The 57,671-nt window shown below is 71.4% G+C and carries 46 protein-coding genes and 1 pseudogene (2 of these 47 only partly in view); 22 read left to right on the top strand and 25 right to left on the bottom strand.

Features of this window, described 5'->3' with window-relative positions:
• Positions 1 to 1,224: the 5' portion of an alpha/beta fold hydrolase gene (locus tag AC07FA_RS16500; RefSeq protein ID WP_479076156.1), read on the bottom strand. Its footprint begins 312 nt before the window's first position; only the first 1,224 of its 1,536 coding nucleotides appear in the window; the start codon lies at positions 1,222 to 1,224; the stop codon falls past the left edge of the window.
• Between the two features lie 110 nt (positions 1,225 to 1,334).
• The gene (locus AC07FA_RS16495) at positions 1,335 to 1,895 is read right to left on the bottom strand and encodes a TetR/AcrR family transcriptional regulator (protein ID WP_479076155.1); all 561 of its coding nucleotides are present in this window, start codon (positions 1,893 to 1,895) and stop codon (positions 1,335 to 1,337) included.
• A 117-nt stretch (positions 1,896 to 2,012) separates the two neighbouring features.
• Here AC07FA_RS16495 and AC07FA_RS16490 point away from each other — a divergent pair, with 117 nt between their 5' ends.
• Entirely contained in the window at positions 2,013 to 2,480 is a 468-nt protein-coding gene (locus AC07FA_RS16490) for a nuclear transport factor 2 family protein (RefSeq protein WP_479076153.1), read from the top strand.
• Positions 2,481 to 2,597: 117 nt separating this feature from the next.
• Positions 2,598 to 3,896 carry a phenylacetate--CoA ligase PaaK gene (gene paaK / locus AC07FA_RS16485; RefSeq protein ID WP_479076152.1) on the top strand — a complete coding sequence of 433 codons (1,299 nt, stop codon included), beginning with the start codon at positions 2,598 to 2,600 and terminating at the stop codon, positions 3,894 to 3,896.
• 99 nt (positions 3,897 to 3,995) lie between these two features.
• On the opposite strand, the gene AC07FA_RS16480 is transcribed toward paaK, so the two are convergent.
• The 3 genes and pseudogenes from AC07FA_RS16480 to AC07FA_RS16470 all read right to left on the bottom strand — a co-directional run bounded on the left by AC07FA_RS16480 (position 3,996) and on the right by AC07FA_RS16470 (position 6,626).
• A complete protein-coding gene (locus AC07FA_RS16480; RefSeq protein ID WP_479076151.1) occupies positions 3,996 to 4,385 on the bottom strand; it encodes a DUF6281 family protein in 390 nt (129 codons plus the stop codon).
• A 236-nt stretch (positions 4,386 to 4,621) separates the two neighbouring features.
• Positions 4,622 to 4,795: pseudogene (locus tag AC07FA_RS16475) on the bottom strand (IS481 family transposase); the annotation flags it as partial.
• Between the two features lie 319 nt (positions 4,796 to 5,114).
• Complete coding sequence (locus AC07FA_RS16470; RefSeq protein ID WP_479076149.1) at positions 5,115 to 6,626, bottom strand: acyl-CoA synthetase; 1,512 nt, start codon at positions 6,624 to 6,626, stop codon at positions 5,115 to 5,117.
• A 155-nt stretch (positions 6,627 to 6,781) separates the two neighbouring features.
• Between AC07FA_RS16470 and AC07FA_RS16465 the strand changes: the two genes are divergently transcribed.
• Positions 6,782 to 9,193, top strand: coding sequence for a penicillin acylase family protein (locus AC07FA_RS16465; RefSeq protein ID WP_479076147.1), 2,412 nt, complete (start codon positions 6,782 to 6,784; stop codon positions 9,191 to 9,193).
• Between the two features lie 122 nt (positions 9,194 to 9,315).
• Entirely contained in the window at positions 9,316 to 10,551 is a 1,236-nt protein-coding gene (locus tag AC07FA_RS16460) for a GDSL-type esterase/lipase family protein (RefSeq protein WP_479076146.1), read from the top strand.
• A gap of 6 nt (positions 10,552 to 10,557) precedes the next feature.
• Here the strand turns inward: AC07FA_RS16460 and AC07FA_RS16455 are convergent, their stop codons facing one another.
• The gene (locus tag AC07FA_RS16455; protein ID WP_479076145.1) at positions 10,558 to 12,108 is read right to left on the bottom strand and encodes an acyl-CoA synthetase; all 1,551 of its coding nucleotides are present in this window, start codon (positions 12,106 to 12,108) and stop codon (positions 10,558 to 10,560) included.
• Positions 12,105 to 13,214: a nitronate monooxygenase gene (locus AC07FA_RS16450; protein ID WP_479076143.1), complete on the bottom strand. Its 1,110-nt coding sequence runs from the start codon at positions 13,212 to 13,214 to the stop codon at positions 12,105 to 12,107. Before AC07FA_RS16450 ends, AC07FA_RS16455 begins: the two co-directional genes overlap by 4 nt.
• A 197-nt stretch (positions 13,215 to 13,411) precedes the next feature.
• Between AC07FA_RS16450 and AC07FA_RS16445 the strand changes: the two genes are divergently transcribed.
• Positions 13,412 to 15,301, top strand: coding sequence for a serine hydrolase domain-containing protein (locus tag AC07FA_RS16445; protein ID WP_479076142.1), 1,890 nt, complete (start codon positions 13,412 to 13,414; stop codon positions 15,299 to 15,301).
• Between the two features lie 87 nt (positions 15,302 to 15,388).
• Here the strand turns inward: AC07FA_RS16445 and AC07FA_RS16440 are convergent, their stop codons facing one another.
• On the bottom strand, positions 15,389 to 16,462 hold the full coding sequence (locus AC07FA_RS16440; RefSeq protein ID WP_479076141.1) for a LacI family DNA-binding transcriptional regulator: 1,074 nt from the start codon (positions 16,460 to 16,462) through the stop codon (positions 15,389 to 15,391).
• Positions 16,463 to 16,686: 224 nt separating this feature from the next.
• Between AC07FA_RS16440 and AC07FA_RS16435 the strand changes: the two genes are divergently transcribed.
• From AC07FA_RS16435 to AC07FA_RS16385, 11 genes are all read left to right on the top strand, one after another.
• On the top strand, positions 16,687 to 17,952 hold the full coding sequence (locus tag AC07FA_RS16435) for an ABC transporter substrate-binding protein (RefSeq protein WP_479076140.1): 1,266 nt from the start codon (positions 16,687 to 16,689) through the stop codon (positions 17,950 to 17,952).
• Positions 17,953 to 18,087: 135 nt separating this feature from the next.
• Positions 18,088 to 18,930 (top strand): carbohydrate ABC transporter permease, encoded by an 843-nt coding sequence (locus tag AC07FA_RS16430; RefSeq protein ID WP_479076139.1) that lies wholly within the window; start codon positions 18,088 to 18,090, stop codon positions 18,928 to 18,930.
• A complete protein-coding gene (locus tag AC07FA_RS16425) occupies positions 18,917 to 19,807 on the top strand; it encodes a carbohydrate ABC transporter permease (protein WP_479076138.1) in 891 nt (296 codons plus the stop codon). The genes AC07FA_RS16430 and AC07FA_RS16425 overlap by 14 nt, the downstream gene beginning before the upstream one ends.
• 43 nt (positions 19,808 to 19,850) lie before the next feature.
• Positions 19,851 to 20,615 carry an SDR family NAD(P)-dependent oxidoreductase gene (locus AC07FA_RS16420; protein ID WP_479076137.1) on the top strand — a complete coding sequence of 255 codons (765 nt, stop codon included), beginning with the start codon at positions 19,851 to 19,853 and terminating at the stop codon, positions 20,613 to 20,615.
• Entirely contained in the window at positions 20,603 to 22,390 is a 1,788-nt protein-coding gene (locus AC07FA_RS16415; protein ID WP_479076136.1) for a heparinase II/III domain-containing protein, read from the top strand. Before AC07FA_RS16420 ends, AC07FA_RS16415 begins: the two co-directional genes overlap by 13 nt.
• A 3-nt stretch (positions 22,391 to 22,393) precedes the next feature.
• The gene (locus tag AC07FA_RS16410; RefSeq protein ID WP_479076135.1) at positions 22,394 to 24,379 is read left to right on the top strand and encodes a hypothetical protein; all 1,986 of its coding nucleotides are present in this window, start codon (positions 22,394 to 22,396) and stop codon (positions 24,377 to 24,379) included.
• Between the two features lie 4 nt (positions 24,380 to 24,383).
• A complete protein-coding gene (locus AC07FA_RS16405) occupies positions 24,384 to 24,986 on the top strand; it encodes a DUF624 domain-containing protein (protein ID WP_479076133.1) in 603 nt (200 codons plus the stop codon).
• Complete coding sequence (locus tag AC07FA_RS16400; RefSeq protein ID WP_479076132.1) at positions 24,983 to 26,062, top strand: DUF1565 domain-containing protein; 1,080 nt, start codon at positions 24,983 to 24,985, stop codon at positions 26,060 to 26,062. The genes AC07FA_RS16405 and AC07FA_RS16400 overlap by 4 nt, the downstream gene beginning before the upstream one ends.
• A gap of 47 nt (positions 26,063 to 26,109) precedes the next feature.
• A complete protein-coding gene (locus AC07FA_RS16395; RefSeq protein ID WP_479076130.1) occupies positions 26,110 to 27,213 on the top strand; it encodes an SGNH/GDSL hydrolase family protein in 1,104 nt (367 codons plus the stop codon).
• An 11-nt stretch (positions 27,214 to 27,224) separates the two neighbouring features.
• On the top strand, positions 27,225 to 29,615 hold the full coding sequence (locus AC07FA_RS16390) for a polysaccharide lyase 8 family protein (RefSeq protein WP_479076129.1): 2,391 nt from the start codon (positions 27,225 to 27,227) through the stop codon (positions 29,613 to 29,615).
• A 4-nt stretch (positions 29,616 to 29,619) separates the two neighbouring features.
• Entirely contained in the window at positions 29,620 to 30,594 is a 975-nt protein-coding gene (locus AC07FA_RS16385; protein WP_479076128.1) for an acetylxylan esterase, read from the top strand.
• Between the two features lie 137 nt (positions 30,595 to 30,731).
• Here the strand turns inward: AC07FA_RS16385 and AC07FA_RS16380 are convergent, their stop codons facing one another.
• The 3 genes from AC07FA_RS16380 to AC07FA_RS16370 are packed head-to-tail and all read right to left on the bottom strand — an operon-like array spanning position 30,732 to position 35,510.
• Positions 30,732 to 32,291, bottom strand: coding sequence for a phytoene desaturase family protein (locus AC07FA_RS16380; RefSeq protein WP_479076126.1), 1,560 nt, complete (start codon positions 32,289 to 32,291; stop codon positions 30,732 to 30,734).
• A gap of 51 nt (positions 32,292 to 32,342) precedes the next feature.
• Positions 32,343 to 34,595: a serine/threonine-protein kinase gene (locus tag AC07FA_RS16375; protein WP_479076124.1), complete on the bottom strand. Its 2,253-nt coding sequence runs from the start codon at positions 34,593 to 34,595 to the stop codon at positions 32,343 to 32,345.
• A 27-nt stretch (positions 34,596 to 34,622) separates the two neighbouring features.
• Entirely contained in the window at positions 34,623 to 35,510 is an 888-nt protein-coding gene (locus AC07FA_RS16370) for an oxygenase MpaB family protein (RefSeq protein WP_479076123.1), read from the bottom strand.
• Positions 35,511 to 35,720: 210 nt separating this feature from the next.
• Between AC07FA_RS16370 and AC07FA_RS16365 the strand changes: the two genes are divergently transcribed.
• The gene (locus tag AC07FA_RS16365) at positions 35,721 to 37,121 is read left to right on the top strand and encodes an MFS transporter (protein WP_479076121.1); all 1,401 of its coding nucleotides are present in this window, start codon (positions 35,721 to 35,723) and stop codon (positions 37,119 to 37,121) included.
• 6 nt (positions 37,122 to 37,127) lie between these two features.
• On the opposite strand, the gene AC07FA_RS16360 is transcribed toward AC07FA_RS16365, so the two are convergent.
• Positions 37,128 to 38,309 (bottom strand): 4-hydroxybenzoate 3-monooxygenase, encoded by a 1,182-nt coding sequence (locus AC07FA_RS16360; RefSeq protein WP_479076119.1) that lies wholly within the window; start codon positions 38,307 to 38,309, stop codon positions 37,128 to 37,130.
• Between the two features lie 225 nt (positions 38,310 to 38,534).
• Between AC07FA_RS16360 and AC07FA_RS16355 the strand changes: the two genes are divergently transcribed.
• Positions 38,535 to 40,193 (top strand): IclR family transcriptional regulator domain-containing protein, encoded by a 1,659-nt coding sequence (locus tag AC07FA_RS16355; protein WP_479076117.1) that lies wholly within the window; start codon positions 38,535 to 38,537, stop codon positions 40,191 to 40,193.
• Positions 40,194 to 40,253: 60 nt separating this feature from the next.
• Here AC07FA_RS16355 and AC07FA_RS16350 read toward each other — a convergent pair whose 3' ends face one another.
• The 3 genes from AC07FA_RS16350 to AC07FA_RS16340 form a co-directional block, all read right to left on the bottom strand.
• Entirely contained in the window at positions 40,254 to 41,432 is a 1,179-nt protein-coding gene (locus AC07FA_RS16350) for an acyl-CoA dehydrogenase family protein (protein ID WP_479076116.1), read from the bottom strand.
• A 100-nt stretch (positions 41,433 to 41,532) separates the two neighbouring features.
• Entirely contained in the window at positions 41,533 to 42,690 is a 1,158-nt protein-coding gene (locus AC07FA_RS16345) for a methyltransferase (RefSeq protein WP_479076114.1), read from the bottom strand.
• 117 nt (positions 42,691 to 42,807) lie between these two features.
• On the bottom strand, positions 42,808 to 43,020 hold the full coding sequence (locus tag AC07FA_RS16340) for a hypothetical protein (protein ID WP_479076113.1): 213 nt from the start codon (positions 43,018 to 43,020) through the stop codon (positions 42,808 to 42,810).
• A 241-nt stretch (positions 43,021 to 43,261) separates the two neighbouring features.
• Here AC07FA_RS16340 and AC07FA_RS16335 point away from each other — a divergent pair, with 241 nt between their 5' ends.
• Positions 43,262 to 44,077 (top strand): endonuclease I family protein, encoded by an 816-nt coding sequence (locus AC07FA_RS16335; protein ID WP_479076111.1) that lies wholly within the window; start codon positions 43,262 to 43,264, stop codon positions 44,075 to 44,077.
• Between the two features lie 53 nt (positions 44,078 to 44,130).
• Here AC07FA_RS16335 and glsA read toward each other — a convergent pair whose 3' ends face one another.
• From glsA to AC07FA_RS16320, 3 genes are read right to left on the bottom strand one after another with little or no spacing between them, the layout of a single operon-like run.
• Positions 44,131 to 45,483, bottom strand: coding sequence for a glutaminase A (glsA, locus tag AC07FA_RS16330; protein ID WP_479076110.1), 1,353 nt, complete (start codon positions 45,481 to 45,483; stop codon positions 44,131 to 44,133).
• Positions 45,484 to 45,497: 14 nt separating this feature from the next.
• Positions 45,498 to 46,058, bottom strand: a complete 561-nt coding sequence (locus AC07FA_RS16325) for a hypothetical protein (protein WP_479076108.1) — start codon at positions 46,056 to 46,058, stop codon at positions 45,498 to 45,500.
• Between the two features lie 41 nt (positions 46,059 to 46,099).
• Complete coding sequence (locus AC07FA_RS16320; RefSeq protein WP_479076107.1) at positions 46,100 to 46,594, bottom strand: DUF1269 domain-containing protein; 495 nt, start codon at positions 46,592 to 46,594, stop codon at positions 46,100 to 46,102.
• A 134-nt stretch (positions 46,595 to 46,728) separates the two neighbouring features.
• Between AC07FA_RS16320 and AC07FA_RS16315 the strand changes: the two genes are divergently transcribed.
• Positions 46,729 to 47,844 carry a baeRF3 domain-containing protein gene (locus AC07FA_RS16315; protein ID WP_479076106.1) on the top strand — a complete coding sequence of 372 codons (1,116 nt, stop codon included), beginning with the start codon at positions 46,729 to 46,731 and terminating at the stop codon, positions 47,842 to 47,844.
• Between the two features lie 94 nt (positions 47,845 to 47,938).
• Here AC07FA_RS16315 and AC07FA_RS16310 read toward each other — a convergent pair whose 3' ends face one another.
• The 7 genes from AC07FA_RS16310 to AC07FA_RS16280 form a co-directional block, all read right to left on the bottom strand.
• Entirely contained in the window at positions 47,939 to 50,305 is a 2,367-nt protein-coding gene (locus AC07FA_RS16310) for a phosphoketolase family protein (RefSeq protein WP_479076104.1), read from the bottom strand.
• Positions 50,306 to 50,350: 45 nt separating this feature from the next.
• Entirely contained in the window at positions 50,351 to 51,754 is a 1,404-nt protein-coding gene (locus AC07FA_RS16305; RefSeq protein WP_479076103.1) for an NADP-dependent succinic semialdehyde dehydrogenase, read from the bottom strand.
• Positions 51,755 to 51,906: 152 nt separating this feature from the next.
• Positions 51,907 to 52,368 carry an ATP-binding protein gene (locus AC07FA_RS16300; RefSeq protein WP_479076102.1) on the bottom strand — a complete coding sequence of 154 codons (462 nt, stop codon included), beginning with the start codon at positions 52,366 to 52,368 and terminating at the stop codon, positions 51,907 to 51,909.
• 195 nt (positions 52,369 to 52,563) lie between these two features.
• On the bottom strand, positions 52,564 to 54,660 hold the full coding sequence (locus AC07FA_RS16295; protein ID WP_479076101.1) for a xanthine dehydrogenase family protein molybdopterin-binding subunit: 2,097 nt from the start codon (positions 54,658 to 54,660) through the stop codon (positions 52,564 to 52,566).
• An 18-nt stretch (positions 54,661 to 54,678) separates the two neighbouring features.
• Entirely contained in the window at positions 54,679 to 55,689 is a 1,011-nt protein-coding gene (locus tag AC07FA_RS16290; protein ID WP_479076100.1) for an FAD binding domain-containing protein, read from the bottom strand.
• Positions 55,686 to 56,276, bottom strand: a complete 591-nt coding sequence (locus AC07FA_RS16285) for a 2Fe-2S iron-sulfur cluster-binding protein (protein WP_479076098.1) — start codon at positions 56,274 to 56,276, stop codon at positions 55,686 to 55,688. The genes AC07FA_RS16290 and AC07FA_RS16285 overlap by 4 nt, the downstream gene beginning before the upstream one ends.
• A 106-nt stretch (positions 56,277 to 56,382) precedes the next feature.
• Entirely contained in the window at positions 56,383 to 56,769 is a 387-nt protein-coding gene (locus tag AC07FA_RS16280) for a hypothetical protein (RefSeq protein WP_479076097.1), read from the bottom strand.
• A gap of 185 nt (positions 56,770 to 56,954) precedes the next feature.
• Between AC07FA_RS16280 and AC07FA_RS16275 the strand changes: the two genes are divergently transcribed.
• Positions 56,955 to 57,293: a DUF6479 family protein gene (locus AC07FA_RS16275; RefSeq protein ID WP_479076095.1), complete on the top strand. Its 339-nt coding sequence runs from the start codon at positions 56,955 to 56,957 to the stop codon at positions 57,291 to 57,293.
• 145 nt (positions 57,294 to 57,438) lie between these two features.
• Positions 57,439 to 57,671: the 5' end (the start) of a VOC family protein gene (locus AC07FA_RS16270; protein WP_479076093.1), read on the top strand. It continues 592 nt past the right edge of the window; only the first 233 of its 825 coding nucleotides appear in the window; the start codon lies at positions 57,439 to 57,441; its stop codon lies off the right edge, out of view.

Raw genomic sequence — 57,671 nt, 5'->3', positions numbered from 1 at the left:
GCGGAGCAGCGGGGCGTCCTCCAGGACGAGCCTGCCGATCAGTCCCGGTTCGCGCTCGGCGAGCAGGCAGGCGGCGACGCCGCCCATCGAGTGTCCGACCACGGTGGCGCCGGCGAGGTTGCGGACCTCCAGGAACGCGTGGAGGTCGTCACGGAAGAGCTCGAAGGAGTACCGGCCCGGCCAGTCGCTGAGGCCGTGGCCCCGGAAGTCGAGTGCGTACACCCGGTGTTCCCCGGCGAGCCGCTCGGCGACGAGGGTCCAGTCGCGGCTGCTGCCGCCCCGTCCGTGGACGAGGACGACGGGCGGAGCGGCAGGGTCGCCCAGGACGCGGTACGCGAGCCGGATGCCGCCCGCCTGCACACTGCGCACGTCCGGGTCGAGGAACGCGGTGACGGTGCGGACGAAGGCACCCGGGTCGTCGATCCACGGGTAGTGCTCGGCGCCCCGCTGCACGACGAACTCGCCGTGCGGGAAGAGGGCCGCGAGCTCCGTCGCCCGGTCGGGGCTCGGCCCTCCGTCGTACTCCCCCGCGAGAACGAGCACCGGCGCGGCGAGCTCCCGCAGGGCGGCCACGACCGGCTCCGGACCGAACGCGCCCCCCTCGTAGAAGGCCTGCCGCGCCTCGCGGTTGGTCTGGCCGGCGGCCGACGCGGAGTGGGCCATGGCTGCCGCGTCCCAGCGTCCGTACGCGAACGGCTCCAGGGCGGCACGCACGTCGTCCACCGGGCTTCCCGCCCCGATCTCGTCGAGCGCGGCGCGTGCCGTCGCGTACCAGGGCTCGTGGCCGCGCAGTTCGGCCGCCTCGCGCCGGTCCTGCTCGGTCACGTCGATGCCGACGGCGCGCGTGCCGGGTGTGACGAGCGTGAGCGTGCGCAGGCGCCGCGGGTACCGGGCCGCGTACAGGATGGCCAGGTCACCCGAAGCGGAGTGTCCCAGCAGATCGATCCGCTGGTGGCCAAGGTGTTCGCGCAGCGCCTCGATGTCGTCGACGAGCCGGTCGCAGCGGTACGTCGACGGGTCGGCGGGGGCCGGGGAGTCACCGGTGCCGCGCAGATCGAGCAGGGCGAGCTGCCGCCCGGCCGAGAGTCCGCCGAGATCCCCGAGGCAGGCGCTCGCCCGCATCGGCCCGCCAGGCAGGCAGATCAGGGGGCTGCCCTGCGGGTCGCGCTCCCCCACGAGGTGGTAGGCGAGTTCGGTCCCGTCGTAGGCGTGGAAGATCGGCATGCGTGCCATCCAAACAGGCGGGCCGCGCGGGCGCAGTCGGCCGGGGCGACGGGGCCGGGCGGAATGCGAGGTTCGGCGGCCGCTGTGCAGGCACGTCTGCCCGTAGCGAATCAGGCGGGGGCGGTGGCCGCCAGCAGCAGCGCCGCCGCCTCCTTGGCCCGGTGCGCGGCCGCGGGGGTTCCGGAGACGGCCGCGATGGAGATGGCGCCTTCGGCGAGCAGCGCGAAGGCGTCCACGCACGTTCCGGGCCGCCCGGAGGCGACGACGAGGGCGGCGAGGTAGTCGCGGAAGGCGAGCTTGTGGGCACGGGCGACCGCGGCGACCGCCTGGTCGACGCCTCCGAGTTCGCCGAAGGCGTTGACGAACGCGCAACCGCGGAAGTCCGGCTGCGAGAACCACTGATGGAGCCAGTCGAAGACGGCCAGAATCCGGCTCTCCGGAGTGGGAGCGGCGTCGGCGTATGCGGCGAGACGGTCACGCCACCGGGTGTCCCGGCGTTCCAGATATGCCTGCACGAGCGCCGATTTCGAGGGGTAGAGGCCGTAGAGGCGCTTGAGCGAGAGGCCTGCGGCCGCCCGGATGTCGTCCATCGGGACGGCCTGGATGCCCCGTTCGTAGAACAGGCCTTCCGCGGCGTCGAGCAGCCCGGTCCGTGCCTCGGCCTGATCCACCGTTGCCTCCCCTTGCGTGAGAACGATCGTTCTCCTAGGCTACGGCACCACCGGGGAGAACGCACGTTCTCCCCTTTCGGAAGCCCCCTCCAGCCGGGGCAGCACCCAGGAGCCCTCATGAGCCCACGGCCACCCCTTCCGCCCTTCACCCACGCGTCCGCGGTCGAGAAGGTCCGCCTGGCCGAGGACGGCTGGAACTCCAGGGACCCGGCCGGGGTGGCCCTCGCCTACACCGTGGACTCCCGCTGGCGGAACCGCTCCGAGTGGGCCACCGGCCGCGAGGAGATCGTCGCCCTGCTGACCCGGAAGTGGGAGCGTGAGCTCGACTACCGGCTCGTCAAGGAGCTGTGGGCGTACGGCGACGACCGGATCGCGGTGCGCTTCGCCTACGAGTGGCACGACCGGACGGGGCGCTGGCACCGCTCCTTCGGCAACGAGAACTGGGAGTTCGACGAGAGCGGCCTGATGCGGGTGCGCCACGCGAGCATCAACGACGTCCCCATCGAGGAAGCCGACCGCCGCTACCGCTGGCCGCTGGGTCGCCGCCCCGACGACCACCCCGGTCTCACCGAGCTCGGCTTCTGACGCCCCGCCCCGGCTCGACCGCGCCACCCCCTTGCCATCCCCCGCGGCGGCCTGCGTTACTGCTCCCAGCAGGATCGACCGAATGATCGGTCGCCCGTTCGGGAGAGGAATATGCGCATGTCGGCACTGCTGGACGCCTCGGAACGACTCGGCCGCGGCGAGCTGGAGGCGTTGCAGCTGGAGCGGCTCCGCGCGACGCTGCGCCATGCGTACGACAACGTCGCCTTCTACCGGGCGGCCTTCGACAAGGCGGGTCTCCTGCCCGAGGACTGCCGCACGCTCGCCGACCTCGCCCGCTTCCCCTTCACCGCCAAGGCCGATCTGCGCGACAACTACCCCTTCGGGATGTTCGCGGTACCTCAGGACCAGGTGCGGCGTATCCACGCGTCCAGCGGCACGACCGGCCGTCCCACGGTCGTCGGGTACACCGACCGGGACCTGGACACCTGGGCGGACGTCGTCGCGCGTTCGATCAGGGCGGCCGGCGGCCGGCCCGGCCACACGGTCCATGTGGCCTACGGATACGGGCTGTTCACGGGCGGGCTCGGCGCGCACTACGGCGCGGAGCGGCTGGGCTGCACGGTGATCCCCGCGTCCGGGGGAATGACGGCGCGCCAGGTGCAGCTGATCCAGGACTTCCGGCCCGAGATCATCATGATCACTCCCTCGTACATGCTGACGCTCCTCGACGAGTTCGAACGCCAGGGCGTCGACCCGCGTACGACCTCGCTGAAGGTCGGCATCTTCGGCGCCGAACCGTGGACCGAGGCCATGCGCCGCGAGATCGAGGAGCGGTTCGCGATCGACGCGGTCGACATATACGGGCTGTCCGAGGTGATGGGTCCCGGTGTCGCGCAGGAGTGCGTGGAGACCAAGGACGGGCTGCACATCTGGGAGGACCACTTCTACCCGGAGGTCGTCGACCCGTTCACCGGCGAGGTCCTTCCGGACGGCGAGGAGGGCGAACTGGTCTTCACCTCGCTCACCAAGGAGGCCATGCCGGTGATCCGCTACCGCACGCGGGATCTGACCCGGCTGCTGCCGGGGACCGCGCGGGTCTTCCGGCGCATGGAGAAGGTCACCGGGCGCAGCGACGACATGGTGATCCTGCGCGGGGTGAACCTCTTCCCGACCCAGATCGAGGAGATCGTGCTGCGTACGCCGTCGGTGGCGCCGCACTTCCAGCTGCGGCTGACCCGCGAGGGGCGGCTGGACGCGCTGACGGTCCGTGCGGAGGCGCGGTCCGGAGCGAGCCCCGAGCAGCGCGCGGCCGCCGCCGCGTCGATCGCGGCGGCCGTAAAGGACGGGATCGGGGTGTCCGTCGGGGTCGAGATCGTCGATCCGGAGACGCTGGAACGGTCCGTCGGCAAGCTGAAGCGGATCGTTGACGAGCGGTCCGGGGTCGAGACGACCTAGGGCGGGTCCGCTCCCGAGCGTCACGTGGCTGCCCCAGTCCGGTGCGCGGGGTTCGGTGTGGCGTCAGCGCTGGAACCACACCGAACCCCGCGTGTCAGATCAGGAACCGTCGATCAGTTTCTGTACCTCGGGCGGGAGCTCCGAACCGGAGGAAACGGCGAAGAACCTGGCTGTCTCCGACGTGTCCCCAACGGCGATGGCGACCTTGGGAGAGATGCCGTCCACTTCGTAGGCAGTCTCCGTCAGACCGGCCGGCTCCTCGCTCTCGCCCTCCCCGCCGGTGTCTTCGCAGGGTGGTTCGGTGGCGACTCCGAGCTTCTTCCCCAGTGTGAAATTCACGTCCCCCACGTCTTGATAGGTGATGTCCTGATAGGTGTACTGAGCGACGCAGGAGGCTCCACCGCCACCGCTGTCGGCCGTGCACGCGGCTACTGACAACGCCATGGCCGCCGCCACTAACAAGCCGGCGGATCGCTTGGTCCAGCTCATGTGTTTCCCCCTCAGTAGACGCTGCGAAGAAGAGGAGTGCCGCCTCTTCTTGGGCGAGTGACCTCGCCCTCGCTCAGCACGGGAATGAGACCGTGCCCGGAGCGAGTTCCGCCCTTCGACGTCGGCACTTCGGATCAGGTTCCCCTGCCGCGCGCTTCTTCGGACCGGGATGTGATCTCGCAACGTGGGACAGCGGCAAGATCACGCTCAGGTCAGCCGGGGGGCGTCGGCCGCTAGCGGGTATGCCCGTCGACCGCCGCATGCAGGTACACGTGCCCACGACGCCCTGCTTGGGCAGTGCCCCCGGTCTTCGTCTTGGACCTGGCTGCCGCTCGGGCTTTGTCGGAGTGACGACCGTGGGCGCGCCGCCCGCCGCCGTTCGGGATGCGTCCGACTTTCCTCACGTCGACGGCCTTCCACGGAGAGGGTGCGTTGGCGTGGGTCATAGTCAGTACGGAGCTCACGAGTTGTACGCCCCCACGACGGTAAACGGTTCCGACAGTACCGGCGCTCCCACGGCGCGGCTGATCAGGTCTCGCAGCTGAGCGGCTTCCGGCAGTTTCACCAACGGATACTCAAGGCCCAGGACGAAGTCCTGCCCCGGCTCACTGGAGTACGCCGTGCGGACCACGCCCTTGGGTGATGCCGCGCGGAGCGCGGCGGCCGCCCTACCGCCAACAACTGCCTGACCCGCGACACCTGGACACTGCACGCCGGTCCGCACCCAGCCTAGGACGTGCCTGCGGCGAACCGGTCGCGCAGTTCCCTCTTGAGGATCTTTCCGCTGGCGTTGCGCGGGAGTTCGTCCACGAACAGGACCTTCTTCGGGGCCTTGAAGTGGGCGAGCTTCGCGCGGGCGTGCTCGATCAGTTCGCTCTCGGTCGCCTCCCCGCGCAGGACGACGACCGCGGTGACGGCCTCGATCCAGCGGTCGTCGGGCAGTCCGACGACCGCTGCCTCGGCGACCGCGGGATGGGTGTAGAGCGCATCCTCGACCTGCCGGGACGCGACCAGCACACCGCCGGAGTTGATGACGTCCTTCACCCGGTCGACGACCGTGTAGAAGCCCTCCGCGTCGCGTACGGCGAGGTCGCCGGAGTGGAACCAGCCGTCGCGGAACGCCTCCGCGGTCTCCTCCGGTTTGTCCCAGTAGCCCTGGCACAGCTGCGGGGAACGGTAGACGACCTCACCCGCCGTCCCGTCGGGGACGTCCCTCCCGTCCTCGTCGACCACCCGCGCCTCGACGAAGAGCACCGGCCGGCCGCAGGAGTCCATCCGCCCCTCGTGCTCGTCGGGGCCGAGAACAGTGGCGAGCGGGCCGATCTCGCTTTGGCCGAAGCAGTTGTAGAAGGCGAGGTCCGGCAGCCGTTCCCTGAGCCGCTCCAGCACGGGCACCGGCATGATCGAGGCCCCGTAGTACGCCTTGCGGAGAGCGCCGAGGTCGCGGGTGCTGAAGTCGGGGCGGAGGGAGAGGCCGATCCAGACGGTGGGCGGGGCGAAGAGGCTGTCCGCCCGCCCGGCCTCGACCAGGTCGAAGATAAGGCCCGCGTTTGGGGAGTCGAGGATGGTGTTCTCGGCGCCGACCGCGAGGTAGGGCAGCAGGAACACGTGCATCTGGGCCGAGTGGTAGAGCGGCAGCGAGTGCACCGGCCGGTCCGTGGCGGCGAGCCCGAGGGCGGTGACGGCGCTGACGTACTCGTGGACCAGTGCGCCGTGCGTCATCATCGCGCCCTTGGGCAGCGCGGTGGTGCCGGAGGTGTACAGCAGCTGGACGAGGTCGTCGGCGGAGGGCTCGTGCTCCGGGGTGAAGGGGCGGGGCGTGCTCAGCCGGTCCAGGAGCGAGTCCGGTGCGTCGCGCAGCGCGCGTACGGAGCAGGCGGCCGGGAGCCGATCGGCGAGGCCGGGGTCGGTGAGCACCAGGGCGCTGCCGGACTGGCCGAGGATGTACGCCAGATCGTCACCGGTGAGGTTCTGGTTGACGGGGACGTGCACGAGCCCGGCCCGTGCGCAGGCCAGGTAGCCGATCAGATAGACGTCGGAGTTGTGCGCGTACGCGGCGACCCGGTCGCCGGGACGCAGCCCGTGCTCGCCGGTCAGGACGGCGGCGGCGGTGCTGATCGCCGCGTCCAGGGCGGCGTAGGTCCAGGTCCGGTCCGCGTACCGCACGGCGGTGCGGTCGGGGGTGCGCCGAGCGCTGCGGGTCACGACACCGTCGACTGTGCTGCTGCGTACACCTGTCATGGCGTGATCCTGAGCGGCCGTGCGCCGGTGGTCAAGTACCCGGGGATACCGACCAGACGGTTGACAGGTACATGGATGTGCTGGCTGAGTGGCGCGTGGCTGCCCGGCCGACCCCGGGCAACCACCTTTTCCGTCCGCACAGTTGGGAGGACCCTTTGCCCCTCCGTAATCGTCTGAGACTCCTCGCGGTCTCCGGTCTCGCCCTGTTGACCGTCTCGGCGTCGCTGCCACCGGCCGCGGCCGGCGTCTCGCAGAACCGCCACCCGTCGGGCGGCGGGCTGTCCGCCGTCATCCGTTACACCGAGTACGGCATCCCGCACATCGTGGCGAAGGACTACGCGAATCTGGGCTTCGGCACCGGCTGGGCACAGGCGGCCGACCAGGTGTGTGTCCTGGCCGACGGGTTCCTCACGGTGCGCGGCGAACGGTCGGAGCGGTTCGGCGCGGACGCGGCGCCCGACGGCTCGCTGTCCTCCGCGACGAAGAACCTCTCCAGCGATCTGTACTTCCGCGGGGTGCGCGACAGCGGCACCGTGGAGAAGCTGCTCAAGCTGCCCGCTCCACGGGGGCCGAGCCACGACGCGAAGGAGATGATGCGCGGCTGGGCGGCCGGGTACAACGCGTGGATCGCGCAGAACCGGATCACCGATCCGGCCTGCCGGGGAGCTTCCTGGGTGCGTCCCGTCAGCCAACTCGACGTCGCGGTGCGCGGTTTCGCCCTGGCGGTGCTCGGTGGCCAGGGGCGTGGCATCGACGGGATCACGGCGGCCCTGCCGCCGTCCTCCGCCCCGGCGGCCCCCGGCGTGACGCCGGGTGAGGCGGCCGAGGCGGCACGGCGTCTGCTGTCCACGCAGAACGCCGACATGGGCTCCAACGCCGTCGCGTTCAACGGCGGGACGACGGCCGACGGACGCGGGCTGCTGCTGGGCAATCCGCACTACCCGTGGCAGGGCGGGCGCAGATTCTGGCAGTCCCAGCAGACGATCCCCGGCGAGCTGAACGTGGCGGGCGCCTCCCTGCTGGGCTCGGCGACCATGTCGATCGGGCACAACGCGGACATCGCGTGGAGCCACACCGTCGCGACGGGTGTCACGCTCAATCTGCATCAGCTGACCCTCGATCCGGCGGACCCGACCGTCTATCTCGTGGACGGCGAGCCCGAGCGCATGACGAAGCGCACGGTCACGGCGCCCGTGAAGGACGGCGCGCCGGTGACCCGTACCCAGTGGTGGACCCGGTACGGGCCGGTCGTCACCTCGCTGGGCGCCGGACTGCCGCTGCCGTGGACGGCGACAGCCGCGTACGCGCTGAACGACCCGAACGCGACGAACCTGCGCGCCTCCGACACGGCGCTCGGCTTCAGCAGGGCGCGCAGCACCGCTGGTATCGAGTCCGCGTTGCGCCGTACGCAGGGCCTGCCCTGGGTGAACACGGTCGCCGCCGACTCCTCGGGGCACTCGTTCTTCTCCCAGTCGCAGGTGCTGCCGCGGATCACCGACGACCTGGCGCAGCGCTGCTCCACCGCGCTGGGCAGGGCCACCTACCCCTCGTCGGGGCTCGCGGTGCTGGACGGGTCGCGGAGCGAGTGCGCGCTCGGTTCGGACCCGGACGCGGTGCAGCCCGGCATCTTCGGCCCGGGCCGCATGCCGACGCTGAAGGACACCCCGTACGTCGAGAACTCCAACGACAGCGCCTGGCTGACCCACGCCGGGCAGCCGCTGACCACCTACGAGCGGGTCTTCGGCACCATCGGCACGACGCGGTCCATGCGGACCCGCGGGGCGGTCGAGGACGTGGCGGCCATGGCGGAGAAGGGGCGGCTGACCGTCGCGGATCTCCAGCGCCAGCAGTTCGCCAACCGGGCGCCCGCCGGTGACCTGGTCGCCGCCGACCTCGCGGACGCCTGTGCGGCGCTGCCGGGCGGGGTGGCGACGGCCGGCGACGGCACCTCCGTCGATGTCTCGGCGGCCTGCCCGGTGCTGCGGAACTGGGACCGCCGCGTGAACACCGACAGCAGGGGCGCGCTGCTGTTCGACCGTTTCTGGCGCAGGGCGGCGTCCGTGCCCGCGGCACAGCTCTGGAAGGTGCCCTTCTCCGCGGCCGACCCGGTCCGTACACCGAACACCCTGAACACATCGGCTCCGGGCGTCACCGCGGCGCTCGCCGACACGGTGAAGGAGCTGCGGACCGCCGGAATCGCGCTGGACGCGCCGCTGGGCGGGCACCAGTTCGTCGTACGGAACGGGAAGCGCATCCCGGTCGGCGGCGGTTCGGAGTCGCTGGGCATCTGGAACAAGACCGAGCCCGTGTGGAACGCGGGGGCGGGCGGCTACACCGAGGTGTCGGCCGGTTCCAGCTACATCCAGGCAGTCGGCTGGGACGGCAGCCGGTGCCCGGTGGCACGCACCCTGCTCACGTACTCCCAGTCCTCCAACGCCCGGTCACCGCACTACAGCGACCAGACGGAGCTGTTCTCGGGCGAGCGGTGGGTGACGTCCCGCTTCTGCGAGAAGGACATAGCGCGCTCGCCCGGCCTGCGGGTGACGCTGGTACGCGAAGGCCGCTAGCCGGCCGGCGTTCATGTGGGGCCCGTCCGGCGCCGAACCGCCGGACGGGCCCCTCCCGCGTTTTCCCGCCGGGCGCCGGGAATTCATTTGCGGATCGGAAGTCACGTTGTCAGCCTGGGACGATGAGCGCTCAGCACGACGACCCCGCCCCCGGCTCCACCCCGCACGGGACGGAGTGGACCACCACGCCCATCACCGCAGCCCTCGTGCGCGGTGCGCTCGACCTGGAACACACCGAGCAGGGTGTGCTGCCGCACCGGCTGCCCGCCTGGGCCCGCGCCCAGTTCACGGACGGGCTGCTGGCCCTGGCGGAGGCCCAGCCCTCCGGCGTACGGGTGGTGTTCCGCACCCGGGCCACCACCGTCGAACTGGACACGCTCCGCACTAAAATGGGTTACGAGGGTGCCCCGCCCAGGCCCGACGGCGTATACGACCTGCTCGTCGACGGCCGCCCGGCCGGCCAGGCGCATACGACCGGTGGCAACGTCCTGACGGTGGACATGACGACCTGGGCTTCGGAATCCCGGCCGGGCCCGGTCGGCACGGTCCGGTTCACCGGTCTGCCCGACCGGCTCAAGGACGTCGAGATCTGGCTCCCCTGGAACGAGATCACCCACCTGGTCACCCTGCGCACCAATGCCCCCGTGGAGGCCGTGCCGGAAGGGGGCCGCAAGGTGTGGCTGCACCACGGCAGTTCGATCAGCCACGGCTCGGACGCCGCGAGCCCCACCACGACCTGGCCCGCGCTGGCCGCCCTGCTCGGCGGGGTGGAGCTGACCAATCTGGGTCTGAGCGGCAACGCCCTGCTCGACCCGTTCACCGCACGTGCCCTGCGGGACACTCCGGCGGACCTGATCAGCGTCAAGATCGGCATCAACCTCGTCAACGCCGACCTGATGCGTCTGCGTGCCTTCACCCCCGCGGTCCACGGCTTCCTCGACACCGTCCGGGAGGGGCATCCCGCCATCCCCCTGCTCGTCGTGTCACCCATCCTGTGTCCCATCCATGAGGACACCCCGGGGCCCAGCGCCCCGGACTTCAGCAATCTCGACGCCGGACAGCTCCAGTTCATGGCGGCGGGCGACCCGGCGGAACGGGCCGCCGGGAAGCTGACGCTCAACGTCATCCGGGACGAGCTCGCCCGCATCGTGAAGCAGCGGGCGGCCGACGACCCGAACCTCCACTATCTCGACGGCCGCGACCTCTACGGCGCCGCGGACTTCGCGGAACTGCCGCTGCCCGACCAGCTCCACCCGGACGCGGCCACCCATCGCCGGATCGGCGAACGCTTCGCGGCACTGGCCTTCGGCGACGGAGGACCGCTGGCAGGTCCGGGCGTACGTCCGCAGGCGGGCTGACGGAGGTCACATCGCGCGCGTGTGCCCTTCCCAGTACGGCTCGCGCAGGCGTCGTTTGTAGAGCTTGCCGTTGGGGTCGCGGGGCATCGTCGTGACGAAGTCGACGCTCTTGGGGCGCTTGTACCCGGCGAGCCGCTCTTCGCAGTGGCTCAGGATCTCTGCGGCGAGCGCGTCGCCGGGCTCCTGCCCCTCGGCCGGTTCGACGACCGCCTTGACCTCCTCGCCCCAGTCGGCGTGCGGGATGCCGAAGGCCGCCGCGTCGGCGACCGCCGGGTGGGTGAGGAGGGCGGCCTCGATCTCGGCCGGGTAGATGTTGACGCCGCCCGAGATGATCATGTCGATCTTGCGGTCGCGGAGGAAGAGGTAGCCGTCCTCGTCGAGGATGCCGAGGTCGCCGACGGTGAAGAAGTCACCGATGCGGTTCTTCGCCGTCTTGGTCTCGTCCTTGTGGTAGCTGAACCCGCCCGTGCTCATCTTCATGTACACGGTGCCGAGTTCACCGGGCGCGAGGCGGTTGGCGTCGTCGTCGAAGACGGCGAGTTCGCTGATGGGCCAGGCCCTTCCCACGGTGCCCGGCCTCTTCAGCCACTCCTCCGCCGTGGCGAACGCGCCGCCGCCCTCGCTCGCCGCGTAGTACTCCTCGACGCACCGGCCCCACCAGTCGATCATGGCGCGCTTGACGTGGTCCGGGCACGGCGCCGCCCCGTGGATGGCGTGCCGCATCGCCGTCACGTCGTACCGCTCCCTCACCTCGGCGGGCAGGGCGAGCAGGCGGTGGAACTGGGTCGGGACCATGTGGGTGTGCGTGCACCGGTGGGCGTCGATGGCCCGCAGCATCTCCTCCGGGGCCCACTTGTCCATCAGCACGAGGGGATGACCGATGTGCAGGGAAGCGCCCGCGAACTGGAGGACGGCCGTGTGGTAGAGCGGTGAGCAGACCAGATGGACGTTGTCGTCGAAGGGTCTGATGCCGAAGATGGCGAGGAAGCCGCCGAGGTGGCTCTCCTCGGGGAGCCTGCCGGAGAGCGGCCGCCGGATGCCGCGCGGACGGCCCGTGGTGCCCGAGGTGTAGTTCATGACCCATCCCAGGGTGCGGTCCTCGGGCGGGGTGTCCGGCTGTCCGTCGAGCAGTTCCCCGTACGGGCGGAATCCGTCGGGAGCGCCGACGGCGAAGCGGTGGCTCGCGGGGAGACCGGCCTCGTCGGCGGCGGCGGTCGCTGCGGCGGCGAAGCGTTCGTGGGCGATCAGGACCTTCGCTCCGGAGTCGGAGACGATCCAGGCGATCTCGGCGCCGACGAGGTGGTGGTTGACGGGCACGAGGTAGAAACCCGCCTGCGTGGCAGCCAGGTAGGCGGTGAAGAACTCGGCGCCGTTGGGCAGGACCACGGCGAACGCGTCTCCCCGGCGCAGTCCCGCCGCGCGCAGCCCGTGGACCATGCGGTTGGCAGCGGCGTGCAGTTGGCCCGCGGTCCACCGCGTTCCGTCGGGTGCGACGAGGATCGTGCGGTCCGGGTCGGCGGTGGCCTGGGCCCAGAAGCCGTTGGGGGGGTGGTTCACGGGGCGCTCCGTCCGGCGATGCGGTTGATGCGGTCCACGGCACGTTCGAAACCGCGGGTCAGGTCGTCGAAGACGGCGCGCACACTGCGTTCGGTGGTCATCGAGCCGACGATCTGGCCGACCGGTGTACCGAGCAGGGCGCCGACCTCGTACTTCTGGATTCTCGACACGGCGTCGGCGACCAGGAGGCCCTGGAGGGGCATGGGCAGGGTGCCGGGTCCTGCCTGGTCGTCCCAGGCGTCGGTCCATTCGGTACGCAACTGGCGCGCGGGTTTTCCGGTGAGGGCGCGGGAGCGGACGGTGTCGCCGGAGCCCGCTTCGAGGAGTTTCCGGGTGAGTGCGCGGGAGTGGAGGTCGGCTTCCTCGGTGGTGAGCCAGAGGGAGCCGAGCCAGACGCCCTGGGCGCCGAGTGCCAGTCCGGCCGCTATCTGTTCGCCGCTGCCGATGCCTCCGGCGGCCAGTACGGGGAGGGGACCGACGGCGTCGACGACCTCGGGGACGAGCACCATGGAGGCGATCTCGCCGGTGTGGCCGCCCGCTTCGTAGCCCTGGGCGACGACGATGTCGATGCCCGCCTCGGCGTGCCGGCGGGCGTGCTTGGCGCTTCCGGCGAGTGCGGCGACCAGGACGTCGTGGTCATGGGCGCGTGCGATGACGTCGGCGGGCGGCGAGCCGAGGGCATTGGCGAGGAGCTTGATCGGGTAGTCGAAGGCCACGTCGAGCTGGTTGCGGGCCACCTCCTCCATCCAGCCGGTGATGCGCCAGCCGGATGCCTCGCCCTCCGCCAGTTCGGGGACCCCGTGCTTGGCCAGGGTCTCCTGGACGAAACGGCGGTGGCCCTCCGGGATCATCGCTTCGACGTCGGCCTCCGTCACCCCCTCCACCTTCTTGGCCGGCATGACGACGTCGAGACCGTACGGCTTGCCGTCCACATGGGCGGCCATCCAGTCGAGGTCGCGCGCCAGGTCGTCGGGGGCCGTGTAGCGCACCGCTCCCAGTACGCCCAGTCCGCCCGCTCTGCTGATGGCCGCGGCCACCGCGGGGAACGGTGTGAAGCCGAAGATGGCGTGCTCGATCCCCAGGTTCCTGCTCAGCTCCGTCTCCATGGGCGGCAGGATGCCGCAGCCTGGCGGGCGAGGGAAGAGGTTTTCTGACGCCTTGTCAGATTCTTTGTTCCGTCAGGCGCGTACGGGGCGGCGGAGGTGACAGTAATCTCTGCGGCGGCAGGAAGTTTCACTGCCGGACGAGATTTCGAAAGTTACTTTCGCGCACGTGCTTCTACTGGGTGGGAGAGGGGTTCCGGATGACCGAGGACGCGAAGGACTCGCAGGACGCGGGAATCAGCCGTCGGAGGCTGAGCGGCGGGATACTGGCACTGGGCGGCGCGCTCGCTCTCGCACCGATCCCCTTCGCGGGAACGGCGGTCGGCGCGCAGCGGAACGCGGGAGCATCCGGCGCGCGGGTGGCGGACACAGGGTCGGAGGCCGGTACGGGCATGGGATCAGGGTCGGGGCGGCCCACGCTGCGTCGCGGTTCGGCCGCGCGCGCCGGACTGCTGCAGGAGCCACTGGACCAGCTCGTCGCCGATGCCGAAACGTATCTCGCGGACTCCCCCAAGCACCCCTGGTACGCGGGTGCGGTGCTGCTCGCGGGGCGGGGCGGCACGGTGGCGCTGCATCGGCCGATCGGCAAGGCGGTGCGCTATGCGGCCTACGACGAGAAGACCGACAGCGGCGTGGAGTTCCCGGCGGACCAGCAGATCGCGATGGCCGAGGACACGGTCTTCGACCTGGCGTCGGTGTCGAAACTGTTCACCTCGATCCTGGCGGTGCAGCAGATCGAGCGGGGTGAACTGGAGCTGGAGGCGACCGTCGCCTCGTATCTTCCCGACTTCGCGGGCGGCGGCAAGCAGGCCGTCACGATCCGTCAGCTGCTCACGCACACCTCCGGCTTCCGTGCCTGGATTCCGCTCTACAAGGAGCCGACCCGGGAAGGCAAGCTGCGCCTGCTGTGGAAGGAGGTGCCCGCCAGTGCGCCGGGTACCGCGTATCTGTACTCCGACCTCAATCTGATCTCGCTGCAACTGGTCCTGGAGAAGATCACCGGTCGCGCTCTGGATGTCCTGCTCCGCGAAGAGATCACCGCTCCGCTCGGGATGCACCGCACCCGGTACAACCCGCCCGCCACCTGGAAGCCGAAGATCGCAGCCACCGAGGACGCCCGGCTGCCGTGGTCGGGCCTGGAGCGCGGTCTCATCTGGGGTGAGGTCCACGACGAGAACGCGTTCAGCCTCGACGGGATCGCGGGCCACGCCGGCGTCTTCTCCTGCGCCTGGGACCTCGCCGTCCTCGCCCGTACGCTGCTCAACGGCGGTGTCTACGGCAGGTCCCGCATCCTGTCCGAGGACTCCGTGGAGCTGTTGTTCACCGACTTCAACACCGCGTTCCCGGGCGACGAGCACGGTCTCGGCTTCGAGCTCTACCAGCACTGGTACATGGGCGCGATGGCCACGCCGCGCAGCGCCGGGCACACGGGCTTCACGGGGACCAGTCTGGTCCTGGACCCGTCGACGGACTCCTTCCTGATCGTCCTCGGCAACTCGGTGCACCCGGTCCGCAGCTGGCGGTCCGGCAGTGCGCCCCGGGTGGCCACGGCGAACCAGATGGCGAGGGCCGTCGCCGTCACTCCGGCGGCGGGGCGCACAGCCTGGTTCTCGGGGATGGCGAGCACCACGACCGCCACCCTGTCCCTGCCCGCACTGGCCCTGCGCTCATCGCACCCGGCCTCCGAGCGGACCCGGCTGAGCTGCGATCTGTGGTGGGACACCGAGCCCGGTTCCGACGGGCTGTATCTGGAGGCTTCGGCGGACGCGGGGGCGACCTGGCAGCCGGTGCCGTTCACGACACTGCGCACGGAGGACGCGCAGGACACGTCCCCCGTTCCGCACCCCACGGGTTCCGTGTCCGGCTGGTCCGGCCGCGTCTGGCACCGGCTCGACGCGGACCTGTCGGCCTGGGGCGGGAAGGACGTCCGGCTGCGCTGGCGGTACAGCACGGACCGGTTGTACGTGGGACGTGGGGTGTACGTGGACCGCATCCGCGTCGAGGACGGCGACCGCGCGGTGTTCAACCAGGCACGGCCGAGCGACGCGCGGCGCATCGAGGCGGTGGGGTGGACGGTGTCGGCCGACTGAGGGCGGTGCGCCCGCGGGCCCGTCCGCCGGCACCGTCAAGCCCGTCCGGCGACCGAGGACCGAGCGGTCGCCGGACGGGCCCGCACCTCATGCCACCGGCTCAGGCGTGGGAGCCGGCACCGGCACCGGCGCCGTCGACTCCCGTACCACCAGGCGGGGGCGGATCAGCAGGGAGCGCCCGGCGACCGGCGCCGAGTCGATCCGGGCTCTCAGCTGCTGGAACGTCTCCGCGGCCATCTCCGGCAGCGGCTGACGGACGGTGGTGAGCGGCGGTTCGAAGAGGTCCGCGAGCAGGATGTCGTCGAAGCCGACCACCGAGACATCCTGCCCCGCGGTGCGCCCGGCGTCCTTGGCGCCCCGGCAGATGCCGATCGCGCACATGTCGTTGATCGCGACGAACGCGGTGGGCGGACGCGGCCCGGACAGCAGCTCCCGGGCCGCGTTGCGCCCGAGCTCCGCGGCGTCCTTGTCGCCGAACTCGGCCGCCTCGGCGCCCGGCCAGACGATCGCGTCGGCCGGGTCGAGACCCGCCGACTCCAGGGCCGCCCGGAAGCCGCGCAGGCGCTCGCGGCGGTTGACGCTGTTGACCGAGCCCGAGACGAACGCCAGCCTGCGGTGGCCGAGTTCGACGAGATGACGGGTGGCGAGCTCGGCGCCCATCGCGTTGTCCACGCTGATGCTGGCCAGCGACGGCGGGTCGCCCGCCTGCGCCGTACGGTCGAAGGCGACCATCTTCAGGCCGCGGCTGAGCAGCGGCGTCATATGGTCGAGCGAGGGCAGTGAGGAGCAGAGCACCACGCCGCTCACCCCGTCCGCCAGCAGCTCCTCGCCGTACTTCAGCTCGCGGGCCGGGTCGCGCTCGCTGTTGCAGAGCAGCACGTGATAGCCCTCGGCGAGCGCGATGGCCTCCAGCTCGCGGGCGAGGGAGCCCCAGAAGGGGTTCGCGACGGACGGCACGATGAGACCGATCACCTTGATCCGGCCGGTGCGCAGCATCCGCGCCGCCCGGTTCGGCCGGTAGCTGAGCTGCTCAATGGCCTGTTCGACGCGGGCCAGGGTGGCCGCCTGCATACGGTCGGTACGCCCGTTGAGGACGTTGGAGACCGTGCTGGCGGAAACCCCCGCCGCCGCCGCGACCTGATGAATCGTTGCCCCGCTCATGCCACCTCCGGTTCGGAACGCACTACGAGTCCAGTGTACCGATTTACTGAATCCACTCCACCGGTACACCCGTTAACTTGCCTGAAAATTCTTGTGCATCAGCTGTTGACGTCGCTCTCGCGGCGTTCCTAGCATCAGTGCATCGATTTACCAGCGCTTCCCAGCCACACCTGGGGTGACATGACTGGATCGATCCACAGCCTCCACCTCAAAAGGGGTGCCCCATGGAACTCAACAGACGGTCGCTGCTCGCTGTCATCGGCGCGGGTACCGCTGCCGCCCTCACGGGCTGCGGCACCGGCTCCACGGCGTCCGGCTCGGCCGACGGACCGGCCGAGGGCGAGATCACGCTGCTCACCCCGATCTTCGAAGGCTCCGACGGCAAGACCCTGCTGGAGGAGAAGATCCTCGGCGGGTTCCGGAAGAAGTATCCGGACGTCAGGGTGAACGTGGACTACACCACGTACGCCCAGCTCAACGAGAAGATCACCACCGGTCTCGCGGGCGGGCTGCTGCCCGACGTGCTGATGATGGGGGTCGGCTGGATACCCCCGTTCGCCGCGAAGAAGGCCATCGCCGAGCTGCCGGAGAAGCTGGCCGCCGCGCACGACTACGAGGAGCGGGTGCTCGACCCGTCGCGTCACGACGGCAGGCTGTACGCGCTGCCGGTCGTCCTCGACACCCGCATCGTCGTCTACCGCAAGGACCACTTCGCCGAGGCCGGGATCAAGAAGACCCCGGCCACCTGGGCGGAACTGCGCGCGGTGGCCAAGCAGTTGACCACGGACGACAGGATCGGCTTCGATCCGTTCTCCATCGACCTGCGCCAGTGCTGGGAGACCTTCCTCTTCGCCAACGGCGGTCGGCTGTTCAGCGAGGACGGCAGGAAGGTGCTGTTCACCGACTCCCGCGGGGTCGAGGCACTGCAGTTCTTCAAGGATCTGGTCAAGGACGGTTCGGCCGACTACGCGAAGAAGACGGACGCCGGCTCGCCGTCCAACGTCCAGACCGGCAAGGCGTCGATGATGATGTCGACCAGCGCCCTGTGGAAGCAGGTCACGGACCAGAACCCGGAGCTGATCGAGGACGACAAGCTGGGTGCGTTCGTCCTCACCAACCGCCGGCCCGCGATGCTCCAGGGCGGCACACTCGTCTCCCGCTCCGCGAGTTCCAAGCACCCGGCGGCGGCCCTCGCGCTCGTCGAGTACCTCGCGTCGCCCGAGTCGATCCTCGGTGCGGCCGAGCAGCGCGGTTCGGTGCCCGGCCTGCGGGACCTGAACGACACCGGCTATGTGAAGGAGAACCAGTTCGTCGCTCTCTCGCTGCAGAGCCTGGAGCACTCCGTCTCCGAAGGCGGCACCGCGGCCTGGATGGAGATCCGCGAAAAGATCAAGCCGACGCTGGAGCCCGCGATCGTGGGGAACCAGTCGGCGAAGGACGCCATCGCGGAGCTCGGCCGCCTCGCCGAGGCCGCGATCGGCCGGATGTAAGGACCCGTCACTGTGGGAGCGACATCCGTGGTGAAGGCGCGGCCCGCGCGGCCCCCTTCACTCCCTGAGAAAGCGGTGCCGAAGCGCACCGGCCGGGCCCCGACGGGCCCGGGTCGACGCAGGCGCCGGGCAGGCATGCTCATGGTGGCGCCCGCGCTGCTGCACGCCTCGCTGTGGATCGGTCTGCCGGTCGTGGCCTCGGTGGCCCTGGCCTTCACGAAGTACGACGTGCTGACGGCGCCGCAGTTCGTGGGTCTGGACAACTTCCGGGACATGCTGGACGACGCGGTCTTCCGAAAGTCCGTCGTCAACACCATCATCTACACCTTCTTCACCGTGCCGTTCGGCATGCTGCTGGGGCTGCTGCTGGCCCTGGCCCTGCACACCGGCCTGAAGGCCCGCGGCATCTTCCGTACGGCGGTGTTCCTGCCGCAGGTCACGGCGACCGTCGCGATCGCCCTCGTCTGGCTGTGGATCTACAACCCGGGCAACGGGCTGCTCAACGCGCTGCTGGCGTTCCTCGGCATCGACGGTCCGGCCTGGCTCAACTCGACCGCCTGGGCGATGCCCTCGGTGATCCTGGTCGGCATCTGGCAGGGCATCGGCATGAAGATGCTCATCTATCTGGCCGCCCTCCAGTCCCTGCCGAAGGAGCTGTACGAGGCGGCGGCGGTGGACGGCGCCTCCAAGGTGCGGCAGTTCTTCTCGATCACGCTGCCGCTGCTGAAGCCCGCCACGTTCTTCGTGCTCATCACCTCGATGATCAGCGCGTTCCAGTCGTTCGACCAGATCTACATCCTCACCGACGGCGGCCCCGCCAACAGCACCACGATGATGACGTACGAGATCTACAAATCCGCCTTCCGGGAGTTCCGCGTCGGTTACGCCTGCGCGCAGTCACTGGTGCTGTTCGTCCTGCTGATGGGCTTCACCCTCGTGAACCGGCGGATCATGGGAGGCACCCGTGGCCACAGCTGAGATCCACGCCCGGCGCAAACCCGTCTCCGCCGGCCGCATCGCGCTCTATGTGACGCTCTCCGTGATCTCCCTGCTGATGGTGGTGCCGTTCGTCTGGATGGTGCTCACCTCGCTCAAGACGCCGGTGGAGATCGCCTCGCAGAACGCCGGGCTCCTCCCGGAACACTGGGAGTTCGGGAACTACCTCGACGCCCTGAAGGCGGCGCCGTTCGCCACGTACGCCCGCAACAGCTTCATCATCGCGATCAGCCACACGGTGCTCAACGTGCTGGTGGCGTCGATGGCGGGATACGCGCTGGCGCGCATCAGGTTCCGCGGCAGCGAGGTGATCTTCTACCTCTTCATCGCGGCGCTGATGATCCCGACGTACACGAAGGTGCTGCCGGAGTTCCTGATCGTCCGCTTCATGCCGCTGGCCGGCGGTAACGACATCCTCGGCCAGGGCGGCAGCGGGTGGCTGGACACCTGGTGGGCGCTCATCATCCCGGGCGCGGTCACCCCGTTCGCGGTCTTCCTCTTCCGGCAGTTCTATCTGGACCTGCCGGTGGAGCTGGAGGAAGCGGCGCGGCTCGACGGGCTCGGCGAATTCCGGATCTACGCCCGGATCATGACGCCGCAGGTCAAGCCCGCGCTCACCACGGTGGCGCTGCTGACGTTCGAGTCGTCGTGGAACAACTTCCTGTGGCCGTTGCTGGTGACCCGCACCGACAGTCTGCGGGTGATCCAGGTGGGGCTCTCCGTCTTCAAGACGGAGAACGGCACCCAATGGCACTTCCTGATGGCCGGCACCACCCTGGCCACCCTCCCCATGGTCGTGCTCTTCCTCATCGGCCAGCGCTACTTCGTGCAGGGCTTCGCAACCGCCGGTCTCAAGTAGCCGGTTCCGGTCCCGGTGACCGGTCATCGAAAGGGCTCCACCCATGTCTGCTGATCTCAACGGTTCCCGCGCACTGGTGACGGGGGCGGGCCACGGCATCGGCCGGGCCATCGCCGTCGCCCTTGCCGAGGCCGGCGCCGATGTCGCCGTCCACTACCACTCCTCCGCCGACGAGGCCGCGCGGACGGTCTCCGCGATCGAGGCGCTGGGCCGCAGGGCGAAGGCCTTCAAGGCCGATGTGACCGTGACCTCCGACGTGGACCGCCTCGTCGAGGAGGCGGCCGGCTTCCTCGGCGGCCTGGACGTCCTCGTCTGCAACGCGGGCCATCTGATCGGCCGCGCGAAGATCGCCGAGATGAGCGACGACCACTTCGAGCAGGTCGTCTCCGTCAACCTGACCTCGGCGTTCCGTACGGTACGGGCCGCTCTCCCCCATCTGACGAAGTCGTCCGCGGGCCGCATCATCACGATGTCGTCGCTGGCCGCGCACAACGGCGGCGGTCCCGGCTCGGTCGCGTACGCCGCCGCCAAGGCAGGCGTCCGCGGCTTCACGAAGGGCCTCGCCAAGGAACTGGCGGGTACGGGCATCACGGTCAACACCGTCGCCCCGGGCTTCATCAAGGGCACCGCCTTCCACGACACGTTCACGGCGCCCGAGGCGCAAGCGTCCATGGAGGCCGGCATTCCGGTCGGCCGGGCGGGCACGCCCGAGGACGTCGCCTCGGCGGTCGTCCACCTGGCCTCGCCCGCGTCGGGATTCCTCACGGCCACCACGGTCGACATCGACGGTGGCGTATGGCCGCGTTGAGGCGGATCGCGCGCGAGCGGGGTGGCTGGTGGCACGCGTACGTGTGCCCCGCGCACGGTGTGGAGCTCGACCACGGCGACCTGCTCGCCGGGGTCTTCCCGGAGGGCGGGGCGCGGTGCGGGCACGGCTGCCGGGTCGACGACGAGGCGGTGCGCGGCGCCTGGCTGGTGCTGTCGCACCAGGCCTGGGCGCGGCACCTGCGGGTGCTCGCCCACCGGGGCGAGCGCACGGAGACGGTCGCACGGCTCGTCGAGTACACCGGTCTGTACGCGGACCTGGCCACCGCGCGGCACGGCGAGGCGCAGCCCTGGATGCTGCGCGGCCGGCTGTTCCACCAGGCGCTGACGGACGCCATCTGGGCGGTGAACATCGGCCACACGGTGATCACCCTCGCCGAGAAGAGCACGGAGGGACTGCACGCGGTCCTTCCACTGCTGGACGAGCTGGAGCGGGCGGCGCTGGACGCTCGTGACGTGCTCACCGACCAGGGGCAGCTCGCGTCCAACTACACCGCGTGGCTCAACGCCGCCGGTGTCGCGGCGAGCCGCGCGGCCGCGGCCGCCCGTGGCCGGGACTGGGACGGCGGCGAGCGGTGGCTTGCGGGCGAGCACGGCCTGTACGCGCATCTGCGGGTTGCGGTGGCCGGGGACGGCTGGGAGTGGGAGGGCAGCACGTACTACCACGGGTTCGTGCTGCGGGCCGCGCTGCTGGCGCTGCGCTCCACCGACCCGTCGGACATCCCGTCCGACGTGGTGGACGCGCTGGCCGGGATGACGGACGTGCTGGCGGCGATCGCGACACCGGGCGGCATCCTCCCCGCGCTCCACGACGGGCCGTATCTGCGCGGGCCGCTGGCCCTTGAGTGGCTCGAACTCGCCGCGCTGGCACAGCAGTTGGTGCCCTCGACCACGCTGGAAGCCGTGGCTGCGCGGGCCCGTACCGAGCTCGGCGCGGCGGACGACGGACTCGACGGCGAGCTGGGCGGCTGGTTCACCGGGCCGCCGCTTCCCGAGCGTGCGCCGCCCGGTCCGGTTTCGGTGTTCCCGTCCGCCGGATACGGGGTGCTGCGCGGCTCGGGCCTCCACGCCCTGCTGGACTTCGGCCCGCACGGCGGCTCGCACGGCCATCGCGACAAGCTGTCGCTGTACCTGTACGGGGACCACACCCCGTGGCAGCCCGATCCCGGCCAGGTGCCGTACGCCCACGCCGAGTTCCGGGATCTGTACGCCTCGACGGCCGCCCATCCGGCGTTCCGGGTGGACGGCGCCGAACAGGCCGAGTGCACCGGCGCGCTGCTCGGCTCGGACGCCGTCTCGGTCACCGCCGAGGTGACAACCGCGTACGAAGGGGTGCGCGCGGTCAGACGCGTCGTGCTCGGCGACTGCTATCTGGTGGACCTTCTGACAGTCACGGGACAGGAGCCCCGCCGCATCACGGCGCAGCTGCGGCCGGGCACCGCGCTGGACGTCCAGGTGCAGGCCACGGGCCCCCTGCGCACCACCTGGTACGGCGAGGAGACCCTGCACGGCTGGCACACGCACACGAGCGGCGTGCCGGTCCGTCCGGTGACGGCACCGGGCCCGGGGCCGGCCGACGATCCCCAGCGGACGCGCACCCGGGTCGACTTCACCGCCGATGCCGATCGGGTCGTCTTCGCCTCGGTCTACCAGGCGGCGTCCGCGGGCCCTGCGGTGAGCACTGTACGTCTGGACGGCGAGGAGCTGACGGTGGAACTGGCGGACGGCTCCACGGCACGATTCCGGACGGAGGGCTGATCCTTGCTGCTGTCGGCGACCCCGCCGCCCGGACCGCGCCCCGCGCAGGAGACCCGGCTGTACGAGGAGGCGGCCCGTCATCGCGGGCTGACCCCTCCCCGTACCCACCCCCTGGCCAGCATCACCTGGCTGGGTCCCGCGGCCTCCAACCCCGCCCTCGCCTACCGGACCGGCGGCGACCGGGCCCATCTGACGGAGAGCATCCGCTGGGTCGAGGCGGCCGTCCGGCTGCCGCACTGGGGCAAGGCCCATATGCCGGACCACGACCTGGACGCGGGCTGGCTGCTGCACCATCTGTCGCTCGTCCACCAGTGGATCGGTGACGACCTGCCGGACGGGCTGCGGGCCCTGCTGCGGTACAAGCTGCTGCTCCAGGGGCGGCGGATGTACGAGTTCGCGGTGGCGAGCGAGGGACGCTGGTGGTCGTCCTCGTACTGGCAGAACCACAACTGGATCTGTTACGCGGGTCTGGCGACGGCCGGCTACGTGCTGGGCAAGGAGGAGTGGACCGAGCGCGCCAAGGACAATCTGGGCCGGGTCCTGGACCTGATGCCGGAGGACGGCTCGCATGCCGAGGGCGTCGTGTACTGGCGCTACGGGGTCCCGTTCCTGGCGGCCCATCTGGATCTCCTCCAGGAGGCCGAGGGCATCGACTGGTGGGGGCGGGGCGGGTTCCTCTCCCGTACCTTCCGCTACCGGCTGCACCAGTCGGCGCCTGGCTTCGCGTTCACCGTCGACCACGGCGACTGCCACGACCGGCGCAGCGGTCACAGCGCCGGGCTCTACTACCGTCTGGCCTCGCAGTACGGCATCCCCGAGGCCCAGTGGATGGGTGATCTGGCCTCGGGCGAACTGCTGTGGCAGGAAGCGGCGGAGAGCGGTGTGCGGCCGGGCATCCTGCCGGAGGCGTATCTCGAGTACCTCTGGTACGACCCGGCGGTGCCGGCCGCGCGTCCCACCGAGACCCGGGCGTTCTTCCCCGATCTGGGGCTGGTGGCGGCCAGGACCGGCTGGGACGACGACGCCACCCTGGTCTCGTTCAAGGCGAGTCCCGGCGGTGGGCACAAGGCGTGGGAGACCGCGGAGAAGCACCGCGCGGAGCTGGGCTGGGAGACGCTGAACCAGGGGCATCACCATCCGGATTCGGGTTCCTTCGTGCTGGTCTCGCAGGGTGCGTTCCTCGCGGTGGACGAGGGGTACAGCAACCGCAAGCGGGCCGCCCACCACAATCTGCTCCTGGTGGACGGCCAGGGGTACGCCGACGAGGACCGTTACCACGTCTACCAGGACATCCCGTTCGAGCGGCAGGCCCGGCAGCGCGATGTGCTGGTGGACGCCGAGGCCGGATGGGTGCACTCCACCGCGGAGATCGCCGCGATGTACGACGCCGCTCTGGGCGTCCGGCGGCTCGACCGGTCCCTGGTGTTCACCCCGGCCGGGCGGCTGGTGCTGCTCGATCTCGCCGAGGCGGACGAGGGGCGGGAGTGGACGTTCCTGCTCCAGACCGACCGGCCGACCGAGGCACGGCCCGACGGCACCCGGCTGATCCGTTCGGGCACGGCCGTGGCCCGGGTCCGGCAGTTCGCGCCACCCGGCGGACGCGTCGCCTCCGAGGTCACGGAGGTGGAGGCGAACCCGACGTCCAGCACGCCGGAACTGCGTCTCACCCGCACGCTGCACACCCTGCGTTCGACGACCGCCCGGTCGTCGGACGGTCACTTCCTCACCGCGATCACACCCGGTGTGTCGTGCCGGGCCGAACAGGCCGGCTGCGTGGAGGGTCACGGTGTGACCTTCGAGGACGGGGAGGAGACCGTGCTGCTGTCCCCTGTCGCACGCCGCATCCGCACGGGGACGATCGACGCAGACGCGGCGGCCGTGTTCCTCTCCGCGGCCGGTGCCCCCTACGTCGTACGGGCCACGCGGCTGGAGCTGAACGGCCGGGTGCTGCTCGATGTTCCGGAGCCGTACACAGGAAAGGTCGGCTGAGACCATGCGGGCAACCCTCTCGTCGGGCTGGCCCACGCTGCTGAGGCGGCTGGAGTTCGTGGCCTACCCGGCCGCTGCCGGAGCGGCGTTCGCCGTGCTGTCGCTGGGTGTGGTGACGTGGCTGCCCGCGCTCGCCGCCATGGGCCACGCCCTTCAGCGGTGGCGCGAGGAGGGGGACAGCCGCTGCTTCACCAACGCGTTCTCCGCGTTTCCGCGGTACTGGCGGGCGCTGTGGCGGCACGGTCTGCTGTCGACCGCCGCGGCAGCCGTCCTCGCGGCCAACATCATGTATCTGCTGGGGCGTTCGGAGCCCTGGACGTTCGTGGTGCTCGCCGCGCAGGCCGGTATCGCGGCCGCGCTCGTCATCCACCATGTGGCGCTCGCCGCGGAGGCCGGGCGGACCCCGCACGGCTCGGTCCGTTCCTGGTCCCTCGGCGCGCTGGCGCTGGGCTTCGGGTCCCCGGCCCGTGGCACCGCTCTGCTCGGCGCGGTGATCTCCGCCGTGCTGCTCTCGCTCGTCGTACCGCTGGGGCCTGTGCTTCTCGGCCCCAGCATTCCCGTACTGCTCGCTCTGTCCTTCGCAGATCCCAGGAGGCACACCCCATGAGGCATCACTCGCTCACCGTTCTCACCGCCGCGCTGGCCGCGGGCGTCGCGCCGCTCGCCTTCCCCCTCCCGTCGGCCGCGGCCGAGGCGGCGACCGCGTACTACGTCGCTCCGTCCGGCAGCGACGCCAACCCGGGTACGTCGGCGGGCGCCCCGTTCGCCACGATCCAGAAGGCCATGGACGTCGCCCCGACGGGTGCGGTGGTGAACCTGGCGGCGGGCACGTACCGGCAGGACGTGGTGACCAGGCGCGCCGGGGTCACGCTCACCGGCCCGTCGAACGCGGTGGTGAAGGGTGCGGGCGACGCCCGGATCATCCAGGTCCAGCACGACTCGACGACCCTGAGCGGCTTCACGGTGGACGGGCTGCACGGCTCCTCCACCGATGTGGCCGGCTACCGCCTCAAACTCATCTATGTCATGAGCACGACTCCTGGCAACGGGGTGGGGGCCCTGCACATCACCGGCATGACGCTCAAGAACGCCGCCGACGAATGCCTCCGGCTGCGCTACCTCGTCACCGGGGCGGAGGTGAACGACAACACCATCACCAACTGCGGCGTCGCCGACTTCAAGTTCGCCGGAGGCGGCAAGAACGGTGAGGGGATCTACCTCGGCACGGCCCCCGAGCAGCAGGGCGCCAACGGAGCCCCGGACGCGGCGGCCGACGTCAGCCGGAACAACCGCATCCACCACAACACGATCGACACGCAGGGCAACGAATGTGTCGACGTCAAGGAGAACTCGACCAACAACTACGTCGAGTACAACGACTGCGCCGGGCAGAAGGACGCCAGTTCGGGCGGGCTCGACGCGCGCGGCAGCGGCAACATCTTCCGCTACAACACCGTGCACGACAACGTAGGGGCGGGTATCCGGCTCGGCGGCGACACCGCCACCGACGGCATCGGCACCAGCGTCTACGGCAACACCATCACCGGGAACGCGGGCGGCGGCATCAAGTTCATGCGCACCCCGCAGGGGCCGGTGTGCACCAACACGATGAGCGGCAACACCGGCGACGCGGTCGGGACGTACGCGAGCGAGTACAACCCGACCGGTGCGTGCGCCCAGTGAGCGGCCGGAGGCCCGCGAGACGCGGGATTCTGACGGCGGCGGCAGGAATGGCCGGAGTGGCGGCGGTCGCCGCGGCCGCTCCCGGCGCCCGGGCGGCGGAGCGTCCCCGCGCCGCCGGGCCGAGCTGGACCACGTCCTGGGCGACGGCACAGACCGCGCCGACGGCGAGCGACATCGTGGCGAGCACGGGCCTGACCGACGGTGTCCACACGGCGGTGGTGCGGCTGTCCGCGGGCGGGCAGGTGCGGCTGCGGTACGGGAACGCGTTCGGAGCCGTACCGATTCTCGTCGGTCCGGTGACGGCGGGCGGGCAACCGGTGACCTTCGACGGCCGGCCGCAGGCCTTGCTGGCAGCGGGTGCCACGCTGACCAGTGACGCCGTCGAAGGACTGCGCGTCTCCGAGGGGGCGCGGCTGTCGGTGGAGACGCGGCTGCCGGGACCCACCGGGCCGCTGTCCTTCCACCGCAACACACACGCCTCGCACACGGTCGACGGGGTACGCACCACCTCCGTGTTCCTGCTGACGGGCGTCGAGACCACGGGCGCCGAAGGACCGGTCGTCGCCGTGCTCGGTGACTCCATCGCCGAGGGCGTCGGCACGCCGGACGACGCCGATCTGCGCTGGCCCGACCAGCTGGCGCGGCGCCTTCCCGGTTCGGCCGTCGCCAACCTCGGGATCAGCGGCAACCGGCTGCTGCTGAACGACGCCCGGTTCGGGCCCGGCGGACAGGCCCGGTTCGACCGGGACGTCCTCTCCCTGCCGGGGCTGCGGACGGTCCTCGTCCACCTCGGCGTCAACGACCTCCACCAGCCGCCCAGCCAGACCGACCCGGCGCTCTTCCTGGCCGGTTACCGGCAACTGGTGCTGCGGGCCCGCAACGCGGGACTGCGGATCGTCGGCGCCACCATCGCCCCGTTCGAGGGATGGGTCCGCTGGACGCCGGAGCTCGACGCGGTCCGGCAACAGGTCAACCGCACGGTGCGCACGGGCGGGGTCTTCGACGCCTTCGCGGACTTCGACTCCGCGCTGCGTGATCCCGGCCGGCCCTCGCGCATGCGGCCCACGTACGACAGCGGCGACGGCCTGCACCCCAACCCCTCCGGTCATACCGCGCTCGCCGCGGCCGTCGACCGCCGACACCTTCTGTGAGGGCCACCACCATGAATCCAGGCACCACCCGGCGTACCGTCCTGGCCACGGGAGCCGCGCTCGGCGCGGCGGCGGCCCTGCCCCTCTCCGCAGGCACCGCACACGCCGCCGCCGGGGACGCCGCCGCGCTGCGCGGCCGCTGGCACACCCTGCTCACCGGCGGCCCCGGGCTCGATACGACGGACGCGCGGATCGCCGCGGCCGTCGCCCGGATCGGCAGGGCCGCGACCACGGCGGCGAAGGGCCTCGACCCGGCCGCCGCCGATGGGCTGTTCCCCGACCTGACCAGCACCACGCTCTCCAACCACGTCACGACGTCGTTCAAGCGGCTCGCCACGATCGCGACCGCGTGGGCCGTCCCCGGCACCCCCCAGCACGGCGACACGGCCCTGCGCGATCTGCTGCTCGGCGGAATCGACTGGATGCTGACGCACCGTTACGGCCCCGGGCACACCCGTTTCGACAACGACTGGGACTGGGAGATCGGCTCGGCGCTCGCGCTCAACGACGCCACGGTGCTCCTGTACGACACCCTCGGCGCGGACCGGCTGACCCGGATCACGACGGCCGTGCGCCACTACACACCCGACCCCAACCTGTGGCGCGCCGACCGGCAGATCGCGACCGGCGCCAACCGGGTGTGGATCTCGACCGTCGTCGCGGTCAACGCGGTGCTGCGCGACGACGGCGACGCGCTGGTCCGGGTCCGGGACGCTCTTTCGGACGTCGAGGGTTCGGGCGCCAACAGTGTCCTGGCCTTCAACGACGCCGACGCGGCGGCGCAGGGCACGGGCGAGGGCTTCTACTCCGACGGCTCGTTCCTCCAGCACTACAAGCACCCGTACACCGGCGGGTACGGCAAGGAGCTCCTGAACAGCCTCTCCCGGCTGCTCAATCTGCTGGCCGGTACGGCGTGGACGGTGACCGATCCCGACCTCGACAACGTACGCGTCTGGGTGGACGAGGGCTTCGACCCGCTGCTCGCACGGGGCGATGTGCTGGCATCGGTGTGCGGACGCGAGATCGCCCGCCCCAGCAAGCAGGGCCACGCCTCGGCGCAGACGGTCATCGAGGCGGTGCTCCGCCTGATCCCCGGCTTCCCCGGGGAGACCGCCGAGCGCTTCACCGCGCTGGTCAAGCAGTGGATCGCCGAGGACACCTACCGGGACTTCCTCGCGGTCACCGACCTCGCCTCGCTGGTCGCCGCCCGCCAGGTCATCGGCTCCGCCGTCCCCGCACGCGGGCCGCTGGTCGCGCACAAGCAGCACCCCGGAATGGACAAGGCGGCGCACCACCGCCCCTCGTTCGCGCTCGGCATCTCCGCGTACTCCACCCGCATCTACAACTACGAGTCGATCCAGAACGAGAATCTGCACGGCTGGCACCTCTCCGACGGCATGGTGCTGCTCCACACCGACGACCTCGGGCACTACAGCGAGGACTACTGGCCGACCGTCGACCCGACGCGGCTGCCCGGCACGACCGTCATCGCCGGCCGGCCGGCGGACGCGGCCGGACAGCGCACCACCAGTACGGCGGACTGGGCGGGCGGCACCGCACTGCCCGGAACGACGCTCGGCGCGTACGGCATGGAACTGCGGGCGTACGGGAGTTCGCTGCGGGCGCTGAAGAGCTGGTTCTGTCTGGACGACGTGATCGCGTGCGTGGGCTCCGGTATCACCGCGCAGGCGGGGACGGCCGAGACGGTCGTCGAGAACCGCAAGCTCCGCGACCCTGCGGCGGCGCTCCTCGTCGACGGGACGCCGGCGCCCACCGGTGCGGGCTGGTCGGCGCGGCTGGAGAAGGTCCGCTGGCTGCACGTCGCGGGAACGGGCGGCTACGTCTTCCCCGAACCCACGACGCTCCAGGGGCTCCGCGAGGAGCGCACGGCGACCTGGCGGGAGATCAACCTCAAGTACGGCACGGACACCCCGGTCACCCGCCCCTATCTGACGCTGTGGCAGGACCACGGTCCGGCGCCGTCCGGCGCGGGCTACTTCTGGCTCCAGGCGCCGGCCGCGTCCGCCGAGCGCACGCGGCTGTGGTCGGCCGCCCCACCGGTGAAACTGGTGGCGCGGTCCACCGCCGTGCACGCGGTGCGCCGCTGCGCGGACGGGCTGCTCGCCGCCAACTTCTGGGCCGCGGCCTCGGCGCAGGAGCTCAGGGCGGACGGGCCGGCCTCGGTCCTGGTGCGCCCGGACGGGAAGACGCTGACGGTGTCCCTGTCCGATCCGACGCAGCTGCGGTCCACCGTCACGGTCGAACTGGCCGTCCGCGGTCTCACCCTCGCCTCCGCGGACCGGGGCGTGAGCGCCGTGCGCGTCGCGAACGGCATCCGGATCACGGCCGACACGGCGGGCCGCCACGGCGCGACTCTCCACCTCACCCTGAAGAGGAGCTAGACCCTTGCTGTTCGACATGCCCCTGGAGCGGCTGCGCGAGTACCGGCCGGAGCCGGAGGAACCGGCCGACTTCGACGCCTTCTGGGAGAAGACCCTGGCCGAGACGGGCCGGCACGACCTGGACGCCGAGTTCGTCCCGTACGACGCGGGATTCGCGACCGTCGACGTCCTCGACGTGACGTTCCGCGGCTGGGGCGGCCAGCCGGTGAAGGCCTGGCTGATGCTGCCGCGCGTGCGCACGGGCCCGCTGCCCGCCGTCGTGCAGTACATCGGCTACAACGGCGGCCGTGGCATCCCGTACTCCTGGCTGACCTGGAGCGCTCTCGGGTACGCGCACCTGATCATGGACAACCGGGGCCAGGGCGGCGGCGGAAAGAACACCGCGGACACCCCCGACATCCATCCCGAGGGGCACGGTTCGTCCTCGCCCGGCTTCCTCACGCGGGGCATCGAGGACCCGCACCAGCACTACTACCGCCGGCTCATCACCGACGCGGTACGGGCCGTGGACGCGGCGAAGGCCCATGAGGCCGTGGACGCCTCACGGGTCGCGGTCCTCGGCGGCAGCCAGGGCGGCGGGCTGGTGCTCGCCGTCGCCGGGCTGCGGGACGACGTGGCTGCGGCCGTCGCCGACGTACCGTTCCTCTGCCACTTCCGGCGCGGTTCGCAGATCACGGACGCGGGACCGTACTGGGAGGTCGCCCGCTGGCTCTCGGGGCACCGCTTCCGGGTCGAGGAGGCGATGGAGACCCTGTCGTACTTCGACGGCGCCAACTTCGGCGCACGGGCGAGCGCCCCCGCGTGGTTCTCGGTGGGCCTGATGGACAAGATCTGCCCGTCCTCCACCGTGTTCGCCGCCTACCACCGCTATGCGGGGCCCGCCGAGATCGAGGTGTTCGCGTACAACGGGCACGAGGGCGGCGCGGAGTACGACCTGCCGCGCAAGAGGGCGGCTCTGCGCGGGGTGTTCGGCTGCTAGTCGCCTGCCCGGATACAACAGCGGCTCAGCGGGGTGTGGCGCTGTGATGAGGGGGCAATGACACCGACCGGTCCCGATCAAGGATGTGGACCTCGGACCAGCTCAGCGCGGAGGCGCCGGTTCCTTTCCGGCGGAGGTCACCGGCCCAGCGCCGCCATCGCGGCGTTGTGGCCGGGGACCCCGCTGACCCCGCCGCCCCGCACGGCGCCCGCCCCGCAGAGCAGCACATTGGCGTGCGCGGTCTCCACTCCCCAGCGGCCGGTTGATTCCGTCGCGTAGGGGAAGGCCAGGTCCCGGTGGAAGATGTGGCCGCCGGGCAGCCGCAGATCCCGTTCGAGATCGAGCGGGGTCTTCGCCTCGATGCAGGGCGCCCCGTTCTCGTCGAGGGCGAGGCAGTCGGCGATCGGCTCGTCGAGATGGGTGTCGAGTTCGGCGAGCGTGGCCTTGAGCAGCTCGGCCCGTGCGGCGTCGTTGTCGGCGGTGAAGAGCCGGGCGGGCGTGTGCAGGCCGAAGAGCGTGAGGGTCTGGTAGCCGCGGGCCGCCAGGCCGGGCGCGAGGATCGACGGGTCGGTCAGCGAGTGGCAGTAGATCTCGGAGGGCGGCGCGGCGGGCAGGCGCCCCTGCTCGGCGTCCCGGTAGGCGTCGGCGAGCTGCCCGTAGCCCTCGGCGATGTGGAACGTACCGGCGAACGCGCGCCTCGGGTCGACGGCGTGGTCGCGCAGCCGCGGCAGCCGGGTGAGCAGCATGTTGACCTTCAGCTGCGCGCCTTCGGCGGGGGCGGGCGGCTCCTCGCCGAGGAGGGCGGCGAGGGCCTGCGGCGAGGCGTTGACGAGGACCCGCCGGGCCCCGATCACCTGCTGCCCGCCGGACGAGCGGACGGTGACCTCGGCGTGGGTCCCGTCGGTCTCGACGCGGGTCACCTCGTGCAGCGGCCGGATCTCGGCGCCCGCCTCACGGGCGGCCCGGGCGAGGGCGTCGGTCAGCGCGCCCATGCCGCCCACCGGTACGTCCCAGTCGCCGTTGCCGCCGCCGATGACGTGGTAGAGGAAACACCGGTTCTGGACCAGGGACGGATCGTGCGCGTCGGCGAAGGTGCCGATCAGCGCGTCCGTGAGCACCACTCCGCGTACGAGGTCATCGGTGAAGTTCTCCTCGACCGCGACGCCGATGGGCTCCTCGAACAGCATCCGCCAGGCGTCCGGGTCGTCGACGCGGGCGCGCAGCGCGTCCCGGGCGGGCAGCGGTTCGGTGAGCGTCGGGAACACCCGCTCGGCGACCCGCCCGGTCATGGCGTAGAAGCGCTGCCACGCCTCGTACTCACGGTCACCGCCGGTGAGCGCGGCGAAGGACTCCCGGGTGCCGTCACCGCCGACGAGCAGTCCGGTGGGCCGTCCGCCGCGCACGGCCGGGGTGTACGAGGAGACGGTCCGTTTGCGTACGGCGAAGTCGAGGCCCAGGTCCTGGACGATCTTCCGGGGCAGCAGGGAGACCAGGTACGAGTAGCGGGACAGGCGGGCGTCGACCCCGGCGAAGGGCCGGGTCGAGACGGCCGCTCCCCCGGTGGTGCCCAGGCGTTCCAGGACGAGGACGGACTGTCCGGCGCGTGCGAGATAGGCGGCGGCGACCAGACCGTTGTGGCCGCCGCCCACGATCACGGCGTCGTAGCGGTGCTGCGCGGGCGCGTCTTGTTCGGGCATGCACCTTCGTAACACGCGACGATCACCCCTGACCAGAGGTCGCGGGGGCCGTCAGTGGGGCGGGGCCCCGCGTTGTTGGCGCAGGGCGGCGACCTGCCGGTACAGCTCGACGGCCTCGGCGCCCCGGCCCAGCTGCTCCAGGCAGTGCGCCTCGTCGTTGCGGCTGGCCAGCGCGTCGGGGTGGTCCGCTCCGAGGACCCGGACGCGGGCCTCGGCGACCTGGCGGTAGACGGTGAGCGCGTCGGCCCAGTGGCCGAGCCAGCCGAGGCCCACGGCGACCTCGCGCCGGCTGACGAGCGTGTCGGGGTGGTCGGGGCCGAGGGTCCGCTCGCGGATCGCGCAGACGTCGCGTGCTTCGACGAGGGCCTCCTCCCAGCGGGCCATCCGTCCCAGATTGACGCCGAGTCCGTGGCGGGCGCGCAGGGTTTCGGCGTCGGCGGGGCCGCTGACCCGGATGCGGTCGTCGACGAGCGCGCGGTACAGCTCCAGCGCCTCCGCGCTGCGCCCGAGCCGGCCGAGACTGATGCCGACCTCGTAGCGGGCGGAGAGCGTCTCGGGGTGGTCGGCGCCCAGCGCCTGCGCGCGGGCCTGCGCGACCTCCCGGTACGTACGCAGGGCCTCCTCCCAGCGCCCCAGCCGGCCGAGGGTGTACGCCACTTCGTAGAGGGTGACGAGCGTGTCGGGGTGCGTCGCGCCGAGCAGCCGGCTGCGGGCGTCCGCCACCTCGCGGGCCATCCGGTAGGAGTCCTCCAGGCGCCCCAGCCTGCTCAGGTTGAACGCGAGGTTGTGGCGGCACCGCAGGGTGTCCGGATGCTCGCGTCCCATGGTGCGTTCGCGGGACGCGAGCACGGCCGCGTACACCTGGTGGGCTTCGAAGTGCCGGCCGAGCTGGCCCAGGACGAACGCCGTCTCCTGCCGCGCGGCCAGGGTCTCCGGGTGGTCGGGGCCGAGGGTGCGTTCACGGCCGTCGGCGACCCGGCCGAACTCCCGCAGCGCGTCGGCGGCCCGGCCGGTGCGGCTGAGGGTGAAGCCGACCTCGTAGCGGCTGGCGAGGGTGTCGGGGTGGTCGGGGCCCAGCGCGTGTGCGCGTTCGGCGGCGACCGCGCGGTGCACCTCGCCCGCTTCCTCCCAGTGGCCGAGGCGGCCCAGATTCAGTCCGGCGCTGTGGCGGTTGGCGAGGGTGGAGAGCAGTTCGGGCGAGGGGGTGGGCCGTTCGCCGCGGACGGCGGGGAAGCCGCCGGGGAGGGCGCGCAGGTCGGCGCCGGTGGTCCAGGCGCCGGTCAGGCCCGCCGAGTGGTCGGGCAGCGGGATGCCCGCCCCCACCGTGCCGGTGGCCTTGTGACCCGTGGTCATGTCGCGCGTCCAGGAAGGGAGCCTGGGCGGGCGCGTGGAGGGGTGCTCCACGAGGACAGGGGGCGCCAGGTGGACGCGGCCGGGCACTTGCGGCTGTTCGGCGGTCCTTCCGCGGGTGATGCGGCGGCGCAGATCGCCCGCGTCGGTGGGGCGCTCCCCCGGAGTCTTGGCGAGCAGGTCGAGGACGACCCGGTCGAAGAAGCCGGGGAGTTCCGCGCGGTGGGTGCGCAGCGGCTCGGGCTGGGTGTCCCGGTGCCCGACGAGCACGGCCCAGGCGTCGTCCAGGTCGAAGGGGGGTACGCCGGTGGCGATCTCGTACAGCACGCAGCCCAGTGAGTAGAGGTCGCTCCGGTGGTCGATGTCGCCGCCGCTGATCTGCTCGGGCGACATGTAGTGCGGGGTGCCCATGGCGATGCCGGTGCCGGTGAGCCGCGAGGTGAAACCGATGTCGTGGCCGAGTCGCGCTATGCCGAAGTCGCAGATCTTCACGGTGCCGTCGGCGAGACGCATGATGTTGGCGGGCTTGAGGTCGCGGTGCACGATGCCCTGCTGATGGGTGTAGCCGAGCGCGTCGGCCACCTGCTCCGCGATGTCGACGACGTCCGGGACGGGCAGTGGGTGCTGCTTGTTGTCTTCGAGGAGCTGGCTGAGGTTGCGCCCGTCGAGGAGTTCCATCACGAGGTAGAGGACGCCTTCGTCCTCACCGAAGTCATGGACGACGGTGACGCCCCGGTGCTGGAGCGCGGCGGCCACCCGGGCCTCGCGGCGGAAGCGTTCGCGCAGGATCCGGGTGAAGGCCTGGTCGTGCTGCGGCCCCAGGGGTTTGAGGCATTTGACGGCCACCTGGCGGCCGAGCGATTCGTCGCGCGCCCGCCACACCTCGCCCATGCCCCCGCGCCCGACGACATCGAGCAGCCGGTACCGGCTCTGGATCAGCCTGGTCTCCGCCATCGTGTGCTGTCGCCCCCGTCGCTTCGCCTACCCCTGCGCCCTCCCCGGCCCGTCCAGTATGGCGGCCTGTCTGCGGAGTTTGTACGGGGCGGGGCGGCTGTCCGGGCCGAGCCGGGCCATGGCCTTGAGAATGTGCTGGGGCGGCAGTTGCCAGCGCAGACGGGCGGGAACGCGGCGCAGAGCGGTTCCGGTGGCCCGCAGGCGGCGGTCGACGGTGTGCGTGGAGGGCGCGGGTCTGCCGTACAACGCGTGGGCGTACGGGGGCAGTGACTGGTAGGCGAGTGCCGCCACGCGCCGCCACAGCAGTGCGCGCGCCGGGACGAGCAGGGCATGGACCGGCGGGCTGCGCAGGAAGTCGTCGACTTCGCGGGCTTCGGCTCCGGCGGCGAGTTCGGGCCCTACCCGTTCGAAGTAGGCGGCGAGCTGCGCGGTGGTGGCGGGGACGCCTTCGGGGCCGAGCCCGACGAGGCGTGCGCCTTCGCGGTGTTCGGCGACGTAGCGGTCGGCCTGGGCGTCGGTGAGCGGGAAGCCGGACCGGCGCTCGACCTGGAGATAGGAGTCGACTTCAGCGCAGTGCACCCAGAGGAGCAGTTCCGGTTCGTCGACACCGTAGACCTCACCGGTCGCGGGGTCCTTCGCCTTGAGCATGCGGTGGATCCTGCGGACCCGGGCGCCGGCCTTCTCGGCCGCGTCCGTGGTGCCGTACGTGAGCGTGCCGACGAAACCGGCCGTGCGCATGAGCCGGCCCCAGGCGTCGTTGCGGAAGTCCGAGTTCTGGATGACCCCGCGTACGGCGCGTGGATGCAGCGCCTGGAGGTAGAGGGCGCGCACCCCGGCCACCCACATCATCGGGTCGCCGTGCATCTGCCAGGTGACCGAATCGGGGCCGAACAGCCCCGGGTCCGCGTCCTTCATCGGCTCGCACCTTCCGCTCGGCGGATCGGCCATGGTACGGCGCATCGCGTGCACAGGGGAGGCGGAATCACAGCGTCCAGGTCATTGACACCCGTCCGTAGTGACCTGACACTCATGCCAGCCATCGTGTGAATTCGTTTTCACCAGGCGAACACCCGCATATCTTCCAGGACTCCCGCCCGCCAGAAACCCCGCACCCAGGGACAGACCATGACTTCTCCCCGCATGCCCCGTACGCCCGGAGCGCCACCCGGTGACGGCCGGAAGCCCCACACCTTCCGGACCGTCGCCCCGGTGCTGGCACTCTGCTGGCTGGCCGTGTTCTTCGACGGCATGGACGTGAACATCTACGGCGCCGTCATGCCGCACATGCTCGACGACCCCGGGCTCGGGCTGACTCCCGCGAGCGCGGGCACCATCGGCAGCTGGACCACCTTCGGCATGCTGATCGGGGCGCTCACCGCCGGGAACATCACCGACTGGCTGGGCCGACGGCCGACGCTCGTGGCCAGCATCGTGCTGTTCTCCGCCGGTTCGGCGGTCTGCGCGCTGGCCGGGAGCCCTGAGGTCTTCGGCATCGGGCGGTTCGTGGCCGGGCTCGGGCTCGGCGGGCTCATGCCGCTGTGCCTGGCCATGGTGCTGGAGTTCGCTCCGCCGCGCAGGGCCGCGCTCACCACCGGTCTGCTGATGACCTCGTACCACGCGGGCGGAATGGCGGCGACGGGCCTCGGGCTGACGGTGGCGCCCTCCGCCGGCTGGCGCTGGGTCTTCTGGGCGGGCGTGCTGCCCGCGCTCGTCGCCGTACCGCTGCTGCTGAAGCTGCTGCCCGAGTCGCCCGGCGTGCTGCTCGCCCGCGGCGACCGAGCCGGGGCGGACGCCGTCGCCGACCGTTTCGGGCTGACCCGCCCCACCCCTGTCGCGGCCCCGGCGGCCGGCGCGAAGGGCCGGCTCGACGCGATCCGGGCCCTGTTCCGCCCCGAATCCCGGTGGGCGACTCCGCTGCTGTGGGTGGCCTCCTTCTGCGGACTGCTGCTCGTGTACGGGGTGTCCACCTGGCTGCCGACGATGATGCGGGCCTCCGGCTACGGCCTCAGCTCCTCCGTCAGCTTCCTCCTCGTGATCAACGCGGGCGGCATCGTCGGCATGCTGATCGCGGGACGCACCGCCGACCGCTTCGGCGCGGTACGTGTCTCGGCGGTCTGGTTCGTCCTGACCGCGGCCGGCGCGCTGCTGCTCAGGTCGCACCTCCCGCTCGGTGTCACCTATGCCGTGGTGGCCGTCACCGGGATCTGGCTGTTCAGCGCCCAGGTCATGGTCTACGCCGCCACGAGCACCGTGTACCGCGACAGCGAACGCGCGGCAGGACTCGGCCTCGTCACCGGCGTCGGCCGTACCGGCGCGGTCGTCGGCCCGTGGCTGGTCGGCGCACTCGCCACCAACGGCAACCAGAGCTGGGGCTTCACCACCTTCGCACTCGCCGGCCTCCTCGGCGCCACCGCGATCGCACTGGTGCCGCTCGCGGTGCGGCTCGGCACCCGTGGCCGCCGCCCCGCAAAGGCCGTCACCTCCGAGGCACCCGCACCCGCGCCCGTGAGCGGGCCGGAGGTCTAGCGTCCGTCAGTCGAGCGGCAGCCCGGTGTAGTTCTCGGCCAGCTCGGCGGCGGCGTGCGGCGACGTGGCGATCCGGTGGAGCTGGGAGAGCTGCAACCTGGTCTCGAAGCCGGACTGTTCCGGGTCGGTGTGGAGGGTCGTGGTCATGAAGTACGAGAAGTGCTCGGCCCGCCACACCCGGCGCAGACAGGTGTCGGAGTACGTGTCCAGCAGCTCCGTCGAACCGGTGCTCCGCCACTGGCTGAACGCACGCGCCAGGACGATGACGTCAGCGGCGGCCAGGTTGAGTCCCTTGGCGCCGGTGGGCGGCACGATGTGGGCGGCGTCGCCGGCCAGGAACACCCGGCCGTACCGCATCGGCTCGGTCACCGAACTGCGCATCGGAAGAACCGACTTGGCGGTGACGGGTCCGCGGTTCAGCCGCCATTCGGGGTCCGCGTCCAGGGCGAAGCGGGCGTCCAGCTCGTCCCAGATCCGCTCGTCGGACCAGTCGGCGGGGTCGGTGCCGTTCGGCACCTGGAGGTAGAGGCGGCTGACCTGGGGGGAACGCATGCTGGCCAGGGCGAAGCCGCGCTCGGAGTGGGCGTAGACCAACTCGTCGTGGACGGGCGGGGCTTCGGCCAGGATGCCCAGCCAGGAGTACGGATAGGTCCGCTCGTACGTCGTTCGGACCCGCTCCGGCACCGCGGTGCGCGCCACCCCGTGGAAACCGTCGCAGCCGACGACATAATCACAGGTCAGCGTCTGCTCCCGGCCTTCGTGGGTGTAGCGGATCACCGGTTGCCCGGTGTCCGCGCCCTCCACCGCGTGGACCTCGGCACCGAAGAACAGCGGTCCTCCGTCGGCCAGTCGCAGGGCGATGAGGTCCTTCACGACCTCGGTCTGGGCGTAGACCCACACCCGGCGGCCACCGGTCAGGGAGGGGAAGTCGACGCGGTGGGCGCGTCGGCCGTAGCGCAGCTCGATGCCGTCGTGGGCGATCCCCTCACGGTCCAGGCGCTCCCCCGCACCGGCCGAGCGCAGGACGTCCACGGTGGCCTGCTCCAGGATGCCGGCGCGCTGGCGCTGTTCGACGTAGGAGCGGTCGCGGGACTCCAGGACCACGCAGTCGATCCCCGCGTTGTGCAGCAGGCGGGCGAGCAGCAGGCCGGAGGGGCCGCCGCCGATGATTCCGACGGTGGTGCGCATGAGTTCTCCTCGTCGCGGACTTCGGGTGGTACACAGACAGTCGTACCCGGCGGTGTTCGTCAGGTGAAATTTATTTCACAAACGCGTAGGCTGAGTCTGCTCGCAGCCGGTTTACGTGTCAACGGTTCCGCCGCGCCCTCCTCGGGGCGCGGCCACCAGGGCAGCGGTACGCCTCACCTGTGGCTGTTCATTACGGTGGCCCACAACGCCCTCGACGGAGAGTCCATGTCCCCGACCCACACCACGCCGCCCACCGAAGCCGTCACACCCCTGGTGCGCGGCATCACGGTCCTGCGCCGGCTCACCGAGGCGGACGGCACACTGAGCCTGAGCGCGCTGGAGCGGGCGACCGGCCTGGCCCGCTCCACCGTCGACCGGGTCACCGCGACCCTCGCCCACATGGGCTACGTACGCCTCGACGGCCGCGACGCCTTCCTCGCACCCCGGCTCATGGAGCTCGGCAACGCGTACCTGTCGGCACTGCGGCTGCCCGCGCTGCTCGGCACGCACGCGGACGCCCTCGCGAACACGCTCGACGAGTCGGTGTCCCTCGCGGTGGCCGACGAGGACGGCATCCGCTTCATCCACCAGGCGACCCGCCGGCGCGCCATGTCCCTGAGTTTCCGCATCGGTGACCTGCTGCCCGCCGAACGCACCGCGCCGGGACCGCTGTTCGCCACCGCGTGGGACGAACGGGACTGGGCCCGCTGGCGGGAGCGCCGGGACGCCGACCCCACGGACGGTGGTTTCCCCGCGGTGCCGCCCCGTGAGGACCCGGCGGCCGGACAGGATCTCGCGCGCCGCGCCGAACTGGCGCGTGAGCAGGACTGGTTCCTCGACGACCAGCTCATCGAACCGGGCCTGGTCGCTCTCGCCGTCCCGGTACGCGGCACGGACGGCCGGATCGCCTGTGCGGCCAGCGTGGTGAGCCACACCAGCCGGCACAACGCCGAGTCGTTGCGCGACACCGTCCTTCCCCGGCTGCGCGCGACCGTCGGCGCGATGGAACGCGAGCTGCGCTCCGCGCCAGGCCCCACGGCCGCGGTCCCGGCCGCACCGTCCGGGCTCGCCTCCTGGACGGGAGAGTCGAAGCGCGAGCTGGGCCGGGAGTTCATCGAGTCGCTGGCCCGGGGCCTGACCGTCCTGACCGCCTTCGGCGAGGGCCGGGACGAGCTGTCCCTCTCCGCGGTCGCCGAGGCCACCGGCCTGGCGAGGGCGACGGCCCGCCGGGCCCTGATCACCCTGGAGCACCTGGGCTGTGTGACCGCGCGGGAACGGTCCTTCCGCCTCACACCCAGGGTCCTGGCCCTCGGCTTCCCCCCGCTCTCGCGCACCACCCTGCCCTCCATCGCGCTGCCCCACCTCGCCGCGCTGACCCGGCGGGTCCACGACTCGGCTTCCCTGGCCGTGCTCGCGGGGAACGAGATCCAGTACACGGCCCGCGTCGCCACCAGCCGCATCATGAACGTCAACATCACCGTGGGAACCCGTCTGCCCGCCTACCCCGCCTCCCTCGGCCGCGTCCTGCTGGCCGGCCTTCCCGCCGAGGAACGCACGGCATGGCTGGCCCGGACCGAACCGGAGGCGCTGACCTCGCGCACCGTGACGGGGCGTACGGAACTGGCGGCACTCCTGGAACGGGCGGGGCGCGAGGGCTTCTCCCTGGTCGACGAAGAGCTGGAGGAGGGCCTGCGCGCCATCGCCGTACCGGTCCGCGACGGAGCCGGCAGGGTGGTGGCCGCCGTCAACGTCGCCATGCACAGCAGCCGGCGCACCCCAGAGGAGTGCCTCACCGACGTCCTCCCGGAACTACGCGCCACTGCTGCCGCCATCGAGGCCGAGCTCCACATCACGGGCCGCTTCACCCGCGTCCCGGTCACCTGAGCGGGTGGTCCCCGCACCGGGCAGGGGTCACGGGGAGCGCGGTCCGCGCGCCTGCCCCGGTCACCGCCTGACCCGTGGCATCCCCAGGCCGATCCAGGAGATGATCTCCCGCTGGATCTCGTTGTTGCCGCCGCCGAAGGTGAAGATGACGGCCGACCGGTAGCCGCGTTCGAGCTCACCGTGCAGGACCGCGCCCGCCGAGCCCTCCTTGAGCGGGCCCGCCGAGCCGACGACCTCCATGAGCCAGGCGTAGGCGTCGCGGCGTGCCTCGGAGCCGTACACCTTGACGGCCGACGCGTCGTGCGGGGTGAGGGTGGAGTGCTGGAGCGCCGAGACCATCTGCCAGTTGAGGAGCTTCATGGCGTCGAGGCGGGTGTGTGTGCGGGCCAGCCGGGAGCGGACCCAGCCGAGGTCGATGACCCGGCGGCCGTCCGTCAGCTTCGTCTCCGCGGCCCAGCGCTGGACGTTGTGGAGTGCGCGCACGGCCATGGTGCCGTGGGCGGCGAGTGTGACGCGTTCGTGGTTCAGCTGGTTGGTGATGAGCCGCCAGCCCTCGTTCTCCTCGCCGACGCGGTGGGAGACGGGGACGCGGATGTTCTCGTAGTAGCTGGCGGTGGTGTCGTGCGAGGCCAGGGTGTTGATCACCGTGTAGGAGTAGCCGGGGTCGCTCGTCGGCACGAGCAGCATCGTGATGCCCTTGTGCGGCGGGGCGTGCTGATCGGTGCGGGCGGCCAGCCACACCCAGTCGGCGGTGTCACCGTTGGTGGTCCAGATCTTCTGCCCGTCGACGACGTACGCGTCACCGTCGCGCACGGCCCGCGTCCTGAGTGCCGCGAGGTCGGTGCCCGCCTCGGGTTCGCTGTAGCCGATCGCGAAGTCGATCTCGCCCGCCAGGATCTTCGGCAGGAAGTCCCTCTTCTGTTCGTCGGTGCCGAACCGCATGATCGTGGGACCGACGGTGTTGAGGGCCATCAGGGGCAGGGGTACGCCCGCCTGGGCCGCTTCGTCGAAGAAGATGAACTGTTCCATCGGCGAGAGCCCGCGTCCGCCGTACTCCGTGGGCCAGCCGACGCCGAGCCAGCCGTCGGTTCCCAGGCGGCGGACCGTCTCACGGTAGAAGCGCTTCTGGGCTGCGGGTTCCGCGTACCGGGCGTACGCGTTGTCCGGCACCAGCGCGGTGAAGTAGGCGCGCAGCTCGGTGCGCAACCGCTGCTGCTCAGGCGTGTATTCGAGGTGCACGGCCCCTCCAGGTGTCTCGCGTTCGCGTCGCCCGTGTGCGGCGGCGCACACAGTAGAACGTGTTGCAAGAATCCGGAAGGGCCGTGGAGCCCGGCGGCTGTCAGCGCTTGACGGCGCGCAGGACGACGAACTTCGGGTCGCCCGCGATGGTCGTGCAGTTGCCGAAGATCCGGCGCAGCGCGACGTGGTAACTGAGGTGCCGGTTGCCGACGACCCACAGCTCGCCGCCCTGCCGCAGCGCGGTACGGGCCCCGACGAACATGTTCCGGGCGGTGGCGTCGGTGGTCGCCTGGTGGGAGTGGAACGGCGGATTGTTGAGGACGAGGTCCACGCTCCCGCGCTCCACGTCGGCCAGCCCGTCACCGACGACGAAGTCGGCCTCGGCGTCCGGACCCGCGTTGTCCCGGAAGGTGGCCTCGGCGGAGGCGACCGCCAGATACGACTCGTCGACGAAGGTGACCGCGGCCTCGGGGTTGGCCAGGGCGGCGGCCGTTCCGAGGACACCGTTTCCGCAGCCGAGGTCGACGACCCGGTCCGGGCCGGTGCGCCTCGGCAGATGGTTCAGCAGGAAGCGGGTGCCGATGTCGAGCCGCTCGGCGCAGAAGATGCCGGCGTGGTTGGTGACGGTGCGCCCGGAGGCGATGCCGACATCGCCGGGCAGGTCGTAGCGGTACGGCCACGGACTGGGCGTACGGGTCAGCTCCGGGTCCGGGGTGCAGAAGATCAGCCGGGCCTTCTTCACCGCGAGGGAGGTGCGGGTCGGCCCGATGATCCGCTCGAAGAGCTTGAGGGTGGAGGTGTGGATCTCCTTGACCATGCCGGTCGCCATGACGACGGTACCGGCGTGGACGGCCGGTGCCAGGCGGTGCAGCTGGTCCTCCAGGAGCGCGAGGCTCTTGGGCACCCGCACCAGCAGGACGTCGATCCGCTCGGGCGGGGCGTCGAGGGCCGACAGGAGACGTACGGAGTCCGTGTCGGCGCCGCTCCTGGCGAGGTTCGCCAGGGTGGCCCGCTGCGCGAGGTACGAGTCGGTGATCTGTACGGGGGCGTGGTCCGCGAGCACGGTGGTCAGGGCGCCCCAGCGGTCGCCCACCACGACAACGGTGCCGGACAGGTCGACCGGTGCGGCGTCATCGGTTCCCTCCAACTGCCGCAGCAGGTACTCGTCGGCAGCGTCCCACGCACGGAAGGGGTCGCGGGGGTTCTCGGGGAAGCGGGCGAGGTCGAATCCGCCCTGTGACGTCGTCAAACGATTCATTGTGCACTCAGGCTAACCGAGTGGCCGGGGAGCGACCCACACACTCCCCGCCCACGCGGTGACTCCGTCCGCCGGGACCCGGCCCGCGTCCGCCTGCCGGGCCCCGGCGGACGCCGTCTACGGAAGCCGCTTGTCCATCGCCGACCGGCCCTCTTCGGCGATCCTGCCTTGCGCCCACTTCAGATTCTCGGGCGTCAGGTCCCGCCCGGAGGCCAGGACCAGATCCTCGGCGCTCGGATGGTCGCTCCCGCCGCTGTGCAGCAGACGGTCGGGAGTCACCCCCCGGACCTCCGGCACGGTCACGGTTACGGATTCGGGCTCTTCGCTCATGCCGCCTCCTCGTCCTTGCGGCAATTCTCGCGCCGCAGGGGCGTCCCCGCATCCGATGCGGGCGGTCACAGGGCCGCAGCCCGGACCACCACTTGACTTGCACATGATAGGTACGCAGCGTTCACCCATGGGTCACGGTGCGTGTGGAAGGCTCCCGCCAGACCAGCCTTCGCACGACCGCCGCGGCCGCGCCCCACAGAAGCGGATCGCGGTGCCCCCGTTCCCGGAGAGGACACCCCACATGTCCGTTCGTCCCCGTGTCTACGCGCGTCCACTGCTGGCCGCCATGGCCTCCGTCGCCGTGCTCGCCGGTACGGCGGCCGCCGCGCCGGCCGCCGCCCCGGCGCCGTCCCCCACGGCCTCCGCCGCCCTCGACGACACGTACTACCAAGCGGCCCTCGGCAAGACCGGCGCCGCACTCGAGTCCGCCCTGCACACCATCATCAGCAGCCAGACCCAGCTCACCTACAGCGAGGTCTGGGACGCACTCAAGAACACCGACCAGGATCCCGCCAACTCCTCGAACGTGATCCTCCTCTACACCGGCCGCTCGCAGTCGAAGGACGACAACGGCGGTGACGCGAACCAGTGGAACCGCGAGCACGTCTGGGCCAAGTCGCACGGTGACTTCGGCACCGCGACCGGCCCCGGCACGGACATCCACCATCTGCGCCCCGAGGACGTCTCGGTCAACTCCACCCGGGGCAGCAAGGACTTCGACAACGGCGGCAGCCAGCTGGGCGAGGCGCCGGGCAACTTCACCGACAACGACTCCTTCGAGCCGCGTGACGCCGTCAAGGGCGACGTCGCCCGCATGATCCTCTACATGGCCGTGCGCTACGAGGGCGACGACTCCTTCGCGGACCTCGAACCGAACGAGAACGTGGACAACGGCTCGGCCCCGTACATCGGCAGGCTCTCCGTGCTGAAGCAGTGGAGCCAGGAGGACCCGCCGGACAGCTTCGAACAGCGCCGCAACGACGTCATCTTCGACCGGTACCAGCACAACCGGAACCCGTTCATAGACCACCCCGAATGGGTCGAGGCCATCTGGTAGCGCGACCGTGGCCGCCGGTTCCGGTACGGGGCCGGCGGCACCGCCGCGGCCGCTCAGTCGCGCTCCGCGAGCACATGGGCGCAGCGTTCGACCGCCTCCTCGCGGGAGGCGAAGCGCGGCAGGTCCTGGCCGGTCCGCTCCCGGGTGAGACCGGGCGGTCCGAGGCGGCCCGCGGGATCGACCACGGCCGCGCGGCGGCCGTCGTGCGCCAGCCGGGCCAGGCCGGCGTGCAGCGTCGCGAGAGCCACGCTGTCGATGTTGGTCACCTCGCGCAGGTCGAGCACGACCGATCCGGTCCGCTCCGGGCCGGACTCGTCCAAGGCGAACAGCACCCGTTCCGCGGCGGTGAAGTCGAGTGCGCCCTGCGCGGCCACGACGCCGACCCGTTCGCGCAGGGCGCGCTCGCGCCCCCCGGCGGGTGCGGTGGGCAGGTCGTCGGCGGTGGTGGCCAGGGTGACGGTCGATCCGGGGAGCGCCGGATTGTTCATGAGGTGGAGCCCGAAACGCTGCGAGAGCGCGACGAGCGCCGCGTGTCCGCGCACCGAGGTCCCGGTCGCGTTCAGCGGCGGGCTGTACGCGGCGAGTCCGAAGCGCGCCGGTCCGGCGGCGATCAGCCCGCCCGACACCCCGCTCTTGGCCGGCAGTCCGACCCGCAGCAGCCAGTCACCGGACGCGTCGTACATCCCGCACGTCGCCATGACCGCGAGGACCTGCGCCGCCACGGCCCCCGTGACGACGGTCTCGCCGGTGACCGGGTTGACGCCGCCGTGGGCGAGGGTCGCCGCCATCGTCGCGAGGTCGATGGCCGTGGCCCGTACCGCGCACTGCCTGAAGTACGTCTCCACCGCCGCCACCGGGTCGAAGGGGAGCGTTCCGGCGCTGCGGATCAGGTAGGCGAGTGCCCGGTTCCGGTCCCCGGTCGCGGCCTCGGAGGCGTACACCTCCTCGTCCACGTCCAGTTCCCGTCCGGCGAAGCGGCCGAGGAACTCCAGAATCCGGTCGAACGCCGCGGTCCCCGGGATGCCGGGAATCAGCGCGGTGGTGACGATGGCACCCGCGTTGACCATGGCGTTGGCGGGGCGGCCGGTGCCCGGCTCCAGGCTGATGGCGTTGAACGCCTCACCGCTGGGTTCGGCGCCCACCCAGCGGCCCACCTCGTCCAGGCCGAGGACGGACAGGGCGAGGGCATAGACGAAGGGCTTGGAGACGGACTGCAGGCTGAAGGCGACGTCCGCGTCACCGGTGCTGTAGCGATGACCGTCCATGCTGACGAGGGCCAGCCCGAAGGCATCTGGGTCGGCCTGGGCCAACTGGGGGATGTAGTCGGCGGGACGGCCCTCCCGCACGCCCGCGTACCGGCTGTGCAGTTCTCCCAGCGCGTCGGTCACCGCGTCGGCGGCGCTCACGCGGGCCCGGCCCCTCAGCCGCGCTCGGCCTGGGCGATCCGGGGGAACGACGTGACGCCCGCCGCCTTGCTGCTGTTGGCCTGCTTGCTGACGGTGCGGCCGGGAGGGGCATCCTCGAAGCCGAGGACGACGGAGTCGAGGACCTCGCCGTCGGCGTCGACGAACTCCACGCGTACGGCGTAGAACGCTTCCTGGCCGGTGGAGTTGGTGACCCTGACCAGGGCGCTGCGGAAGTCCTCGCCCTCGGTGACCGTCCGGCCGGTCACCGACACGTCCTTGACCGCGTTGCCCCGGCCGTCGGCGCCTTCGAGGACCTTGGTCGCCTCGGCCCTGACCCGTTCGAGGTCGGCGGAGACGGACGCCTCCTGACTGCGCTGGGTGCGCGGGCTCTGCGAAGCGGAGGCGGAGTGGGAGGGGGAAGGGGATTCGGCCGCCTCGGGGCTGAGCGTCCGGACGCTGTCGGACCTGCCCTCGGATGTGGTGTCACTGTCGCATGCGGCGGTCCCGGCGACGATCACCGCGGTGAGTACGGCGGGGGCCAGGAGGCGGGTGGCGCGGGGGCGGTTCGGTTTCACGGACGCTCCGTCGTCGGTGGCGGGGGTGAGCGGAAAGGGGGTCATTCCGCGTCGTCACCGAAGATGTCGCGGAGCTTGGCCTCGCGCTCGGTGTCCAGGTTGCTGTGGAGCAGTTCGGCGCCGCCCTCGGGGAGCGCGTCACCGATCCGGTCGGGCACCTCGTCCCGGGTGAGCAGGAAGAGGGCCGAAGTGCCGGGGGTCACCTGCTGCTTGACCTCCGCGATGAACTCGTCGTCGATGCCGATATCGGCGAGCTTGCCGCCCAGCGCCCCGGCCGCGGCACCGATGGCCGCGCCGAGGAGCGGCATCAGGAAGATGAGCCCGAAGAGCATGCCCCAGAACGTCCCGCTCAGCGCACCGGCGCTCACGAGGTTGTGCAGCTGCTTCGTTCTGGGCTTCGGCCGGCCCTGCGGCCAGCTCACCACGGCGGCGTCCAGGATCTTGATCAGTCCCTCCTTCTGGAGCGACTTCAGCGTCGTCTCGACGTTCTCCGCGGCGTCCGCCGACGGGAACTTCCACACGGTCAGCGTGGACATCGCATCTACCTCCGGCTCACCAATCGACCAATTCGCCCATATTAGGTTCAAACGATATGAATTGACTCGTTGAACGGTCCGCTCCCCCGCGAGCGGACGCCCGCACCTCGGACACGAACCCCTGGGAGGGAACGATGGATACGGACGCCCTGACCGCCGGCCTGTTGCAGGACCTGCGGGCGAAAAGGCCCTATCCGGCCCTGTCCCTGACGATGCCGACACACCGCCGCGCCCCCGACAACGCCCAGGACGCCGTACGGCTGCGCAACCTGGTGGCGGAGGCATCGAACCGGCTGGAGGCGGATCCGGACGTGACACGCGAGATCCGGAGCGCCATCAAGGAGCAACTGGACCGGGCCGTCGCCGAGGTCGACCCGCGCCGGGCCCTGGACGCGCTCGTCGTCCTCGCCACCGCCGACGAGTACCAGATCTGGCAACTGCCCCGCACCGCGCCCGAGCGCGTGGTCCTCAGCGACACCTACCTCACCCGGAACCTGGTCGCCGCCAAGGCGCAGGCGCGGCCGTACTGGGCCCTGACCGTGTCCGCCGAGCAGGCCACGCTCTGGAGCGGCACGACGGACGAGGTACGCCAGGAGCACCGGTCCGGTTTCCCGCTGACGGCTCCGCACGAAGCACCGAACCCACAGCGCGAGGAGCGCATCGGGGATACGCCCAGCACCTTCAGCAACGAGGACACGCGCCAGTTCCTGCGCACCGTGAACGAGCATCTGCGCACCCTGCTGGCCGAGGGCCCCCGCCCGTTGTACCTGGTCGGGCTCGCTCCCGCGCTCGCCCTGCTGGACGAGGCGGGAGAGGCGTCCAGGTCCGCGGTCGGGCGGGTCACCAAGGGGGCCCCGGCCGACATCACACCGGCCGAACTCCTCAAGGAGCTCCGCCCGGCGCTCGACAGCCACCGGAAGCGCACGGCGGAGGAGATCGAGGGCAGGCTCGACGCCGCTCGCGGCAGCCGCTCGTTCGCCGGCGGCCTCGACGAGGTGTGGGCCGCGGTGCGGGAGGGACGGGCCGGCCTGATCGCGGTGGAGGAGCACTTCCAGCGGACGGTCCAGGTCACGGACGAGCACCTGGAGCCGGTCGGCCCCGGGGACGCCGGGACGGCGGACGGCCTGATCCGTGAGGACATCGTCGACGAGCTCATCGAGGCGGCTCTGGACAGCGGCGCCGAAGTGGTGTTCCTCGCCGATGACGCCCTCTCCGACTACGGACGGATCGCGGCGGCGCTGCGGTACTGAGCACGAGGAACCAGGGGCCGCGCGGTCATGCCCGCCATGACCTCGCGGCACGCCCGGCCCGCCCGACGGAACGCGCCGGGCGGGCCGGACGGCGTCAGCCCTCCCAGGTCCAGTCCTCGACCTCCGGCAGGTCCGTGCCGTGTTCACGGATCCAGGCGTGGTGGCGCGTGCGCGCGTCCGCCATCGCCTGGCGTACGGCGACGGCACGGACCCCGAGGCCGGGCACCCGGTCGATGACGTCCATGACCAGGCGGAAGCGGTCGAGGTCGTTGCGGACCACCATGTCGAAGGGCGTGGTGGTCGTCCCCTCCTCCTTGTAGCCCCGCACATGCAGCTGGTCGTGGCCCGTGCGGCGATACGCCAGCCGGTGGATCAGCCACGGATAGCCGTGGTACGCGAAGATCACGGGCTTGTCGGTGGTGAACAGGGCGTCGTACTCGGAGTCGGGCATCCCGTGCGGATGCTCCCCCTGCGGCAGCAGCCTCGCCATGTCGACGACGTTGACCACCCGGACGGCCAGTTCCGGCAGGTGCCTACGGAGCAGGCTCGCCGCCGCCAGTGTTTCCAGCGTGGGTACGTCTCCGGCGCAGGCGAGCACCACATCGGGTTCCCGGCTGCCGTCCTCCGTACCGGCCCACCCCCAGGCCCCGGCCCCGCGCGCGCAGTGGGCGCGGGCCTCGTCGAGGGACAGCCAGTCGAATCCCGGCTGCTTGCCCGCCACGATCACGTTGACGTAGTCCCGGCTGCGCAGGGCGTGGTCGGCGACGGAGAGCAGGGTGTTGGCGTCCGGCGGCAGATAGACGCGGACGACCTCGGGGCTCTTGTTGAGGATGTGGTCGACGAAGCCGGGGTCCTGGTGGGAGAAGCCGTTGTGGTCCTGGCGCCATACGTGCGAGCTGAGCAGGTAGTTCAGAGAGGCGATGGGCCGGCGCCAGCCGAGCCGCCGCGAGGTGCGCAGCCACTTGATGTGCTGGTTGACCATCGAGTCGACGATATGGGCGAACGCCTCGTAACAGGAGAACAGCCCGTGGCGTCCGGTCAGGAGATAGCCCTCCAGCCAGCCCTGGCAGAGGTGTTCGGACAGCACTTCCATCACGCGTCCGTCGCGGGCCAGGTGTTCGTCGACCGGCAGGACCCGCGCCTGCCACGCCTTGCCGGTGGCCTCGTAGAGGGCGTCGAGGCGGTTGGACGCGGTCTCGTCCGGGCCGACGACCCGGAAGTCCCGGCGCTCGGCCGTCGCCGCCATGACGCCTTCGAGCAGCCCGCCGAGGACGGTGGTCGGTGAGTGGAGGGTGGCGCCCGGCCGGTCGACGGGCACGGCGTAGTCGTCGAGCGGCGGTACCGGCAGGTCGCGCAGGAGCAGGCCGCCGTTGGCGTACGGGGTCGCGCCGAGCCGGATGTCACCCTCGGGCACGCAGTCGAGAACCTGCGCGCTCGGACGCCCCGACGCCCCGAAGAGCTCTTCGGGGCCGTAGGAACGCATCCACGCCTCCAGCTGGCGCAGATGCTCGGGGTTGTCCCGCACCCCGGGCAGCGGAACCTGGTGGGCGCGCCAGGTTCCCTCCACCGCGAGCCCGTCGACCTCCGCCGGACCGGTCCAGCCCTTGGGCGTGCGCAGCACGATCATCGGCCAGCGGGGGCGCTCGGTCGCGCCCTCGGTGCGCGCGGCCCGCTGCACGGCGTGGACGCGGTCCACGGCGAGGTCCATCGCGGCGGCGAGGTCGCGGTGGACGGCGGCCGGGTCGTCGCCGCTGACGTAGAGCGGATCGTGGCCGTAGCCGCGCAGCAGCGCGTCGAGTTCGCTCTCCGGGATGCGGGCGAGGACCGTCGGGTTGGCGATCTTGTACCCGTTGAGGTGCAGGATCGGCAGGACCGCGCCGTCGTGCACCGGGTCGAGGAACTTGTTGGAGTGCCAGGACGCGGCGAGCGGCCCGGTCTCCGCCTCTCCGTCGCCGATGACGCAGGCGACCAGCAGCTCCGGGTGGTCGAAGGCGGCGCCGTAGGCATGGGTGAGGGCGTAGCCGAGTTCGCCGCCCTCGTGGATGGAGCCCGGGACCTCCGGGGCGACGTGGCTGGGCACCCCGCCGGGGAAGGAGAACTGCTTGAACAGGGTCGCCATGCCGGCGGCGTCACGGGCCACATCGGGATACGTCTCCGAGTAGCTGCCGTCCAGCCAGGAGTTGGCGAGGACCGCGGGCCCGCCGTGACCAGGACCCCAGACACAGAGCGTTCGCTGCTCGCGGGCCTTGATGATCCGGTTGAGGTGGGTGTACACGAGGTTCAGCCCGGGCGAGGTGCCCCAGTGGCCCAGGAGGCGGGGTTTGATGTGCTCGGGGGCGAGTGGCTCTTCCAGCAGCGGGTTGGCCATCAGGTAGATCTGGCCGACGGCGAGGTAGTTGGCGGCGCGCCAGTGCGCGTCGAGTGCCGCGAGTTCGTGGTCGGACAGCGGGGCGTCGCTCATGCGGAGACTCCTCGGCAGGGTGCGGGCAGGATCGTCAGCACCCCGTCAGGCGCCGTACCAGACGGTGGTGGCGTTGCAGAACTCGCGGATGCCGTGGCCCGAGAGCTCGCGCCCGTAGCCGGAGCGTTTCACTCCTCCGAACGGCAGCGCGGGGTGCGAGGCCGTCATCCCGTTGAAGAAGACGCCGCCCGCTTCGAGATCGCGGACACAGCGGTCCATTTCCCCGGTGTCCTGTGTCCATACGTTGGAACTCAGCCCGAACGGCGTGTCGTTGGCGAGTGCCACGGCCTCGTCCAGGTCGGCCGCACGGTAGAGCGTGGCCACCGGGCCGAAGGTCTCCTCGCGGTGGATGCGCATCTCGGGCGTGATGCCGGACAGGACGGTCGGGGTGTAGAACCACCCGCCGTCCAGACCGCCGCCCAGCCCCTCGGGCCGCGCTCCGCCGCACAGCGCGGTGGCTCCCCGCCCCACCGCGTCGTCGACGAGTTCCTCCAGGTCGGTGCGGCCCTGTTCGCTGGCGAGCGGTCCGATGTCGGTGCTCTCCAGTGCCGGGTCCCCGACGGTCAGCGCGCGCATGCCCTCGGTGAAGCGCTCGGCGAACGCGTCGTACACGTCGGTGTGGACGATGAACCGCTTGGCGGCGATGCAGGACTGCCCGTTGTTCTGCACCCGGGCGGTGACCGCGGTCGCCGCCGCCTTCTCGATGTCCGCGGAGGGCAGCACCACGTACGGATCGCTGCCACCCAGCTCCATGACCGTCTTCTTCACCTCGTCGCCCGCGATCGACGCGACGGAGCGGCCGGCGTGTTCGCTGCCGGTGAGCGTGGCGGCGGCGACCCGGGGGTCCCGCAGGATCGCCTCGATCGCCCCCGATCCCACGAGCAGGGTCTGGAAGCAGCCTTCGGGGAATCCGGCCCTGCGGAACAGGTCCTCCAGGTAGAGGGCGGTCTGCGGGACGTTCGACGCGTGTTTGAGCAGGCCGACGTTGCCCGCCATGAGGGCGGGTGCCGCGAAGCGCACGACCTGCCACAGCGGGAAGTTCCACGGCATGACGGCGAGGACGACACCGAGCGGGCGGTAGCGGACGTAGGCCCTGGACGCGCCGGAGTCGCTCACATCGGCCTCGCCGGGGTGTTCGTCGGCGAGCAGCCGTTCGGCGTTGGCCGCGTACCAGCGCATCGCCTTCGCGCACTTGGCCGCCTCGGCACGGGCGGCCTTGACCGGCTTGCCCATTTCGGTGGTCATGGTGCGGGCGATGGACTCCTGATCCTCCTCCAGGAGGTCGGCGGCGCGCTTCAACAGCCGGGCGCGCTCGTCGAAGCCGGTGGTGCGGTACTCGCGGAACGCGCTGTCGGCGGTGGCGAGCCGTCGCTCGATCTCCTCCGGCCCCAGCGCGTCGAATGACTTAAGTGTCTCGCCGTTCGCGGGGTTGACCGTCGCGATGGGCATGGCAGTGGCCTCCTAGCGTGCGTACTTCGACCGTGCCGCGCCGCGCTCCCCCGCGCAAACGCGCCCCCCGGCAGACACGTACCCGGCCGACGCGGATCATGCGTGCGATGTGCACACGGTCCGCGCCGGCCGGGTCGTTACCGACTGCGCCGTCATACCAGGACGGGTACCGGCAGTTCCCGCGCTTCGCGCACACCCGGCACCGGCGGGTGCGGCAGCAGTTCCGTGCTCCGCGGCGCCTGGGCGTAGCGGGTGAACCAGACCACCTTGCCCTCCGCGGTCCGGCAGGTGCCCCAGCTGTCGCTGAGGGCCATGACGCGGCTGAGGCCGCCGCCACCACCGCTGAGCAGCTTCGGCATCTCGCTCCCGTTGTCGGCCACGGACACCGTGAGGTGGCGGCCGGTCCAGCGGAGTTCGACGACGGCCTTGTTGTCGTCGCCGACATGCCGGTGGACGTTCGTCAGAAGCTCCTCGGCAGCCCGGCACACGGGCCGGACGTGCCGTTCAAGACTCCAGTGACGAAGGTGCGCGGCGACGATGCGCCGCAGCTGGGAAACGCGCTCTGCCGATACGTGCAGTTCGACCTGATAGTGCCGGTCGAGTGGAACGGTCATCGTCGAGGCTCCTCACCGCGAGGCCCACATGCTTCACCCCGTTGAACGAACGACCCCCGAACACGAAGCGTGAGCTGCCATCACTTCTGGGTCACTCATTAGGGTGACCCGGAGGGGCCGATATCGCAACAAATAGACGATTTCAGCACGTCAGGGCTGCCAGGCTCATCCCGGAGCGGGGCCGAACGGGCGCGTTCACGGCAGATACGGCAGCAGCTTGTCCGGGGTGAGCGGCAGGTCACGCAGCCGGGCACCGGTCGCGTGGCGCACGGCGTTCCCGATGGCGGCGGCGGTACCGACGATGCCGATCTCCCCGATGCCCTTGCTGCCCATGGGGTTGAGGTGGGGATCGTCCTCCTCGATCCAGTGGGCACTGATTTCGGGAACGTCGGCGCAGACCGGCACATGGTAGGAGGCCAGGTCGCTCTCGACGAAGTCACCGAAGACCGGGTCCATCGTGCTGCCCTCGGTCAGAGCCATGCCCAGGCCCATGACCATGCCGCCGATGAACTGGGAGCGTGCGGTGCGGGCGTTGAGGATGCGGCCGGCGGCGAAGACGCCGAGCAGGCGCCGGACGCGCACCTCCCCGGTGAGGGAGTCGACCGCGACCTCGGCGAACTGCGCCCCGAACGCGTGCCGTGCGTACGGAGGCTCCTGCGCCGTCTCCTGGTCGGTGTCGGCGGTGACGGTGATCCCGTCCTCAGGGAGCGGCCCGGTGTGCTCGCCGAGCCGGCCGGCCAGGGCCGTGGCGGCCTTGTGCACGGCCCATCCCCAGGAGGCCGTGCCGGAGGAGCCCCCGGCCAGCGGGGCGCTGGGGAGGTCGCTGCTGCCGATCTCGACGGTCACGTTCTCGACGGGGGTGTCCAGCGCCGACGCGGCGATCTGGGCGAGGACGGTACGGGCTCCGGTCCCGATGTCCGTGGCGTTGGTCCGGATGCGGTAGGAACCGTCGGGCGACGCGTGGGCCGACGCACTGGAGGGGCTGACGAGTACGGGGTACGTCGACGAGGCCACGCCGGTGCCGATCAGCAGCGCCCCCTCCTGCCGGACCGCGGGCCGCCGGTCGCGCGCGTTCCAGCCGAACCGTTCGGCCCCGTCCCGCAGACAGGCCGCGAGGCCGCGGCTGCTGAACGGGCGCCCGCTGTCCGGCTCGGTCGCCGGATCGTTGCGCAGGCGGAGCTCGACGGGGTCGACGCCGAGGGCGCAGGCGAGTTCGTCCATCGCCGACTCCAGGGCGTACATCCCCGACGCCTCGCCGGGTGCGCGCATCCAGGACGGGCTGGGCACGTCGAGGGCGGCCACCCGGTGCGTGGTGCGGCTGTGGGGAGAGGTGTACATGACGCGCGCGGGCACGGCGGCCTGCTCGACGAACTCCTTGATGGTCGAGGTGTGCGTGACGATCTCGTGGGCGAGCGCGGTGATCACACCGTCGTCGTCGGCGCCGAGGCGTACGCGCTGCACGGTGGGCGCGCGGTGGCCCACGACGGCGGCCAACTGCTGCCGGGGCATGGCGAGTTCGACCGGCTGCCCGGTGTGCTGTGCGGCCATGACGGCCAGCACGACCTGGGGGCGCGGGGTGCCCTTGGAGCCGAATCCTCCGCCGACGTGCTCGGAGACGACGGTGATCTGCTCGGGCCGGAGCTTGAACGCCTGGGCGAGGCTGTCACGGACGGTGGTGGCTCCCTGACTGGAGTCGTGGACGGTCAGACGGCCGTCGGCCCAGTGCGCGGTGGAGGCGTGCGGCTCCATGGGGTGGTTGTGGAGGGCTTCCAGGGTGTAGGTGGCGTCGACACGGACCGGCGCGGCGGCGTACGCCCGGTCGAAGTCCCCGCGTTCGCGGACGGCGGGGTATCCGCCGTTCGCCTCCTCGGGCGTGTGGAGCCCCGGATGGTCCTCGGTGAGCACGACGTCGTGCTCACCGGTCTCGTACTCGACCCGCACCGCCCGCGCCCCCGCACGGGCGGCTTCGAGCGTGTCGGCGACCACGAGCGCGACGGGCCACCCGCGGTGCGGGACACGGTCGTTCTGGAGGACCGCCAGGATCGGATCGTCCGGCTCCTCCAGGCGCGGTGCGTTGTCGTGGGTGAGGACGGTGCGCACGCCCGGGACGGCGAGGGCGTCGGCGGTCCGGATCGCGGTGACCCGCCCGCGGGCGATCGTGGCCGGGACGGGCCACGCCCGCAGACAGCCGGGCGGGGCGTGCTCCACGGCGTAGCGCGCGGCGCCGGTGACCTTGTCCCGGCCCTCGCGGCGGACGACGGGCGCGCCCGTGGACTGGTCGGCGTGGCTCATACGGGAGTCCTCGGTTCCTCAGGTGCGGGGTGTGCCGGTCGATGCGGCTCGTGCGGTGAGCTCGGTGAGCGCGCCGACGGCCAGATTGCGGGCGAGGTCCACCTTGAAGGCGTTGCCGCGCAGGGGCCGTGCCGCGTCGAGTTCGGCGTGCACCGCCCGTACGAAGGTGTCGTGCGTGGGCGGGGCGCCTCGCAGCACCTCCTCGGCCGCGCGGGCGCGCCACGCCTGGTGGGCCAGGCCGCCGAAGGCGAGCGCGACATGGCTGATCCGGCCGTCGCGCACGTCCAGCACAGCGGCGACGGAGACCAGGGCGAAGGCGTACGAGGCGCGGTCGCGGGCCTTGCGGTAGAGGGAGACGGCGTTGTCCGGGCCGGGCGGCAGCGCCACCCCGGTGATCAGCTCGCCCGGCCGGATCGCGGTGTCCTGGTCGGGGTTCTCGCCCGGCAGCCGGTGGAAGTCGGTGACGGGTACGGTGCGTTCGCCTTCGGGACCGTGCAGCGTGACCGTGGCGTCGAGCGCGGTGAGCGCGACGGCCATGTCCGAGGGACCGACGGCGACGCACTGGTCGGTGTAGCCGAGGACGGCGAGGTCGCGGCAGGAACTCTCCCGGGCCGGACACCCGGCGCCGGGCGTCCGCTTGTTGCACGGCTTGGAAATGTCCTGAAAGTACGGGCAGCGGGTCCGCTGGAGCAGGTTGCCGGCCGTGGTGGCGGCGTTCCGCAGCTGCCCGGACGCTCCGGCGAGCAGCGCCTGCGACAGCGCCGGGTAGCGGGTGCGTACGGCGGGGTGCGCGGCGAGGTCGCTGTTGCGTACCGTCGCGCCGATGCGTACGCCGCCTTCGGGGGTACGGGTCACCTGGTCCAGGGGCAGCCGGCTGACGTCGATCAGCAGATCGGGTGTCTCGACGCCGAGTTTCATCAGGTCGACGAGGTTGGTGCCGCCGCCGAGGAAACGGGACCCGGGATGGCCCGCACCCGCGCGGACGGCCTCCGCCACCGAGGCGGGGCGCAGATAGGCGAACGGTTTCACGGCGCCACGTCCTGGATGGCCTCGACGATATGGGGGTAGGCGCCGCAGCGGCAGAGGTTGCCGCTCATCCGTTCCCGGATCTCGTCCCGGTCGAGGACGGCCGACGGAGTGGCGGCACCGTCGCGCGGGACGGCCGGTGAGTCGTGGGAGGTGGCATGGGAGGGGAAACCGTCGGCCGCTTCGCCGAGCATGGCGACGGCCGAGCAGATCTGCCCCGGGGTGCAGTAGCCGCACTGGAGGGCGTCGCGTTCCAGGAACGCCTGCTGGACGGGGTGCAGGCGGTCACCGTCGGCCAGCCCCTCGACGGTGGTGACGTGGGCGCCGTCGTGGGCCACGGCGAACAGGAGACAGCTGTTGAGCCGCCGCCCGTCGACGATCACGGTGCAGGCACCGCACTGGCCGTGGTCGCAGCCCTTCTTGGCACCGGTGAGACCGAGGTGCTGGCGGAGTGCGTCGAGAACGGTGGTGCGGTGATCGAGCGTCAACGTACGCGCGGTCCCGTTGACGTTCAGGGTGAGGGTCGACCGGTCATGGGGTGCGGCCCGGACCTGGCCGGTACCGGCCTCCCCGGGGCTGGTGGGGTCCATGCGCGAGCACCTTCCGGATCTGAGGCATTTGCCCTGGTTCCTACCAGATGTACCGGGATGCTGCGTGCTTCCGGGGCGGGCCGGTCGGCACCTGACGCCGATTGGGCTACCGGTTGGCCAGCTTCAGCCGTACCTCCTCCTCCTGGTCGCCCGCGGCCGTTCCGACGATCCGCACGGCGAACGATTCGGCGAGGTGCCGACGGAACCGGTCGACCGCCCAGTAGCCGCCCTGCACGTCCATCAGCACCGGAGCGGTGAGCGGCGGGGGCGCGTCCGAGGCCCTCGTCTCGGTCACATCGACCGTCGCGAACCATACGGTCGGGCGCGTCTGCGACGCCTCCTTGGGTTCGTCCTCCGCCGTACGGTCGGAGGCGAAGGAGCCGCGCAGTACGTCGAACACGATGCGCGCGTCCTCCGTCGCACATCCCGTGACCGTTACCACTACGTCCCGGCTTTCCTGGTGTCCGGGCGCCTGCTCTGCCGTGCTGTTCACCGTGATTCCTTCCGGTCGGACCTGGCTCGTGTCCATGAAGTCTCGCCTCCAGCCTCACCCCGCGGCCGGACGACTGCGACACGAACAAGACAGTCGACCGAAACGCTTTTCTTTGCAGATCGTCACAAAACATGAATTACCACGGATACCCGACTGTATGTGGGCCTTCGGGGTATGCGGCAAGCATGGATGTAACGAACGGAGCGCAGAATTCCCTCGCCGCCACCCTTGCCGAGGGCGGTGGCCCACTCGGCATCGTCCTGCCGATCGTCGGGATCGCCCTGGTGGGCCTGCTCATCGGCGGCTTCTGGCTGGGCAAGCGTCGCCGGGACGAGGAGCCGCCGCCGCCGAGCCCCGAGGAACAGCCACTGAAGCCGGCCCACCGCGCCCATATCGAGGAGAGCGGGAAGCACGGCGCGGACCAGTTCCCGGCGGACGGCCACCGACTCAACCCGCATGAGCTCAGCGACCGGGGCGGCGAGGTGATCCCGCCCGAGACCGACCCGCCGCGCGACACCCGCTGAGCCGTCCCGCGGCGCGCGGCCCCGCCGGAGGGCGCGCGCCCGGGGCGTGTCGCGTGTTGCGGGAGCGCCCGCATGCGATGAGGCTGGTTCCGGCCCCGCGGCACCGAGGAAGTCATGCCGCAGAACCGACGAAGGCAGTGGGACCATGACCGGAAGCGAACCGCGCACGACCTGGGCGGCGGCGCCACTGACCGGCCCCGCCGCACCCTGCTGGGTCAACCTGATGACCCGCGATCTGGACGCGGCGCAGTATTTCTACGGCGCGGTGCTCGGCTGGACGTTCCGGCCGGGCCGGCTGGGCCAGGAGTTCTCCGTGGCGCGCCGCGGCGAGGTGCCGGTCGCCGGGATCGTGGCGGCGGCCTCGTCCTATCAGGTGGC

This window comes from Streptomyces sp. NPDC045968, from assembly GCF_056430475.1.
This window is presented reverse-complemented; position numbering and strand designations above follow the sequence as displayed.

Coding starts and splice junctions, on each gene's coding strand:
- AC07FA_RS16490 (WP_479076153.1), top strand. CDS start 2,013: ATGAGCCCACGGCCACCCCTTCCGCCCTTCACCCACGCGTCCGCGGTC.
- paaK (WP_479076152.1), top strand. CDS start 2,598: ATGTCGGCACTGCTGGACGCCTCGGAACGACTCGGCCGCGGCGAGCTG.
- AC07FA_RS16480 (WP_479076151.1), bottom strand. CDS start 4,385: ATGAGCTGGACCAAGCGATCCGCCGGCTTGTTAGTGGCGGCGGCCATG.
- AC07FA_RS16470 (WP_479076149.1), bottom strand. CDS start 6,626: ATGACAGGTGTACGCAGCAGCACAGTCGACGGTGTCGTGACCCGCAGC.
- AC07FA_RS16460 (WP_479076146.1), top strand. CDS start 9,316: ATGAGCGCTCAGCACGACGACCCCGCCCCCGGCTCCACCCCGCACGGG.
- AC07FA_RS16450 (WP_479076143.1), bottom strand. CDS start 13,214: ATGGAGACGGAGCTGAGCAGGAACCTGGGGATCGAGCACGCCATCTTC.
- AC07FA_RS16445 (WP_479076142.1), top strand. CDS start 13,412: ATGACCGAGGACGCGAAGGACTCGCAGGACGCGGGAATCAGCCGTCGG.
- AC07FA_RS16440 (WP_479076141.1), bottom strand. CDS start 16,462: ATGAGCGGGGCAACGATTCATCAGGTCGCGGCGGCGGCGGGGGTTTCC.
- AC07FA_RS16435 (WP_479076140.1), top strand. CDS start 16,687: ATGGAACTCAACAGACGGTCGCTGCTCGCTGTCATCGGCGCGGGTACC.
- AC07FA_RS16430 (WP_479076139.1), top strand. CDS start 18,088: ATGCTCATGGTGGCGCCCGCGCTGCTGCACGCCTCGCTGTGGATCGGT.
- AC07FA_RS16420 (WP_479076137.1), top strand. CDS start 19,851: ATGTCTGCTGATCTCAACGGTTCCCGCGCACTGGTGACGGGGGCGGGC.
- AC07FA_RS16415 (WP_479076136.1), top strand. CDS start 20,603: ATGGCCGCGTTGAGGCGGATCGCGCGCGAGCGGGGTGGCTGGTGGCAC.
- AC07FA_RS16405 (WP_479076133.1), top strand. CDS start 24,384: ATGCGGGCAACCCTCTCGTCGGGCTGGCCCACGCTGCTGAGGCGGCTG.
- AC07FA_RS16400 (WP_479076132.1), top strand. CDS start 24,983: ATGAGGCATCACTCGCTCACCGTTCTCACCGCCGCGCTGGCCGCGGGC.
- AC07FA_RS16395 (WP_479076130.1), top strand. CDS start 26,110: ATGGCCGGAGTGGCGGCGGTCGCCGCGGCCGCTCCCGGCGCCCGGGCG.
- AC07FA_RS16390 (WP_479076129.1), top strand. CDS start 27,225: ATGAATCCAGGCACCACCCGGCGTACCGTCCTGGCCACGGGAGCCGCG.
- AC07FA_RS16380 (WP_479076126.1), bottom strand. CDS start 32,291: ATGCCCGAACAAGACGCGCCCGCGCAGCACCGCTACGACGCCGTGATC.
- AC07FA_RS16375 (WP_479076124.1), bottom strand. CDS start 34,595: ATGGCGGAGACCAGGCTGATCCAGAGCCGGTACCGGCTGCTCGATGTC.
- AC07FA_RS16370 (WP_479076123.1), bottom strand. CDS start 35,510: ATGAAGGACGCGGACCCGGGGCTGTTCGGCCCCGATTCGGTCACCTGG.
- AC07FA_RS16365 (WP_479076121.1), top strand. CDS start 35,721: ATGACTTCTCCCCGCATGCCCCGTACGCCCGGAGCGCCACCCGGTGAC.
- AC07FA_RS16360 (WP_479076119.1), bottom strand. CDS start 38,309: ATGCGCACCACCGTCGGAATCATCGGCGGCGGCCCCTCCGGCCTGCTG.
- AC07FA_RS16355 (WP_479076117.1), top strand. CDS start 38,535: ATGTCCCCGACCCACACCACGCCGCCCACCGAAGCCGTCACACCCCTG.
- AC07FA_RS16345 (WP_479076114.1), bottom strand. CDS start 42,690: ATGAATCGTTTGACGACGTCACAGGGCGGATTCGACCTCGCCCGCTTC.
- AC07FA_RS16340 (WP_479076113.1), bottom strand. CDS start 43,020: ATGAGCGAAGAGCCCGAATCCGTAACCGTGACCGTGCCGGAGGTCCGG.
- AC07FA_RS16335 (WP_479076111.1), top strand. CDS start 43,262: ATGTCCGTTCGTCCCCGTGTCTACGCGCGTCCACTGCTGGCCGCCATG.
- AC07FA_RS16320 (WP_479076107.1), bottom strand. CDS start 46,594: ATGTCCACGCTGACCGTGTGGAAGTTCCCGTCGGCGGACGCCGCGGAG.
- AC07FA_RS16315 (WP_479076106.1), top strand. CDS start 46,729: ATGGATACGGACGCCCTGACCGCCGGCCTGTTGCAGGACCTGCGGGCG.
- AC07FA_RS16310 (WP_479076104.1), bottom strand. CDS start 50,305: ATGAGCGACGCCCCGCTGTCCGACCACGAACTCGCGGCACTCGACGCG.
- AC07FA_RS16305 (WP_479076103.1), bottom strand. CDS start 51,754: ATGCCCATCGCGACGGTCAACCCCGCGAACGGCGAGACACTTAAGTCA.
- AC07FA_RS16300 (WP_479076102.1), bottom strand. CDS start 52,368: ATGACCGTTCCACTCGACCGGCACTATCAGGTCGAACTGCACGTATCG.
- AC07FA_RS16295 (WP_479076101.1), bottom strand. CDS start 54,660: ATGAGCCACGCCGACCAGTCCACGGGCGCGCCCGTCGTCCGCCGCGAG.
- AC07FA_RS16285 (WP_479076098.1), bottom strand. CDS start 56,276: ATGGACCCCACCAGCCCCGGGGAGGCCGGTACCGGCCAGGTCCGGGCC.
- AC07FA_RS16275 (WP_479076095.1), top strand. CDS start 56,955: ATGGATGTAACGAACGGAGCGCAGAATTCCCTCGCCGCCACCCTTGCC.